Source organism: Actinophytocola sp., from assembly GCF_035762905.1.
Taxonomy (GTDB): Bacteria; Actinomycetota; Actinomycetes; order Mycobacteriales; family Pseudonocardiaceae; genus DASYTH01.
Genome location: NZ_DASUCC010000099.1, coordinates 1 through 56,401, shown reverse-complemented (window position 1 = coordinate 56,401; position 56,401 = coordinate 1). Strand labels below are relative to the sequence as shown.

The 56,401-nt window shown below is 69.3% G+C and carries 56 protein-coding genes (1 of these 56 cut by a window edge); 26 read left to right on the top strand and 30 right to left on the bottom strand.

Features of this window, described 5'->3' with window-relative positions; translation table 11 throughout:
- The 3 genes from VFV67_RS22185 to VFV67_RS22175 form a co-directional block, all read right to left on the bottom strand.
- Positions 1-711, bottom strand: partial view of a hypothetical protein gene (locus VFV67_RS22185; protein ID WP_326472526.1) — the beginning only. 2,037 nt of this gene lie to the left of the window's left edge; 711 of the gene's 2,748 nt are visible here — the first part of the coding sequence; it begins with the start codon at positions 709-711; its stop codon lies off the left edge, out of view.
- An 837-nt stretch (positions 712-1,548) separates the two neighbouring features.
- The gene (locus tag VFV67_RS22180) at positions 1,549-1,716 is read right to left on the bottom strand and encodes a hypothetical protein (RefSeq protein WP_326472525.1); all 168 of its coding nucleotides are present in this window, start codon (positions 1,714-1,716) and stop codon (positions 1,549-1,551) included.
- 208 nt (positions 1,717-1,924) lie between these two features.
- A complete protein-coding gene (locus VFV67_RS22175) occupies positions 1,925-2,821 on the bottom strand; it encodes a hypothetical protein (protein WP_326472524.1) in 897 nt (298 codons plus the stop codon).
- Positions 2,822-2,987: 166 nt separating this feature from the next.
- Here VFV67_RS22175 and VFV67_RS22170 point away from each other — a divergent pair, with 166 nt between their 5' ends.
- Positions 2,988-3,560, top strand: a complete 573-nt coding sequence (locus tag VFV67_RS22170; protein WP_326472523.1) for a helix-turn-helix domain-containing protein — start codon at positions 2,988-2,990, stop codon at positions 3,558-3,560.
- Between the two features lie 107 nt (positions 3,561-3,667).
- Positions 3,668-5,992, top strand: a complete 2,325-nt coding sequence (locus tag VFV67_RS22165; protein WP_326472522.1) for a penicillin acylase family protein — start codon at positions 3,668-3,670, stop codon at positions 5,990-5,992.
- Between the two features lie 193 nt (positions 5,993-6,185).
- Here the strand turns inward: VFV67_RS22165 and VFV67_RS22160 are convergent, their stop codons facing one another.
- From VFV67_RS22160 to VFV67_RS22150, 3 genes are all read right to left on the bottom strand, one after another.
- The gene (locus VFV67_RS22160; protein ID WP_326472521.1) at positions 6,186-6,809 is read right to left on the bottom strand and encodes a hypothetical protein; all 624 of its coding nucleotides are present in this window, start codon (positions 6,807-6,809) and stop codon (positions 6,186-6,188) included.
- Between the two features lie 348 nt (positions 6,810-7,157).
- Positions 7,158-8,894, bottom strand: a complete 1,737-nt coding sequence (locus VFV67_RS22155; RefSeq protein ID WP_326472520.1) for a hypothetical protein — start codon at positions 8,892-8,894, stop codon at positions 7,158-7,160.
- Positions 8,895-9,902: 1,008 nt separating this feature from the next.
- A complete protein-coding gene (locus VFV67_RS22150; RefSeq protein WP_326472519.1) occupies positions 9,903-10,067 on the bottom strand; it encodes a hypothetical protein in 165 nt (54 codons plus the stop codon).
- Between the two features lie 486 nt (positions 10,068-10,553).
- Between VFV67_RS22150 and VFV67_RS22145 the strand changes: the two genes are divergently transcribed.
- The 3 genes from VFV67_RS22145 (at position 10,554) to VFV67_RS22135 (ending at position 13,442) form a co-directional block, all read left to right on the top strand.
- On the top strand, positions 10,554-11,201 hold the full coding sequence (locus VFV67_RS22145; protein WP_326472518.1) for a class I SAM-dependent methyltransferase: 648 nt from the start codon (positions 10,554-10,556) through the stop codon (positions 11,199-11,201).
- Positions 11,202-12,386: 1,185 nt separating this feature from the next.
- Positions 12,387-13,082 (top strand): glycosyltransferase family 2 protein, encoded by a 696-nt coding sequence (locus VFV67_RS22140; protein WP_326472517.1) that lies wholly within the window; start codon positions 12,387-12,389, stop codon positions 13,080-13,082.
- Positions 13,083-13,088: 6 nt separating this feature from the next.
- Positions 13,089-13,442: a DUF2304 domain-containing protein gene (locus VFV67_RS22135; RefSeq protein WP_326472516.1), complete on the top strand. Its 354-nt coding sequence runs from the start codon at positions 13,089-13,091 to the stop codon at positions 13,440-13,442.
- 25 nt (positions 13,443-13,467) lie between these two features.
- Here the strand turns inward: VFV67_RS22135 and VFV67_RS22130 are convergent, their stop codons facing one another.
- Both VFV67_RS22130 and VFV67_RS22125 read right to left on the bottom strand, forming a co-directional pair.
- Positions 13,468-14,511 carry a glycosyltransferase family 2 protein gene (locus VFV67_RS22130; protein WP_326472515.1) on the bottom strand — a complete coding sequence of 348 codons (1,044 nt, stop codon included), beginning with the start codon at positions 14,509-14,511 and terminating at the stop codon, positions 13,468-13,470.
- Complete coding sequence (locus VFV67_RS22125; RefSeq protein ID WP_326472514.1) at positions 14,508-16,643, bottom strand: hypothetical protein; 2,136 nt, start codon at positions 16,641-16,643, stop codon at positions 14,508-14,510. Before VFV67_RS22125 ends, VFV67_RS22130 begins: the two co-directional genes overlap by 4 nt.
- A 1,224-nt stretch (positions 16,644-17,867) precedes the next feature.
- On the opposite strand from VFV67_RS22125, the gene VFV67_RS22120 reads away from it, so the two are divergent.
- Positions 17,868-19,415, top strand: coding sequence for a hypothetical protein (locus VFV67_RS22120; RefSeq protein WP_326472513.1), 1,548 nt, complete (start codon positions 17,868-17,870; stop codon positions 19,413-19,415).
- A gap of 77 nt (positions 19,416-19,492) precedes the next feature.
- On the opposite strand, the gene VFV67_RS22115 is transcribed toward VFV67_RS22120, so the two are convergent.
- A complete protein-coding gene (locus tag VFV67_RS22115; RefSeq protein WP_326472512.1) occupies positions 19,493-19,747 on the bottom strand; it encodes a hypothetical protein in 255 nt (84 codons plus the stop codon).
- A gap of 549 nt (positions 19,748-20,296) precedes the next feature.
- Here VFV67_RS22115 and VFV67_RS22110 point away from each other — a divergent pair.
- Entirely contained in the window at positions 20,297-21,067 is a 771-nt protein-coding gene (locus VFV67_RS22110; protein WP_326472542.1) for an SAM-dependent methyltransferase, read from the top strand.
- Positions 21,068-21,449: 382 nt separating this feature from the next.
- Positions 21,450-22,070 carry a DUF7711 family protein gene (locus VFV67_RS22105; protein ID WP_326472511.1) on the top strand — a complete coding sequence of 207 codons (621 nt, stop codon included), beginning with the start codon at positions 21,450-21,452 and terminating at the stop codon, positions 22,068-22,070.
- Positions 22,071-22,125: 55 nt separating this feature from the next.
- Here VFV67_RS22105 and VFV67_RS22100 read toward each other — a convergent pair whose 3' ends face one another.
- Entirely contained in the window at positions 22,126-23,115 is a 990-nt protein-coding gene (locus VFV67_RS22100; protein ID WP_326472510.1) for an aldo/keto reductase, read from the bottom strand.
- A 112-nt stretch (positions 23,116-23,227) separates the two neighbouring features.
- On the opposite strand from VFV67_RS22100, the gene VFV67_RS22095 reads away from it, so the two are divergent.
- Together VFV67_RS22095 and VFV67_RS22090 are read left to right on the top strand one after the other, a co-directional pair.
- Positions 23,228-24,298 carry a monodechloroaminopyrrolnitrin synthase PrnB family protein gene (locus VFV67_RS22095; protein ID WP_326472509.1) on the top strand — a complete coding sequence of 357 codons (1,071 nt, stop codon included), beginning with the start codon at positions 23,228-23,230 and terminating at the stop codon, positions 24,296-24,298.
- A gap of 276 nt (positions 24,299-24,574) precedes the next feature.
- Positions 24,575-25,456: a hypothetical protein gene (locus tag VFV67_RS22090; RefSeq protein WP_326472508.1), complete on the top strand. Its 882-nt coding sequence runs from the start codon at positions 24,575-24,577 to the stop codon at positions 25,454-25,456.
- Positions 25,457-25,517: 61 nt separating this feature from the next.
- Here the strand turns inward: VFV67_RS22090 and VFV67_RS22085 are convergent, their stop codons facing one another.
- The 5 genes from VFV67_RS22085 to VFV67_RS22065 form a co-directional block, all read right to left on the bottom strand.
- Positions 25,518-26,201 carry a dihydrofolate reductase family protein gene (locus VFV67_RS22085; RefSeq protein WP_326472507.1) on the bottom strand — a complete coding sequence of 228 codons (684 nt, stop codon included), beginning with the start codon at positions 26,199-26,201 and terminating at the stop codon, positions 25,518-25,520.
- Positions 26,201-26,707 (bottom strand): SRPBCC family protein, encoded by a 507-nt coding sequence (locus VFV67_RS22080; RefSeq protein ID WP_326472506.1) that lies wholly within the window; start codon positions 26,705-26,707, stop codon positions 26,201-26,203. Before VFV67_RS22080 ends, VFV67_RS22085 begins: the two co-directional genes overlap by 1 nt.
- Before the next feature lie 3 nt (positions 26,708-26,710).
- A complete protein-coding gene (locus VFV67_RS22075) occupies positions 26,711-27,052 on the bottom strand; it encodes a metalloregulator ArsR/SmtB family transcription factor (RefSeq protein WP_326472505.1) in 342 nt (113 codons plus the stop codon).
- A gap of 209 nt (positions 27,053-27,261) precedes the next feature.
- Positions 27,262-27,729 (bottom strand): nitroreductase/quinone reductase family protein, encoded by a 468-nt coding sequence (locus VFV67_RS22070; RefSeq protein ID WP_326472504.1) that lies wholly within the window; start codon positions 27,727-27,729, stop codon positions 27,262-27,264.
- 17 nt (positions 27,730-27,746) lie between these two features.
- Positions 27,747-28,181 (bottom strand): PPOX class F420-dependent oxidoreductase, encoded by a 435-nt coding sequence (locus tag VFV67_RS22065; protein WP_326472503.1) that lies wholly within the window; start codon positions 28,179-28,181, stop codon positions 27,747-27,749.
- A 101-nt stretch (positions 28,182-28,282) separates the two neighbouring features.
- Between VFV67_RS22065 and VFV67_RS22060 the strand changes: the two genes are divergently transcribed.
- Positions 28,283-28,822: a MarR family transcriptional regulator gene (locus VFV67_RS22060; RefSeq protein ID WP_326472502.1), complete on the top strand. Its 540-nt coding sequence runs from the start codon at positions 28,283-28,285 to the stop codon at positions 28,820-28,822.
- Between the two features lie 252 nt (positions 28,823-29,074).
- Here VFV67_RS22060 and VFV67_RS22055 read toward each other — a convergent pair whose 3' ends face one another.
- Positions 29,075-29,470 carry a MerR family transcriptional regulator gene (locus VFV67_RS22055; RefSeq protein ID WP_326472501.1) on the bottom strand — a complete coding sequence of 132 codons (396 nt, stop codon included), beginning with the start codon at positions 29,468-29,470 and terminating at the stop codon, positions 29,075-29,077.
- An 86-nt stretch (positions 29,471-29,556) separates the two neighbouring features.
- Here VFV67_RS22055 and VFV67_RS22050 point away from each other — a divergent pair, with 86 nt between their 5' ends.
- Together VFV67_RS22050 and VFV67_RS22045 are read left to right on the top strand one after the other, a co-directional pair.
- A complete protein-coding gene (locus VFV67_RS22050; protein WP_326472500.1) occupies positions 29,557-30,018 on the top strand; it encodes a hypothetical protein in 462 nt (153 codons plus the stop codon).
- A 62-nt stretch (positions 30,019-30,080) separates the two neighbouring features.
- Positions 30,081-30,413 (top strand): YnfA family protein, encoded by a 333-nt coding sequence (locus VFV67_RS22045; protein WP_414636324.1) that lies wholly within the window; start codon positions 30,081-30,083, stop codon positions 30,411-30,413.
- 196 nt (positions 30,414-30,609) lie between these two features.
- Here VFV67_RS22045 and VFV67_RS22040 read toward each other — a convergent pair whose 3' ends face one another.
- The gene (locus VFV67_RS22040) at positions 30,610-31,995 is read right to left on the bottom strand and encodes an MmgE/PrpD family protein (protein ID WP_326472499.1); all 1,386 of its coding nucleotides are present in this window, start codon (positions 31,993-31,995) and stop codon (positions 30,610-30,612) included.
- Between VFV67_RS22040 and VFV67_RS22035 the strand changes: the two genes are divergently transcribed.
- Entirely contained in the window at positions 31,959-33,476 is a 1,518-nt protein-coding gene (locus tag VFV67_RS22035; RefSeq protein ID WP_326472498.1) for a helix-turn-helix transcriptional regulator, read from the top strand. The two genes, VFV67_RS22040 and VFV67_RS22035, sit on opposite strands and share 37 nt — an antisense overlap.
- A 33-nt stretch (positions 33,477-33,509) precedes the next feature.
- Here the strand turns inward: VFV67_RS22035 and VFV67_RS22030 are convergent, their stop codons facing one another.
- The gene (locus VFV67_RS22030; RefSeq protein ID WP_326472497.1) at positions 33,510-34,271 is read right to left on the bottom strand and encodes an endonuclease/exonuclease/phosphatase family protein; all 762 of its coding nucleotides are present in this window, start codon (positions 34,269-34,271) and stop codon (positions 33,510-33,512) included.
- A gap of 122 nt (positions 34,272-34,393) precedes the next feature.
- Entirely contained in the window at positions 34,394-35,029 is a 636-nt protein-coding gene (locus tag VFV67_RS22025; protein WP_326472496.1) for an RICIN domain-containing protein, read from the bottom strand.
- A gap of 203 nt (positions 35,030-35,232) precedes the next feature.
- Between VFV67_RS22025 and VFV67_RS22020 the strand changes: the two genes are divergently transcribed.
- On the top strand, positions 35,233-36,027 hold the full coding sequence (locus VFV67_RS22020) for a helix-turn-helix transcriptional regulator (RefSeq protein WP_326472495.1): 795 nt from the start codon (positions 35,233-35,235) through the stop codon (positions 36,025-36,027).
- 60 nt (positions 36,028-36,087) lie between these two features.
- Here VFV67_RS22020 and VFV67_RS22015 read toward each other — a convergent pair whose 3' ends face one another.
- A complete protein-coding gene (locus VFV67_RS22015; RefSeq protein WP_326472494.1) occupies positions 36,088-36,975 on the bottom strand; it encodes a LysR family transcriptional regulator in 888 nt (295 codons plus the stop codon).
- A 106-nt stretch (positions 36,976-37,081) separates the two neighbouring features.
- On the opposite strand from VFV67_RS22015, the gene VFV67_RS22010 reads away from it, so the two are divergent.
- Genes VFV67_RS22010 through VFV67_RS22000 form a run of 3 tightly spaced genes read left to right on the top strand, consistent with a single transcriptional unit; the run spans position 37,082 to position 38,615 of the window.
- The gene (locus VFV67_RS22010) at positions 37,082-37,582 is read left to right on the top strand and encodes a cysteine dioxygenase family protein (protein ID WP_326472493.1); all 501 of its coding nucleotides are present in this window, start codon (positions 37,082-37,084) and stop codon (positions 37,580-37,582) included.
- 12 nt (positions 37,583-37,594) lie between these two features.
- Positions 37,595-38,092, top strand: a complete 498-nt coding sequence (locus tag VFV67_RS22005; RefSeq protein ID WP_326472492.1) for a pyridoxamine 5'-phosphate oxidase family protein — start codon at positions 37,595-37,597, stop codon at positions 38,090-38,092.
- 52 nt (positions 38,093-38,144) lie between these two features.
- Positions 38,145-38,615, top strand: a complete 471-nt coding sequence (locus tag VFV67_RS22000) for a VOC family protein (protein ID WP_326472491.1) — start codon at positions 38,145-38,147, stop codon at positions 38,613-38,615.
- A 69-nt stretch (positions 38,616-38,684) separates the two neighbouring features.
- On the opposite strand, the gene VFV67_RS21995 is transcribed toward VFV67_RS22000, so the two are convergent.
- Positions 38,685-39,521, bottom strand: coding sequence for an MBL fold metallo-hydrolase (locus tag VFV67_RS21995; protein ID WP_326472490.1), 837 nt, complete (start codon positions 39,519-39,521; stop codon positions 38,685-38,687).
- 61 nt (positions 39,522-39,582) lie between these two features.
- Positions 39,583-40,434, bottom strand: a complete 852-nt coding sequence (locus VFV67_RS21990) for an EamA family transporter (RefSeq protein WP_326472489.1) — start codon at positions 40,432-40,434, stop codon at positions 39,583-39,585.
- Between the two features lie 83 nt (positions 40,435-40,517).
- Between VFV67_RS21990 and VFV67_RS21985 the strand changes: the two genes are divergently transcribed.
- The gene (locus tag VFV67_RS21985; RefSeq protein WP_326472488.1) at positions 40,518-41,990 is read left to right on the top strand and encodes a PLP-dependent aminotransferase family protein; all 1,473 of its coding nucleotides are present in this window, start codon (positions 40,518-40,520) and stop codon (positions 41,988-41,990) included.
- On the opposite strand, the gene VFV67_RS21980 is transcribed toward VFV67_RS21985, so the two are convergent.
- From VFV67_RS21980 to VFV67_RS21950, 7 genes are all read right to left on the bottom strand, one after another.
- Positions 41,972-42,169: a hypothetical protein gene (locus VFV67_RS21980; protein WP_326472487.1), complete on the bottom strand. Its 198-nt coding sequence runs from the start codon at positions 42,167-42,169 to the stop codon at positions 41,972-41,974. The genes VFV67_RS21985 and VFV67_RS21980 overlap by 19 nt on opposite strands.
- 823 nt (positions 42,170-42,992) lie before the next feature.
- Complete coding sequence (locus VFV67_RS21975; RefSeq protein ID WP_326472486.1) at positions 42,993-44,120, bottom strand: cytochrome P450; 1,128 nt, start codon at positions 44,118-44,120, stop codon at positions 42,993-42,995.
- Entirely contained in the window at positions 44,117-45,187 is a 1,071-nt protein-coding gene (locus VFV67_RS21970; RefSeq protein ID WP_326472485.1) for a glycosyltransferase family 2 protein, read from the bottom strand. The genes VFV67_RS21975 and VFV67_RS21970 overlap by 4 nt, the downstream gene beginning before the upstream one ends.
- Entirely contained in the window at positions 45,172-45,801 is a 630-nt protein-coding gene (locus VFV67_RS21965; protein ID WP_326472484.1) for a lysophospholipid acyltransferase family protein, read from the bottom strand. The genes VFV67_RS21970 and VFV67_RS21965 overlap by 16 nt, the downstream gene beginning before the upstream one ends.
- Positions 45,794-46,111, bottom strand: coding sequence for a lycopene cyclase domain-containing protein (locus tag VFV67_RS21960; protein WP_326472483.1), 318 nt, complete (start codon positions 46,109-46,111; stop codon positions 45,794-45,796). Before VFV67_RS21960 ends, VFV67_RS21965 begins: the two co-directional genes overlap by 8 nt.
- Entirely contained in the window at positions 46,101-46,403 is a 303-nt protein-coding gene (locus tag VFV67_RS21955; protein ID WP_326472482.1) for a lycopene cyclase domain-containing protein, read from the bottom strand. Before VFV67_RS21955 ends, VFV67_RS21960 begins: the two co-directional genes overlap by 11 nt.
- 3 nt (positions 46,404-46,406) lie before the next feature.
- Positions 46,407-47,312, bottom strand: coding sequence for a phytoene/squalene synthase family protein (locus VFV67_RS21950; protein WP_326472481.1), 906 nt, complete (start codon positions 47,310-47,312; stop codon positions 46,407-46,409).
- A 61-nt stretch (positions 47,313-47,373) separates the two neighbouring features.
- Between VFV67_RS21950 and VFV67_RS21945 the strand changes: the two genes are divergently transcribed.
- The 5 genes from VFV67_RS21945 (at position 47,374) to VFV67_RS21925 (ending at position 53,171) form a co-directional block, all read left to right on the top strand.
- A complete protein-coding gene (locus VFV67_RS21945; protein WP_326472480.1) occupies positions 47,374-48,501 on the top strand; it encodes a polyprenyl synthetase family protein in 1,128 nt (375 codons plus the stop codon).
- 11 nt (positions 48,502-48,512) lie between these two features.
- Positions 48,513-49,997, top strand: coding sequence for a phytoene desaturase family protein (gene crtI, locus VFV67_RS21940; protein WP_326472479.1), 1,485 nt, complete (start codon positions 48,513-48,515; stop codon positions 49,995-49,997).
- A gap of 40 nt (positions 49,998-50,037) precedes the next feature.
- A complete protein-coding gene (locus tag VFV67_RS21935; protein ID WP_326472478.1) occupies positions 50,038-50,922 on the top strand; it encodes a MerR family transcriptional regulator in 885 nt (294 codons plus the stop codon).
- An 83-nt stretch (positions 50,923-51,005) separates the two neighbouring features.
- A complete protein-coding gene (locus tag VFV67_RS21930) occupies positions 51,006-51,989 on the top strand; it encodes an NADH:flavin oxidoreductase (RefSeq protein WP_326472477.1) in 984 nt (327 codons plus the stop codon).
- A 270-nt stretch (positions 51,990-52,259) separates the two neighbouring features.
- Positions 52,260-53,171, top strand: a complete 912-nt coding sequence (locus VFV67_RS21925; RefSeq protein WP_326472476.1) for an enoyl-CoA hydratase-related protein — start codon at positions 52,260-52,262, stop codon at positions 53,169-53,171.
- Here VFV67_RS21925 and ilvD read toward each other — a convergent pair.
- Positions 53,142-54,839 (bottom strand): dihydroxy-acid dehydratase, encoded by a 1,698-nt coding sequence (ilvD, locus tag VFV67_RS21920; RefSeq protein WP_326472475.1) that lies wholly within the window; start codon positions 54,837-54,839, stop codon positions 53,142-53,144. The genes VFV67_RS21925 and ilvD overlap by 30 nt on opposite strands.
- Before the next feature lie 65 nt (positions 54,840-54,904).
- On the opposite strand from ilvD, the gene VFV67_RS21915 reads away from it, so the two are divergent.
- Complete coding sequence (locus VFV67_RS21915) at positions 54,905-55,423, top strand: PadR family transcriptional regulator (RefSeq protein ID WP_326472474.1); 519 nt, start codon at positions 54,905-54,907, stop codon at positions 55,421-55,423.
- A 14-nt stretch (positions 55,424-55,437) separates the two neighbouring features.
- Positions 55,438-56,037, top strand: a complete 600-nt coding sequence (locus VFV67_RS21910) for a GyrI-like domain-containing protein (protein ID WP_326472473.1) — start codon at positions 55,438-55,440, stop codon at positions 56,035-56,037.
- Positions 56,038-56,401 lie beyond the last annotated feature (364 nt).

Genomic DNA, 56,401 nt, shown 5'->3' with positions numbered 1-56,401 from the left:
GTAGATCACGTTGGGGTTTCTGGGGTGAATGGTGATCTCGCCGATGCCCTTGCCAGCCAGCTCGGCCTGGCCGAGTGGGCCCTCCCAGTGCCGGCCGCCGTCCCGCGTGCGGTAGATGCCGACGCCGGCCACGCAGCCGGAGCCGCAGATGTTGGCCTCGCCGGTGCCGACGTAGACGGTGTTTCCGCTCCTGTCGTTGGGATCGATGGTCACCGAGCCGGCCGCGTTGATGCCGAGCGGGCCGCCGAGGTAACGCCAGCGCGGCCTGTCGTCGAGGGCGTCGTCGGTGCGCCACACACCGCCGCCCGAGGTGGCGATGTACATGGTGCACCGGCGGTGACCGCAGGACTCAGCGAGCGCCACCGATGTCGTCCGTCCGCCGGCCACGTACTCGTTCGGCAGGTAGTCCTCGGGCCTGCGCAGCGGCTCGAAGGGGTACAGCGCCGTGGTCGGGCCGAGTTGCTGCCAGGTCGCGGAGTTGTCGTCATCGCCGCCGAGGCGCCGGCTCTCCGTGGCCTCGAAGCTCGATCGGGCCGCGTTGACGGCGGCGACCGGGATCGTGCCGGTCGGGTAGGCCCGGGCCAGGAAGGCGTCCGCCGCGCCACCATCCGGGTTGTCTCCCGGCGCCGCCTGCCGCAGCTTCGCGAGGTGAGCCGACAGCGCGGGCGGGCCCTCTCCGCCCGCCGCGACGGGTGCGGCGTCTGCGCCCATAGAGTGAATTGCCGTAGCGACAAGGGTGGCCGTCAGGCCCGCAAAGGCAAGCCCGGTGAGAGATTGTCGGCGTCTCCGCATGTCCGCCTCCGCCCGTGAGTGACATTCGGTTGAGGGGATTCGAACACGCTGTGGTGATGTGCGGCAACGGCCGAACGGAGCCGATTGTTGGAGACTTTGCGGCCGCCTCGTTGCGGACGGTCGCGGCGGCGAGGCCTGGACCCGCTCAGCCAGCCGGGCAGCTCACCGCGGATGGCGTCCCGGTGACCGTCTGGACCATGTACCCGCACTGATCGAGGACGCCACCGATACACCCGACCACGCCACGCCTGACCAGGCACCCGTCGACGCTCGCCGGCGCTGACGGTCCGGGTCTGGTTCGGGGGTGCGCGGTGAGTGGCCGACTGTCCACTCTGGAATGAACGTCGGCGCGAGCACCGGCCGGTCCGACCGCGCATGCTCACCGAGCGCATCGTGCTCACGGCCGACACCTGCACCAAGGGATCTGGCTGAGCAGACCTCCGCGCCGGCGCCGGGATTGGCAGCACAGCTGCAGCAGCGGGGGTGGGTTCAGGAGTTGGGGGAGCAGAGGGCGCTGAACGTCCCGCCCTCGGCGGCAATCGGCTGGCGGCCGTACCGGAAGGTTCCGTACCGGCCAACTCGTTCCGGGAAGTGGTGGGAGGTGACCTCCCTGGTGACCTTGCGTGAACTTGCCGCGGTCGAATCCGCTCTCCATGCGATCCGGTGGTGCCACCGCCGTGCTGAGTACAACCCGTCCAGTCATGCCGTCATCAGGTGGGCGGACCGGTACCGGTATTGGCCGGCTGGTTGGTCTTTCTACTCGGACACGATCATGACCGCGACAGGCTTGCCGCCCATTCCGTCGTCATCGTCGTCGTCGTCCTCTTCGCTGTCGTTGCACGCGGCCAGCAGCGGCAACGCGACCAGCGCGGCCATCACGGCCAGCAGGCGAAACGGGCGGCGACGAGTGGGATCGAGCGCCATCGGGCCTCCTTCGTCGAACGGTCGATGGCGGTGTCGTACCCACTCTGGGGCACGGGAAACAACGGGCGGGTACGCCGCGGGATCCTCGGTGGACGGCGTGATCCGCCGTCAGGTCTTGCCGCGCCGGCGCGGCCGGCCGGGTGTGGCTGATCTTCAAGGCGGCGACGGCTTCACGGGCGGAGCTGAGCAGACTCGCCGTTGAGGGTGCTCAGGCGTTGACGACAACCACCTCGTAGGTGGGGTTGGTGGGCGGTAGGCCGGTGTCCAGGTGGGAGTTCACGACGGCGAGTCGGTTGCCGAACTTGGCAGCGGTGACCGGCGCCGCGAACCGCGGGTTGGTGATCACCCCGTCCGGGGTGCCGTGGCTGAGGTCGTCACGGAGCAGCCATCGGCTGACCTGATTGTCGAACTGCACGGCCCACAGCCGGCGGCCGTCGAGTACGAGGCCGTCGGCGCCGGGGATGTGCACGCCCGCGACCAGCGTGCTGGCTCCGGTGGCGGGGTCGATCGTGCACAGCGTTCCACCGGGCGCCACCAACAGCGTGCGCCCGGACGGGGTGGAGGTGATGTCGTTGATGAAGAAGGTGCCGGGGTCACCGGCCGCGGGCCCGGTCAGTTCCAGGGTGCGCACCGGCCCCGGAACCCCGAACGCGAGCGGCACGAAGTACAGCTTCGGTTGGAGGGAGTCGGTGAACCAGGCGCCGTACGGGGTCACCGTCACGCCGTTGACGAGCGAGGTCCCCGGGTCGCCGAGGACGTAGCTGGCGACCAAAGCACGGGTGCGGGTGCTGTAGACGTATGCCTTGCCCGGCCCGCCTGTCTGGATCGGGCCGCCGGCGACGAACAGCAGATCGTGATGCTGGTCCAGGTCCATGCCGACGGTCTCGGTCCCGGCCGGCACGTCGATGAACAGCTCCGCCGTACCCCGGCGAATGTCACCCCGGAAGATGTCGCCGCCGAGCAGGTCGCCGGCGTAGAAGGTGTTGCCCCGCCCGGCGGTGATGCCTTCGGCGGAGATGGCCCCGGGAAGCGTGATCACCCGGGTCGGCCCCGCCGCCGCCGGTGTGACCAGGCCCAGCACGAGCGAAACCGCCACCACAGGCACAGCAAGGATCCTTGGCACCGAAGCTCCTCCCCAGCACGACCGACGCTCCGGCATGCATCATGCCGCACCGGTCGAGCTCCAAGCTGCGCCAATCGGGCTAAGGGTCAATCCTGGCCTTACGAAGCCAGGGTGTACAGAGAAAGCTTTGCACAACTAGCTTTGCATCATGACCGTTCCACCTCCGTCGGAGGAGATCACCGATCCGGCGGTCCTCAAGGCACTCGTGCACCCGCTGCGCCGGCGGATCCTGCGGATCCTGCGTCAGGGACCCGCATCGGCGACGACGCTGGCCAAGGACCTCGGCGAAAACACCGGCGCCACCAGCTACCACCTTCGCGAACTGGCCAAGTACGGCTTCATCGAGGAGGAGCCGGACCTGGGTCGCGGCAAGGAGCGCTGGTGGCGAGTCCGGCCGAGGGACCTGCGGTTCCCTCGCCGCGGTGCGCAGAGCGTTCCGATGCGCGAACTGTTCGACGAGATCAACCGTAGCCAGTTCGCCGAGGACCTCGAGGTGTGGGCCAGGTTCCAGGAACGTGGCGACGAACTCGGCGAGTGGGCCGACGCGGTGCCCTTCTCCCGCAGCGCCCTGCGCCTGACCCAGGACGAGCTCAAGGCGTTCTTCGATGACTATCTCGCCCTGCTCAAGCGCTACTGGCGAGCGGCGGACGAGCAGCCGCCCGGGTCGCGGCGGGTCCTCGTGCGGTTCATCGCGTTTCCCGACCCCGACGCGGACCAGTAGGCCCTGGGTCGCCGAGCGCCCACTCGGCGACCCAGGTGGAAGTACGCATCATCGCGCCGCGAGCGGCGCGCTTCACCGACACGCACCTCACCGAAAGGACACCAGCTGTGCTTCGACGACGCAAGTTCGCCACGATCTCCACCATGGTGGCCGTCGCGCTCGCGACGGCGCCGGCCGTAACCTCGGCGGCCGCTCTGCCGACCGGTTCCCTTGCGGCGACGATCCGATACACCGAGTACGGCATTCCGCACGTCCTCGCCGGGGACTACGCGAGCCTCGGCTTCGGTCAGGGTTACGCCGCGGCGCGCGACAACGCCTGCGCCATCGGCCAGACGATGCTCACCACCTCCGGACGTCGCTCGCGCCACCTCGGACCGGACGCCCGCCCCGTGAGCGGGCTCTCCCAGGCGAGCACGAACCTGGCCAGCGACCTGTACTTCCAGGGGATCAACGACAGTGGCGCGGTGGAACGGCTGCTGGCCCAGCCCGCACCGCTTGGCCCCAGTGCCGACGTCCGCGCGGTGGTGCGGGGCTACGCGGCCGGCGTGACCGAGTTCCTGCGCCGCAACCGGATCACCGATCCGGCGTGCGCGGACGCGCCGTGGCCGCGGGCCATGACCCAGATCGACGTCTACCGGCACCTGTACGCGCTGGGCATGGTCTACGGCCAGGCTTCCGCAGCGGACGGGATCGTCTCGGCGCGACCGGGCCCCGCCGGAACCGCTGCGGCGCAACCGGTCGAGGATCGCAACATCGGCAGCAACGCCATCGCCTTCGGCGGCGCGGCGACCGCGAACGGCCGTGGCCTCTCGCTGGGCAACCCGCATCTGCCGTGGCATGCGCCGGATCTGCGGCTGTGGCAGTCGCACCTGACGATCCCGGGCAGGCTCGACGCGAGCGGGGCGGGCGTGGTCGGCGTGCCGCTGATGTGGATCGGGCACAACGCCACGATGGCGTGGAGCGGGACCGCAGCCGACAACACCCGCACCTACACCCTGTTCCAGCTGCGGCTGGCACCCGGCTCCCCGACGACCTACCTGGTCGACGGCAAGCCGGAAGCCATGCTGCGCAAGGATGTCTCCGTCACCGTTCGCCAATCCGACGGCAGCGTCGGGACGGTCACCAGGGCGCAGTGGTGGACGCGTTACGGTCCGGTCGTACCGCGCCTGGGCTCCACGGATCTGCCGTGGACCGCTGACACCGCCTACGCGTTGGCCGACGCCAACGCGGCGAACCTGCGGTTGGCGGACGCGACGCTGCGGCTCATGCGCTCCCGCGACGCCCGCGATGCGATGCACGGGTTGGGGGAGGTCCAGGGGTTGCCGTGGATGAACATCATGGTCACCGACGGCCAGGGAGACGCGCGGTACGGCCAGATCCACTCGATACCGCACGTGACCGACGCGCACGCGGCCGCCTGCAACACCGAGCTCGGCGAGCGCACGTTCGCCGAGCGTGGACTCGCGGTGCTGGACGGCTCGCGTCCGGAATGCGCCTGGGGCCGCGACGCGGACGCCCGGACGCCGGGCCTGTTCGGACCGGCCAGGCTGCCCACGCTGACCCGCGCCGACTATCTGGCGAACTCCAACGACAGCTACTGGCTGATCAACCCGGCGCAGCCGCTCACCGGCTACCCCCGGATCGTCGGTCCGGTCGGCACCGAGCAGAAGCCGCGCACCCGGGGCGGGCTCGTCGAGATCGAACAGGTACTCGCGCACGGCCGGTTCACCCGTGAGTCGCTGCAGGACCTCATGCTGTCCAACCGCAACCACATCGCCGAGCTCACCGTCGACGATCTGGTGCCGGCCTGTCGGGCGGAGCCGGACCTCGCCGAGGCGTGCACCGTTCTGTCCACATGGGACCGCCAGAACGACGTAAGCAGCCGCGGCGCGCTGCTGTTCGACCGGTTCTGGCTCAAGGCCGGCGCCAGTGCCGGCCCGAACCTCTGGCTGGTTCCCTTCACCGCCAGCGATCCGGTCACCACGCCGAACACGTTGAACACGGCGAACCCCGCCGTGTTGCGAGCCCTGTCCGATGCGGTCGCCGAACTGCGTGCCGCGGGCATCCCGCTCGACGCGCCGTTCGGTGACCACCACTATGTGGTACGGGGCGGCGACCGGATCCCCATCGGAGGCGGCACCGCACGACTCGGCGTGTACAACGCCATCGGCGGTATCTGGGATCCGGCGAAGGGCTACACCGAGATGCAGCAGGGCACGACCTACCTGCATGCCGTGGCGTTCGACGGCGACAGATGCCCGGACAGCGCCACCCTGCTGACCTACTCGCAGTCCGCCGACCCGACCTCCGCGCACCACAGCGACCAGACGAAGCTCTACTCTCATAAGCAATGGGTGACCGAGCGGTTCTGCGAGCGGGACATCCTCGCCGCTCCCGGACTACACGTCGTGCACGTCCGTCAGTACATCTGAGCGATCGACGCCGGGAATGGCGAAGGCATAGCCGCCCTCGCCATTCCCGGCGCGTCGCACCGGGACCTACCGGTTTCGGACACCGACCGGCGTCCGAACACACTCTGCCGAGGTTTGCGAGGCGTTCCGCAACCTGGAAGCTATCCGGGATCGGCGGCACGGTGGGCATCGCGCCGCACTCACTGCGCCGATGTCACTGCGCGATGACGCTGAACGCCTTCCACCTGTCCGGGCAGAACTGGTCACCCGCGAGCACATAGCAGGGCCACAGCGTCCACGTTCCCGCCTTGTCGATGAAGACCTTGCCTTGGACACTGATGGTCTCACCTGGTTCAAGAGCGCGACCTTCATTGCCATCCTCGGCGTCGGCATGTCCGTTGCCCGGGTCGCGGGCTCCCACGAAGGTGTACTCGAACTGGATGCGCTGCTGCCCCACGTTGGTCAGCGAATAGCCGACCGTGATGGTGTCCCCAACCCGCGGCGGATCGTTGCGCACCGAAACCGCCAGTCCGGTCAGCCTGACCTGGTCGCCGGTGGTCTCGGGTTCGGTGTCGACCTCGATGCCGCTCGCTCCTGGACTTGCGGAGCGGTGGTCAACCCCCGCCTGAGCCGGTGAACCCGCGTCCTCGACCAACTCGCCGCGAAGAACGCCGAGCATGAACGGCACCAACAGCAGCACGCCGAATGCGCCGGATGCCGCCCTGGCCCAGCTCGGCACCCGGGGCATCGAAATCTCCCGTATGGCGAAGCCACCGCCGACGATCGCCACCAACAGGAAGAAGATCCCCCCTCCCAGGGCCACAACCTCGACCGACATGTGCACCATCCCTCGTTGACACCGCTACCAGACGGAGGTGCACCGGCGTCGAAAAATACGGTCCGCTCGACGGCGATCCGCCTCAACCGCACCGACACGGTGGCCGTCGTGTCCTGCGAGCGAAGCTCCGAAGTCGACTGAGCGGCACTCACTCCGGGTCGAGCAGTGAGCCTGAGCCCGGGATTGTCCACTGTTTGGCGCGTCGGCGGCGACGGTGGCGATGGCCTTTGGTGACCGGACTGTTCTTCGGCGCGCTCCGGTGCGGTCGGGGACACCGTCACGTAACTGGTTCCATGCGCGGTGCGATCACCGACTGGAACCTGAATCTGAGCGGTCCGGCGGCGTCGTTCAGGTCCGGGGGTACGGGTACAGGGGCTGGTCCGACCGGGCGGGACCGGCGGCATCCGGCGCCGCCCCCGCGTCGTGCATGGCGGGTTCCTCGGCGCTACCGGTGCCGACCACCATCCGGTCCAGGTGGAACACCTGGACCGCGACCAGGCAGGCGAAACCGAGAACGACCGCGAACAGTGGGGTCGCCGAGGCAACGGAGACCTCGGGCCCGGTGAACTCGAAGTTCGCGCGGAGCAGCATCAGCAACGTGGTGCTGCCGTCCGGCGAAGTCGCCGACAGCAGCGGCCACACCAGGTCCTGGGCGTTGATGAGGGTGGTCAGCAGGAAGAGCAGGCCCGCCAACGGCAGGGTGGGGACCACCACGGAGCGGAAGAACGTGGCGGCCACGGGTGCGCCCGCGGCCACCTGGTGCTTCCACCGCTGCGACTGCCCCCGGCACAACAGGGCCAGGACCACCAGTGACACGATGCTGACCAGGATCGGCGGGAACGGACCGCTCTCGGCGTCGAGGCCGCCGTCGTCCCGCAGCGAGGTGAAGAACGCGATGCTCAGCGGGGCCACCCCCACGAACAGCCAGGGGGCGAACGGCAGGAGCAGCCACTCGCTGTGCCGGCCAAGCGGACGCAGGCCGCTGATGCCGAGCGCCGCCAGATAGGCCACGAGGACCGACAGCATCGCCCCGAGCGTCGCCGGCACCCAGGTGCGGCGTCCCGCGCCCGGCGGGCTTTCCGGCGCCGTGCCGGACAGCCCGTCCAGCCAGGGTCGCGCGTTCAGCACGACGGCGACCAGCACGGCCAGCAGCGCGAACACCGCGACCACGATCGCGGCGGCGTTGTCGCCGGCCGGTGGCGGGGTCCCGCCCACGGCCGGGGACCGACGCTGCCGCGGCGGCAGCAGGCTGACCCGGAACCTGGTCAGGATCAGGACGAGGACGGCCGCCACGCCAAGCACGGCCAGGAGCACCAGCAGCACGGTGGCGACGGCGGCCCCGACGCCCAACCGTCCGAACTGGAACGCGTTGGTGAACATCGCCCCGACCGGGGTCATGGTCGCGTCCCGCGGTCCGAAGCGGGTCATGACGTACGGGACCGTGAACAGCTGCAGCCCGACCGCGAGCAGGCCCAGCGTCAGCACGCCCGCGGCGGTGAAGAGCGCGGGCCACATCGGGCGCCGCTGCTCACGCGCCCGGAAAACCGGAAGGAAGATCATCACTCCGACGGCGCACATCACACCGAAGGTCATCATCGCCACCGAGACCCGCAGGGAGCCGCCGGTCAGATCGGGATCGGCCAGCAGTTCGGGGGTGTCCCGGAACGTGCGCCCCCAGGCGATGGCCAAGGCCACAGGTGAGAACACCACCAGCGTCAGGGACAACACGATCCGCGTGACCCACCGGGCCCAGGTGCCCGCCCAGCTCACCGCCGCGGACAGCAGCGGGGCGACGATCACCGCCACGATGATCGGCCCCAGCATCAGCGACAGCGAGAACCACAGCGACGACCAGAACCCCAGGCGATCGAACAGACCCTCGTAGTTGTCGGCGCCCACGGGTCCGCCCGCACCGAGCAGGTCCGCCGAACTCAGGCTGGTGCTGATCGTCCGCACGGTAGGGATGACCAGCGTGAGCACGGTCAGGATGACCGCCGGAACCAACAGCAGCCAGCCGGTCAGCTTGACCGAGGTGGCCGCGCTGGTCGGCGACTGTGGCTGTTGAGCCGGAAACTGTGGCTGCATCGATGGGCACCCCCCACGTCGCTGGGTGCGAGTACGTTAGCCCAACCCGGCGAGGGTCAGCGGCCATTTGGGATTTTGCCGCCCGGTCAGCCCGCGGTCAGCCGGCGGTCAGGCGCTGCGGGTAATCCGGTGATCGACCGACCTTCCCGCTGAGCAAGACGCTCGAGGCGATCGGCTTCCTCGAACGGGGGATACGCCAGGGGGAAGGTCGTCGTCACCAGGGGACGTACCGGGCTCAGCGCCAGATCACGGCGTGGTTCTCGCCGTCGGGGCGTCGGCGTTGCCGAGGATGGTGCCGGCCCCGTTGATTGCGAGGGCATGGCTGTAGAAGCCGCCGGGGAGTAGCCGAGGTTGGTGATGGCGCCGGCGGCGCTCCACCGAACGGCGCGCGACCTGTTGGTGCTGAACAGGTTGGATTCGCTGGCTCCCACTGGTCCCTGCCATGCCCAGTTTGGCGCAAGCGACGCCTACTGAAGTATATTCCGGTGATCATTTGGGGACCGTTTCGGGACCATCGGGTCATGACCGGCCGTCGGCTGTTTGCCGGGTGCGCCAGGCTTTGCGGAGGTTCGCCAGCTCCTGGCGCGGGAAGGGTGAGTGCCATTGTGCGAGATAGCCGGCTTCTCCGTGGATGTCGGCGAGGTTGTCAAAGGCTCGGATGATCGATCGGGCGAGTGTGTTGAGCGGTTGTCGTGAGCTCCAGAGAACGGCGGCCTTGTCTTCGCGCCGGGTAACACAGTCTGCATTGGGCTTTGCTCTACCGCACGCAGTTTCGCGCCACGGGCCGCCCGCAGGTGCTTGGACAGCAGCTCGCCCGCATCGGTGACGTGGCGTAGGTCGTGCCGTCGTAGGTGTTCGAAGCCGAGTCGATCAACCACGTCATCCCCGTGCGTGCACTACGAAGCATGGCGGTACTGATCCGGCCGCCGCGCGGTCCGACGAAGAGCCGGGCGTCGGGGTCCCGGTCAACTGCCGAGATCCGTTGCACAAGCGGCCGGATCTCCTCGATCAGCGGCACAGCCCGGGTCCGCTTGCCCTTGTCGACCAGGTCGCCGGGGAGGGGGTGGTCTGCCGCCGCACGGTCCAGGTCCACGCCGTGGTGTCGACGTCTTGGGCCCGGCAGCCGGACAGCTCCCCGATCCGCGCCGCCGTGCACGCGGCGAACAGCACCACACCACTCCATCCTCTGAACTAATCGGTCGACCGCTCCACCAGCGCATCGGCAAGTCGGGTCAGCGTGTGCCCGTCCGGCAGGGCGAGTGAGCGCGGGTCGTCCAGCTCGTGACTCATTCCCCATGAACAGCAACAGGTTTCGGCGTGCGCTGACCACTCAGACGGGTGAATCGCGGATGCACCCGGAATCGCCACCACCGCATAGCATCCTGGCGCTGCGCGGAACGATCACGGTGGGCCCGCGTCGAATTCTCCGCCGTGAGACACCCCATAGCCCGTTGGTATGAGGGGGTGTGGCCAAACATGACTGTGTGCAGTTGCCCGTCGGTGACGGTCCCACGGCCGGACACGGCGGGCCGCTACCATCTCCGCCCATGCCTCGGTTGCCGGCCGGGAACGGCCAGGCAGCCGGCGGACGGCCGCGCGTCGTGCCGGGTTCGGTACCCGCCCGAGCCCGACAGGTCCCATATGGACAAAGGAGAAAGAGTGGCTCTCGGACCCGGCATCAGGCGCCGCCTCGGTCGTTTCGAGGTCGCGGCGGCACAAGCATATCGAAGTTTCTTCATCAACTTGGACGACCTTGCTGTCACACTCGCCAGCCTGACCGAGGCGAAACGGATCCTGGAGATCGGTTGCGGTGACGGTCTGTTCGCCCAGCGGTTGTGCGAGGTCTTCCCCGAAGCGGAGTACGTCGGTATCGATGTCGCGGACAATCCGGGTCGGCTCTTCCGCGGGGACCGGAGTCGGGTGAGCTTTCACACCACCGCCGTGTCGGACTTTCTCGCGGAGTCACTCGACCGGTTCGACCTGGTCGCGATCGTCGACGTGCTGCACCACGTGCCGCCAGCGCAGCGAGTTCAGGTGCTCGGCGATGCCGGCCGACTGGTCTCGGCAAACGGAACGATTGCGATCAAGGAGTGCGAGCGCAGCCGGCACCCCGGATATCTCTCCATCTACTTCGCGGACCGTTACTTCAGCGGGGACAAGACGGTGCGCTTCGCCGACCGGGACGAACTCCGTCACTTGATGGCACAGGCCCTGCCAGGATTCGCCGTCGCGTGTGAAGCACGCGTTCCCAGCCTCCGCGCCAACCTCCTCTACACCCTGCGTCGCGGCGACCTGGCCCACGACTGAGCGGGAGCGGGCCTCCTACCGGTTGACTCCCGTCTGTCCCTCAGATCGGCCCGGTAGCCGATCATGTGTCGGTAAACCCCGCATGGGCGAACCCCGCCCTTCCGTGGGAGCGACCTGGCCAGCGCGGCCGCGTTGCTGGCGGGGCGTTGTGGCGGGGCAGCCGTTCGAGGACATCGAGCCAGGCCGGCGTTGCGTGCTGAGCTGGCCCGGCTCTACGAGCAGCACTGGGGGTGGTGGAGCAGCACGCCTGGGGCGCTGCTCGAGTTCGGCGAGCACGACGGTGGCGGTCGGCGAGCTGCGCCGCATCGCCGACTTCACCGGCCGGGATGCCGATCTGGCCAAGCTCTACCGGCAGGTCGCGGGCAATCGGTGGTGACCACCGAGGGGGAGGGGATGGCCGGGATCGGCAGACCAGGCTGGCTGTGCACGCCGCGCACGAGTTGGTCCGCCCGGCCGGTTCGTGGTCGAGTGTGCGGATATCTTGTGCGCAACGCCGAGCGGCTGCTCGCCCGCACCGACCCCGCCGCCCACCACGGCGACGGCATGATCTGCGTCTGGAACCGAGACACCGCCGCCTGCCGGACCGCGAACCTGGCCGAGGGGCTCCCCGACGCCGACCAGCCCGACGGCTCCCGATGCCACGCGACATCACCGGCTAAGAGACCGCCCCGCCGTCGAGCGGTGCCGTTGGACATGAGCGGAAGGCGGCCGTGTCCGGCAGTTGGCGCGGTGGTTTCCGGCGGCGACTCGCCGCCCTGCTTGGCATGGCCGCGACACGCCCACCATGGGGTGAAGGAGTTGCGATGTTCCGACCGTTCCGACCACGATGTGGCCTCGCGCTGCCCCCATGACAGATTGGACGGAGGCTGGCTCCCGCATGGCCACCGAACCGGCTGGCAGAACTTACCGCCTGCTTGACGACAACCAACGGATGATCATCGACCGGTCGTGTTCGGTGCTGTCACTGGACATTTTCGACACGGTGCAGTGTCGACGCGTCCCCCGTCCTACCGACATGTTGGCAGCACAGCGCGCCCGTGAGGCCACTGCGTTGACGGATGAGGGTGAGCGGCCGCGTGCTCTGTTGAGCCGGCGCCTGCGTCCCCGCCTCAGCGCCGCACGGCCGCACGTCGGACAGACCGCATGCGGTGCCCCCGCCGAGGGACGCAGAAAGCAGATGGCGAAATGACAATGACGGACTGGTCAGACGTGTGGCTCATCGTTCCGGTTTTCAATGAGAGCCCGGTTGTAGGTGACGTCATCCGCAACGCCGGCCGCACATTCTGCAACATCGTGTGTGTCGATGATGGCAGCAGCGACAACTCCGCCGCCGAGATTAGGCGTGCGGGCGCACACTTGATCCAGCACACGGTGAACCTCGGCGCGGGAGCGGCCATCCAGAGCGGTTTGGAGTACGCCCGGGCGCAGCCCGGGGCCCGCTACTTCGTGACGTTCGATGCGGACGGACAACATCAGATCGACGACGTGGTCACGATGCTGCACCGGCTGCGGTCCGAGGACGTGGACATTGTGCTGGGCACCAGGTTCCGCGGTGACACATCGAACGTGCCCAGGGCCAAACGCGCCGTCCTGAAATCGGTGGTGATGCTGAGTCCGCACCTACGCCGACTGGGTCTTACCGACGCGCACAACGGGTTGCGTGCGTTCAACCGAGCCGTCGCGCATCAGATGAAGATCACCCTGAACGGCATGAGCCATGCTTCAGAGATCATCGAGATGATCACGCGGTACCACTGGCGGGTGGTCGAGCAGCCGGTGACAATTCGGTACACCGACTATTCCATGCTCAAGGGTCAGCCGTTGATCAACGGTATCAATATCGTGTTCGACAACATGCTGAGAAACAAGACGCACTTGTAGGGGCCTATGCTGATCCAGTATTTGCTCATCGCATCGTCGATCGGGCTCCTTTTCCTGTTCCGCCGCAGGCGGGGCAGCGCACACACGGCGGCCGGCACCAAGATCGGCTTCGTTTCCTTTGTCATATTCGGCATGTACGCGGTGCTGCGGCCGGGGGACGTACAGATGGTCGCCACCTGGGTAGGGGTCAGCCGGGGCACAGACCTCCTGCTGTACCTGCTCGTGGTCGTTTTCACGTTCGCCACACTCAACGCCTACCTGCGTTTCAAGGAGTTGGAATCAAAATATGCGCTGCTGGTTCGCAAAGTCGCGCTGCAGCACGTAGAACGGCCGTTCGGGGCGGATTCCGAGATCACGTGAGAGTGGCCGGTATGCAGTGTCCTGGTCAGACGAGGCGCCTGACCAGGCGCCAGTACATTGAGACGACGGTGTTGAGTGGCGTCAGCACGGCGGGGGGGACGTCGATCAAGGGTGTGTCCACTCGGGTGGTGAGCAGGCGCATCCATTCGGACTCTGGCCTGACTCGCTCGGCCTGCAGCACCCGGCGGCGCGCCAGCCACGTGCCGCGCTTGTTCCACAGCCAGACCCAACCACGTACCTTGTCTCGCAACCAGCCCTGCCTGATCGCGAGTACCAGCATGGCCAGCTCCAGGCCGATCAGCGCCGGGGCGAGCAACAACAGCGCGCGTCCACTCCACATGGTCAATACGAATATCAACCGGTTTCGCTCGATCAGGTAATACTTGTTGCTGTTGCGGGAGAACTCGTAGCGGTGCACGAGCACGGCATCCGGAACACTCACGACTCGTAGTCCCAGCCGCCACGTTCGGAGAGAAAGGTCAGCATCCTCGTAGTAGGCGAAGTAGTGCTCGAAGAAGCCACCCAGGCGGTCCCAGTGGGTTCTGGTGGTGACAAGTCCGGCCCCCGTCGCGCCGGCGGTGTCGGTAGGTGCCGCGCGGGTCTCCGGCTCACCAAGATCTCCTACCCAGCTCAAGCCCAACACGTGGACGACGGTGCCGCTGGAGTTGAGCAGCCGCGGATCCTCGGCGAGTCGGGCGCTGGCCGCGACGACGGCGACGTCGGAGGTCGCGAGTTCTTCGACGAGCCGGCTCAGCGTTCCGGGCTCGACGATCGCGTCCTGGTTGACGAGCGCGACATAGTCGCCCGCCGAAGCGGCGACCCCGACGTTGTTTCCTTCGGCGTAACCGAGATTCCGGCCTGGCCGCACGATTCGCACCCGGTCGAGTTCACCGAGGACTTCGACGTCATCGGTCGTGCACCCGTTGTCAACCAGTACGACGTCGATGTCAACCTTCTCGGACGCGAGAAGGGAGGTGACGCATCGGCGCAACCACGGCTCCGCCCGCCACGCCAGTACAACGGCACTGACCCTGGGCAGCGGGATGTCCCGGGGTCTTGTGCTGGTCAACCGGCTCTCCTCGCGTGATCAGCCTTGCGATCGACCGCGTTCTGGGCGCGGCAGTCGGCGGGCCGACCGACCGTGCCCTCCAGAATCAAGCCGCCCGCCGTCATGGGAAAGAGGAACTGGGTCAGCCGCAGAACCGTGCTCGCCGCGGCGACCAGTGGGATCGCAAGGCGCGGAACTCTGCTCACGAAGGTATGCGGGTCGTAGTAGTAGGTCCGCACGGACACGTCGTACATCGGCACCCGGCCGGCGAGCGTGGCGAGCGTACGGAACGAATAGACCTGCAGGTGGTCGGGATGGGCGCTTTCCCGGCCGAGGAGTGCCAGCACCAGGTTGATCATCGAAGTGGTATTCGGTGTCGTTGCGATCAGCGGGGTGCCGGGGGCAACGTGGCCGATCTGCCTCAACCAGCCCAAAGTGTCGTGGGTGTGTTCGATCAGTTCGCCGGCCACGATGAGGTCGGGCTGGAACTTCTCGAGGATGGGTCCTAGGTTTTCGACCTCTCCGTACACGATCCGCGAACCACACCTGGTGTCGATACCCCCGCTCCCACTGGCCCGCAGTCTCTCGGAGGAGTCCACGCCGAGCACTTCGCGCGCGACCGAGGCAATCTCGGCATGCAGCCATCGCCACGATTTGTGCTGAGCCCTGTCGACCTCGGTTTCGTCGTAGGCTCCCAGGTCGAGGACCCGCAGTCCCGCACAGCGCTCCCGTACGTAGTCGTGTCTGTCGACCGGGCGAGGCACCTGAAGGCGCGCGAGTGGACCCGGATCCGGTGCATCGGCAATAGTTGCCGCGGCGGCAATGGAGTCTGCCGTCAGTGAGCGCGGGCGCTGACTCAAGTGGACCTCCGAACGATGCGATTGCGGGACGTGACGCACCGTATCGGTATCGTGATTCTCCGTGTGCGGTGGGGTTGGGACGGCCACGGCAACGTCGCGCAGGCCGGCACGGATGCCCAGCAACCCGAGGAGAAGGGTGAGACCCGGACCGATGACCTGACCGACCGCTGCCGCGTCGACCGGATCCTGCGGCAGCGATGCCCACGCCAGGGTGCTGGCCGAACCGAGCGCCCAACCGAAAGTCACAACCTTGTCCCGACCGAGTGCGATCAACCCCGGCTGAACGGCCGCTGCCGCCACCATCGTCATCGTGCTCGCGGCCAGCAGTGTCATGGTCGGACCGGAAAGACTCACCGGAGAGGACATGAAGGTACGCAGCACCCAGTTGCCGACCAGCACGAAAAGGATCGTCCCCACCAATCCGATCCCGGCGATCGCCGCCAGGGCCAGCCGAATCGTGCGACCCACCACCGCGAACTCGCGTCTGGTCACGGCGGCGGTCAGGTGTGAGGTGAGCACTGTCGTGATCGGGAAGAACAGCAGCACCGGGATCCGTGCGACGACCACGGCATGACCGAACGCGAGCGCGATGGTGCTGTCCGGCGCAAGCTGCGAACTGACCGCCAGTGGCGCGATGTTCGGCAACATCTGCGCGAAGAGGGTGGCACACGACAATGCGGCAAGGCTCCTGCCGACCGGATGGGCCGTACCGGGCGTTGCACGGCCCGGCTCCGCCATCAGTTCCGTCCGCAGCCACGTGGTACCCACCAACAGCGCGACGGCGGTTGCGGCGAGATAGGTCGATCCGTAGACCCACGCGCTACCGACACCCGTGCACAACAACGGGATGCAGAACAGCACCCTGGCGATGCCCTCGACGGCGAGCATGCCGCCGAACCTGTCGAGGCGCCCAAGCCCGACGAGCTGACCGCGTACCCGGTGCTGTGCCGCGTTGATGACCGGAATAGCCAGCACGAGACAGTAAAGTCCCCAGTCACCGTGCAGCGTGCGACCGCCCAGAATGGGCGCGAGCAGCACCAGCAGAGCCGTGACGACCGCGGCCAGGCCGATGCCGGCGCGCCGGACCCGATGTAGCTCGGCGCCGAGTGACAGCCCGCCGGTGAGTGCCCGGCTGGTCGACCTGTTGGCCACCTGTTCGAGCGCCCCGAAGATGCCCGGACCGACGATGTTGGCCAGGAAGTAGAACGTGATCGCGAGGTTTGCCTCCTCCGGAGGAAGCCCGTGCCCCGTGCATGCGACGAACACGTAGCCGGCCGCCGCAAGAATCAGCATCCCGCCGCCAACCCGCACTGACGATCCGGCGGCACGGCGGACCCCTGGCGACGACGGCACCCGGTCAATCTAGAGAATTCATTGGTGCGGCGCCATTCGTGTTGGATACACGAACGGGTGGTCTATTCGATCAATGTCGATCAGACCGGATCCATGCGCAAGCGCCTTGGATCGGGTGCGGAAGAACCGAGGCGCGCGCACGCTGGAGTGGACGGTGACACCGCCCGTCACATTGAAGCCGGCAGAGATTCATCACGTTGCGTTCCGATCGTAGGAGGGGATCGTTGAGGGAGACTTGAAAGCCTCTTTCGACGAAATTTCGAATCCGGCCCTGATGGACCGGGTGCGGAAGCCTGTCGGCGACAAACGCATTCTGGCCTGGTGAAGGCGTTCCTCAAAGCGGGCGTCCTCACCGAGGGCGGTCTCGGAGCCAGTCCTAATGAGCGGGCAAGCGGGCCGGGCCTGCCGAGCATGGATCCGCATGATCCACGCCCGCTCCGACCGAGCGCGTTTCATGATCAGACGGCGGCGCAGACCGTCGTGGTCTGCAGGTTCGCGCCTATCGGGCGTGGTATGCCCGCAGCACACCTAGTTGATGCTGGCTTGACGGCGTTGCCGGCGACCAGAAGGGGATCAGCGTGACGACCAAAGCATGATCGGCTACACGTCACCCGAGATCCGCCGAGTGTTGAGCAAGCTACCTTCCCGAACTCTGGCAGATCTGGCTCTGGTCGTACTGGCGCTGCGGAGTTGGATCGGGTGCGCGAGTGGGTCGCTGACCGGATCGCGGACACCTGAGTATGGGACCACGACCCGTTCTGCACGCAGCGTTACCGAAACCGCCGCTAATAATCACGCTAACGAGTGGTCCCCTGGGAAATAAGGGCCAAGAAGCGACTTGTATCCGCCGGTCAGGCTATGGTGTGCCAGTTCTTTGGTCGCGCGCGTACGGATCCCACAACCATTTCCCCACGCGGGCTGAACAGCCGGCGGAGGTCGCACTTGCTGACCTCCCGGCGATCTGACCCGCGGAAAACATTCTCAGAGAGAACGGAACTGATGCGTAGCAGGTCAGCGATCCGAGTGGAACGCGTGCCCGTTGAGCTGTCCGACGTGACCGTTGCGGCGGCAGCGGGAAACGGCGAAGAAGCCGTCAATGAAAAGACCGAGGGAAATCGACGGTGGCTCATCATCGCCGAGGCCGGTGTATCTGTGGCCTTCGCCATGTCGATGGTATTGCTGGCCCGCGGGATCGACGTCAGTCCGCTTGACCGGGTCGGGCAGGTCAGCGGCCTGGCCGGTCTGCAGTTGCGCTACGCCGTCCTGGGCCTTGTGCTGCTGGCCGTGGTCGCGATCACAGCTACCGCGCGGTGGGCGAGGCTGTCGGCGCTGACCGTGCGCATGGTGGCCGCGGGCGCCGCGGGCCTGTTCAGCGGCCTGGTCGCCGGGGCGGTCGTGGTCGCGCTGCGCGGCACGAGTTGGGGACTGTTCGGGCCCGTCGGTGACGCCGGGACGCTGACCGCGATGGCGAGAAACCTGCTGGAAACCGGATGGGTACCGACCACCTATCCGCCCGGCTTCATTCATGCCCTCGCCGGGTATGCCGAGCTGACCGGAAGCACGCCGGAACACTCGCTCAAGGTGCTGCAGATCGTGTTGACCGCCCTGTACGGACCGGCCGTGTACCTCGCGTGGCGATTGCTGCTGCCGCCGCTGTGGGCACTGGGGGTCGGCGTCGTCGCCGCGCTGCCGGTCGTGGAAACGTACAAGCCCTACGAGCCCATCGCGCTGGCCCTGCTGATTCCCGTGCTGTTGCTGCTACTCCGACACCTGCGGCGGTCGGGCGGTATGTCATGGCGCCGGCTGGCACTCGCCGGGGTCGGGTTCGGACTCGCGCTCGGCGCGATTTTCGAGCTGTACTCCGCATGGTTCGTGTGGTCGGCCCCGGGCGTGCTCGCCGCGGCGCTGCTGGTCTTCCCCTGGCGCCGGGGAGCGACCCGGGGCCTCACCCTGGTGGCGGTCACGGCCGTGGTGTTCGCGCTGATCGGCCATCGCCACCTGCTCGGGCTGGTGGAGATACACGACTCGTTCCCGGACCGGTGGTTCTACTACGACGCCTATGTCGAGCCGGCGTACTTCGCCATGGGGCGCGCTATGCCCGGCGTCAACGTCGGCCAGTGGCCGCCACCCGGCGAACTCGGCGGCGTCGGCCTGTTCACGGTGCTGCTCCTCGCGGGGCTCATGGCGGCGCTGACCGTCGCGTGGCGGCGAACCATCGTGCTCGCGCTCGCCTGCATCTTCGCCGGCGCCTGGATCATGCGGTTCCTGATCAGCTCGCGGATGTACGCCGGCAACGCGGTGGACTTCTACCCGCGCACAGCAACGGAGTTGCTCTACTGCCTGTTGCTCCTCACCGGCTTCGGGATCTACTACACGGTCCAGCGGGTCCGCGCCTCGACGCCGGCGGGATGGTCGGCGCTCGCCGTCTCCAGCCCGGTGCGCGTCGGAGTGGTGGCGGCCTTGCTACTGCTGTTCGCTTCGGCCGGCTCGGCCATTGGCGACCGGTACATGCCGCGAACGGACGACTCGTGGGGCGCGGCCGCGTTCTGGTCCCACATCAGCCGTCAGGTCGATGGGAAGTGCCCCAGTTACCTGGCGACACTGGGAGTGAGCTGCCTCCCGGGCGACATGCCCTTCGAAGAGATCATGCGACGGTTCACCGACGGCGCGCCCCGGCCCGGCGAGCTGCCGCACGTCCTCAAACCGGGCTGAGGCGCTCATAACGGTGGCTTCGGCGCCTGATGGGCGAGGTCAGGGTCGTGGATTCGCTGCGGCTGTTGCGTGGCTCGTCAATTGCCGCGTCGGCGCAATGATCGATACAGCAGCCACAGCGTCAGCGCGACCGGTAGCAGGACCGCCGCGAGCAGGATTCCTGCGAACATTCCGTAGCCGTGCGGATCGGAGGATAACCCGATGGCGCTGAGCACCGCTTGACCGACGAGCAGCACGACCAATATTGCGGTGCAGCCAAACGCGCCGAGCACGAGGCGCCGAAACGTTGTCCGCAGGGTGCTTGTGCGGGTCGTGCTATCCGGCGTGTCCATGTTCGGCTCCGGGTGGAGTGTGCCGCGATCACTGCGGGTCGGGAGTGCAGACGGTCAGGAACGACTTCTGGTTCTCGCGTAGTTCGTGAAAGTATTGCCGGAGATCACCATGTTCCGCACCATGTCGGCCGCGGTGGGTTGGCCGGCCTTCTGGGGGCGCAACCGCGAGCCGGCTCTGCTGCGTCCGCCGGCCGTGGCATGCCGATGCCGTAGCTGGCGTTGGTACGTACCGACCAGCCCAAGACCGCGACGAACCGGATCCGCCTCGACGTCGCGCCGTACGAGGGCGCGGGAGGCCCGACCGTAACCAAACCCTACGGGCGGCACGGACTCACCCGCGGTATGAGTGTCGTCGCAGGTAGATGGAATCAGATGGACCGGCGATGAGCGACTGGCCTTGCTGTGCGCGGTGGGGTTCTGGGAGCGCTCTCGGTGGGTTGCGGTGCCAGGCCATACACTCGATTGGCGTATGAGCGACCCCGGATCGGCCGAAGGGTGTTGAGGCGGAGGGTGACCGGACAATCGCGCGGGGTGCCGCCCCCGATCGACATGACGATTGCGCATCCGGCACGCATGCACGATTACTGGCTCGGGGGCGCGCACAACGTCGCCGTGGACCGGCAGCTGGCCGAGAAGATCAGAGAGGTGTTACCGGGGGTCGAAGACTCCGCCCGGCTCAGCCAGTCCTTCATCCGCCGCGCCGCGCTGTATCTGGTCGAGTCGGGAATCCGCCAGTTCCTGGACATCGCGTCGAGCCTGCCTTCGGTCGGCGCCCTGCACACGATCGTGCAGCGGGTCGAGCCCGAGTGCCGGGTGGTGTACGTGGACATCGATCCGGTGGCCATCGCGCACGGCGAGCTGAAGCTCAAGGACGCCGAGCGGACCGCGGCGATCCAGGCGGACGTGCGCGACGTGGCCGGCATATTCGAGTCCGGACCGGTGCGGCGGCTGTTCGACCCGACCCAGCCGGTGGGTCTCATGGCGCCGATGCTGCATTTCCTTCCGGATAGCCTGGACCCGGCCACCGTTCTGGCCGGTTATCGGGACCGGCTCGCCTCCGGAAGCTACGTGGTGGTGGCCAACGTTGCCGCGGACGCCACCGCGTCCGGGCTGCCCGACGCGGTGGAGGTGTACAAATCCGCCCGATACCACGTGCATCCTCGCTCCGCTGCGGAGATCCTGCGCATCTGCGCCGGGTTCGACATGGTCGAACCCGGTCTGGTCGGCTCCCCGCACTGGCGCCCGGACGAGCCCGGCGACGCGACCGGCAACCCCGACATCGACACCCTCATCTACGCCGGGGTCGGCCGCAAACCCTGATCCGGCCCCCGGATTCGACGCGTGCCTCGGCGCGGCGAGTGATGCGGGCGTCGTGTGGCGGCAGCGGTGGATTGTGCGGACGGTGGCGATGATTCTGCAGACCGCACTACACCGGGCGGCAGGCCGAACCAGGCAATGAGATTGGCCAGGCTCAATGTGCGTCGGCCAAGAGCCGAGCGATCCTGCACCGCCGCGCCCAGCCGTGCCGACTCGTCGAGGTGCCGGTCGCGCACCCGGGCCCGGTCATCCAGCGCTGTCTGCGGCAGGTACTGGTGCCGTCCGCACCTGCCGATCGACCGGCACGGCGCGCGCATCCGAGTTCGGCTCCCTTCATTCAGTCCCGAGCGGTCGGCCGTCGTCGGCGACCGGGAAGGATGGGCCGGTGCGGTGGACCCGGGCGATACATCATCTCGAGGCGTTGGCGCAGGAGTGCGCCGGCATGGCCTCGCGGCCCTCGTCGATCTTCCCGGTGCGGGTGGTCGAGTTGTGGGCCGTCGGCGACGTGCTCGGTCGACCCGGTGACATCGACGCGGTGACCGTGGCGTTGGTTGTCGATCTGCCGGTCGAGGAGGTGCCCTGGCTCGGCCAGCCGCGCGGTGCGCAGCAGTGGGCCAATGCCACGAGGCTGGATCGCAACCCGATCGTCGGCCTGTGGCGGTCGGTGCACGCACCGGTGTGGAACCACTACGTCGAGCGGCCGGCGCTGGTGTGGGACGCCGAGAACGGGTTGGCGGAGCGGACGCTGGCGGCGCTCCACGACGGTGACGGCGCGCGGGTCCGGCTTCCCGCTCCCAGCCCGGAGCAACGTCGGGCGCGCCTGACCGAGGAACTGGCCGTCAGCGTGCGGGCCCTGCGCCGGTGCACCACAACGTACGAGCAGCGGCGGTGGAGTCCGGGCAAGCTCGAACCGGTGGCGGATGCGCTGTGGCGGGCCAGCGACGGCTACCTCGACGTGCTCGACGCCCTGCATGGCTCTCTCGATCACGCGGGCGACGACGCCTAGCGGTGGCGCCGAGCCCGGGCGGTGGCCTGCTTCACCAACGACTGCCGGTCGATGCCTAGCCCGGCTGGGCCGCGGCCGCGACGATCGCGGTTAGGGCGGCGCGATCCGCTTCGTCGAGGAGGTGGTTGACGGCGGCAACGGACGGTGTCATCTGCTCGGGGGTCTGCGGCGCGGTGAGTCCGGCCGACAGCACCGGGTCGGACAGCAGCCAGGCCAGGGCCAGGGTGGGCAGGGCGATGCCGCGGCGGTCGGCCTCGGCGCACAGCGAGTCCAGCACGCCGGCCTCGGCCAGGCGCTCCATGGGACGGTAGCGCTGCGCCATCACGGCCATGCGGGACTCGGGCGGGTACGGGACGCCGGGTTGGTAGGCACCGGCCAGCCAGCCGCCGGCCAGCGCGCTGAACGCGGTGACCCCGATGCCGTGTTCGCGGCAGATGTCCAGGGTGGTGGCCGGCGCCGGGTCGAGCAGGTTGTGCCCGACCTGGACGTTCACCGGTCGGGGCAGGCCACCGGCGTCGGCGGTCTCCAGCACCGCCGCGATCTCCGCGGCGTTGACGTTGGCCAGACCGTAGTACCGGATTTTGCCGGCCCGAATCAGCTTGTCGAACTCGGTGAGCGTTTCCTCAAGTGGGGTCTGCGGATCCGGCTCGTGCGACAGGTACAGGTCGACCCGGTCGGTGCCCAGCCGCCGCAGACTCACCTCGAGTTGGGCTCGGATGTGCGCGGTGGACAGTCCGCGGTCTTGCTCCCCCGGACCGGCCGGGGTGCCCACCTTGGTGGTGATGATCAGCTCGTTGCGCACGGAACGGCGGTCGCGCAGCCAGCGCCCGATCCACTCCTCCGACCGCCCGCCACCGTAGGTGTTGGCGGTGTCCAGCAGGTTGATCCCGTGCTCGAGCGCGGCGTTCAACAACGCCCGGGCCTGCCGCTCGTCCTCCCCGTAGCCGAGAAACTCCGGTATGGCCCCGAAACCGCCGAAGCATCCGCACCCCAACGCCACCATCGAGACCCGCAGATCGCTGTCCCCGAGCCGCCGGTACTTCATGCCGGTTTCCTACCAGTGATCGGGTAGGATGTCATCCGCGACACACTGCTCCAAACGGACGATGATCTCCGCGCTGGTCCACTCATTCCGTTCGAGCCACTGGGGAAATGAAATGAGACCGGTCTGTATCGACGCCGAGTTCGTCCCCGAGCGGGTCGCGGCGTTGGATCCGCTGTCCGCCGCCAACGCCTGCGCGCGGCTGCCGGAACTCAACGCCCGGCGGGACGTGCCCGCGATCACCGCCACTCTGTCTGCGCTGCTGCCGGCCCCGCCGGTGCTGGCGGGCCTGTCGTACCACGAGTGCCTCGCGGCCATGCGCGATCTCGGCATGTTCCTCGCTTCGCTGCAACGGCACGGGGTGCAGCCGATCGAGGTGGTGCCACACGCCGAACCGGTGCTGGTCGAACTTGGCCGGCGCACCGACATGATCCCGCGCGAAACCATCCACCACTACACGGAGATGAACCCCACCGGCGACCGGCAGCGGACCCTCACCGGCGATCCTCAGGAAAGCGCCGCGATCGAGGTCGTGCGCATCGCGATGCGCCGCTACGGCGCGGCGATCGGCCTGGCCGAACGACTGGCCGGCGCGCGGCCGGACCAGCCCGAGTTCCCTTTGCTGCTGACCGAACTGGCCGGCGAGCTCGACGCGTTCGCCGCGGCCATGGACCTCGCGCACGAGCGGCTCACGCCCGAGTTCTTCTACGGGGAGCTGTTGCCCTACTTCGACGAGATCGACGTGGGCACCGGCAGGTACTTCGGCCCCACCGCGGCCCACGTCCCGCTGGCCGTGATCGACACGTTGGTGTGGGAGTCCGACCACGGCTCCGGCGAGCTCGCCGAGTACCGGGAGTGGGCCCTGCCGTACACGATGCCGCGCTGGCGGGCGCTGCGCGTGCGGTGGCTGGCCGTGCCGTCCCTGACCACCCGGGTGCGCGCGGCGTTGACCGGTCCCGGCGCGCACGACGCCACCGTGCACGACTCGGCCGCCGCCCTGACCACGGTGCTGCACGCGCTGCTCCTGTTCCGCGGCAAGCATGTCGCCTACGCCCGCAAGGGCGGCCGCGCCGAGGGAGTGGCCCTATTGCGGGACATCATCAAGCAGAACAAGTCGATGATCGGCTTTGTCACTGGCCAGCGACCGCTGGTGTACCCCGATCTCGCGATTCCTGGAAATGCGTGACCGCCGCCTTGTCCGGACCATCGACGGGGATGGACCCCGGGGTCTTCCTCGGACGGGGTCCGGCCTGAGAAATCAGGAGGAACCGGCGGGGCCGAAGGTGTGCCTGCGCGTGGAGTGCGAGGGCTCACTGCTGAAATTGCCCCCGTAGTCGATCCTCAGCGGTTACCGTCTGGGAGGACCTGGCGGTACCACCGCTGCCGAGCCTTCGGCGCGTCCGAAGGAGACTGGACCTGAGCCCGTTGCGCGGGCGAACCGGAGGATCGAGCGGCCGCTGCCATGACCGACCTGATCATCGCGATCGCGCTGTGCGTGGCGGTTGCAATCGCCTACGCGACGGCGGCGCTCATCCAGGCTCGCCACGCGCACCTGACCGTGCGGGAGTTGGCCGGCGTCCCGGCACTGTGGGCGGCGTTGGGGCTCAACGGTCTGGGTGCCGCGCTGCACGTCACCTCCTTGGGCTTCGGTCCGCTGTCGCTGATCCAGCCCCTCGGCGTGCTCACCCTCGTCATCGCCGTTCCCCTGGCGGCGCTGATGGCGCGGCGTCGGGTGTCGCGGCTCGAGCTGAGCGGCGTGACAAGCACCGTGCTCGGCCTCACCGGCCTCACCGTCATCATCTCCACCGCGAGCGGGACCCAGACGCTCGCCTCCGCTGAGCTCATCGGATTGCTCGTCGCCACGGCCGCCCTCATCACCGTTCTCGCTCTGCTGGGACGACGACCGGGAGCATCGACCCTCTGGGAGGCCGTCGCGGGTGGCGCTGGGTACTCGGTCTGCTCCGCGCTGTGCCAAACGGTTGTGGTGACCGTGGGCACCGCAGGCGCGACGGCGCTGCTGCGGCCCATCACGATCCTGGCCATCCTCGCCATCGGCGTGTTCGCGGTCACCGCGACCGTGCTCACCCAGCGGTCCTATCGCAACGGGCTCGGCGCGCCCCTGGCGGTGACCAACCTCGTCAACCCCGCCTCCGCCACCACGATCGGGCTGGTCTTCCTCGGTGAGCGCCTCGGCACCACCCCCGTCGAAGTGATCGCCGCCGCTGGCTGCGCCCTGCTCAGCGGCTTCGGCGTCGCCCAACTCGCCCGCGCCCGAAACGTCAGCCCCGTGGCTGCCCCACCGACCCCGGCAACCCCACGCGAAGACCTCCGCATGTGCGCCTGAGCCCAGCAAACGCCTCAGCCGACCGTGGCCGGCGATGGCCACCGTGTGGTCGGCCGTGCGGCTACCGTTGTCGGACGGTGTAGGTCAGGTGCGTCACCCTCGGGGAGGGCTCCGCGCGGAGCGGCTGCAGGGCCACGCGGTCAGCGTCCACGCCCTGGAACAGGCGGGTGCCGGAGCCGAACAGCACGGGGGAGAGCGTGATCGAGAACTCGTCGATCAGGCCGGCGTTGAGGTACTGCAGGATCGTTGCGGCGCCGCCGGCGATGCGGACGTCGCGGTCGCCGGCGGCCTGGCGGGCCTGGTCGAGGGCGGGCTCGATGCCGTCGTTGACGAAGTGGAAGGTGGTGCCGCCGGGCCGCTGCCAGGGATCACGCTTGTCGTTCGTCACGACGAAGACCGGGGTGTGGAACGGCGCCTCCCTGGGCCATGACTTTTCGCCGAGGTCGAACATGCGCTTGCCCATGACGCTTGCGCCGGTGCGCTCGAACGTTTCCCGTGCGATGTCGTTGTCGCGGCCCTCCTCGCCGCCCTCGCCGAGGTTGAGGTTCTCCCGGAAGAACCGCTGCGGGAAGATCCACTGCTGCAGTTGCATCCACTGCGTCATCCAGCGCTGCACGTCCGGGTCGGTGCTGCGCTCCTCGGGCGCGCTGAAGCTCTCCATGGCACGAACACCGACGGCGTGGGACTCGGGTGCGATGAAGCCGTCCAGCGACATCGACACGCTGAAGAACACCTTGCCGGCCATCAGTCCTGCGCTCCCTTCCGGACGATCTCGGTGAGGTAGGCGGCCAGGTTGGCAAGGGTCTGCGCTCCGCCCTCGATCGCGTGGTACTTCTCGACCGCCTCGTCGCGCAGTTGTCTGGTGGGGAACACCGTGCGCAGCTGGATCCGGGTCGCCGCACCGTCGGGCTCGAACGTCAGGACCGATTCGAAGGCGTTCGGGTCGTCGCGGGATTCACCGTGGCGCAGCGCGATCCGCTTCGGCGGGGTGATCTCGGTCCAACAGATCCACTCGGGGTAGTCCGTGCCGTCCGGCCCGTGCAGCACGAAGTCCCACTCGCCGCCGACGCGGAACTCGAAGGACCGCGTGGTGGTGCTGAACCCGTCCGGTCCCCACCATTGCGACAGGTGCCGGACCTCGGTGAACGCCTCGAACACCAACTCTGGTGGGGCGTGGATGACCCGGGAGATGACGATCTCGCGGTCGGCCGTCGCGGACTGCGCCGGGGCTGCTCGTTCCGTCGCGCTCATCAGCTACTTCTCCTGCCGTGTCTGCTTGAGGTCCTGCACGTAGGCCTCCAGCCGGTCGAAGCTCTCGTTCCAGAACCGCTCGAACCCGCCGGCCCACTCGTGCACCGGCCGCAGCCCGCGGGCGTCCAGGCCGTACAGACGCTGCTTGCCCGCCCCGCGGACCCGCACCAGCCCGACCTCCCGCAGCACCCGCAGGTGCTTGGACGCCCCTGGCTGGCTCATCCCCAACTCCCGGGCCAGGTCGGTCACCGGCCGCTCACCCACTCGCAGCAGCACCAGGATCTCCCGGCGCTGCGGCTCGGCGATCGCGTTGAAGACGTCCGACGTCGTCGCTGCTCGTGCCATGGCCGCCATCATATTCCCATATGGGCATGTGTCAAGTCGAGATGAATCCGGCGGGTTTCGTGTCTACATCGGCCAGTCGTCCAGATTGGACAGTGGGCCGGCTTGCCGGCTGCGGTCGCTCGTGGTGGCTGCGCCGGTTGTGGGCTCTCGGTCTGACGCGGCTGTCGGCCGCTGGCTGGGATAGTGGTGCTGGGGTTTGCGGTGCTGGGTCAGCCGGGTCGGGATGTCAGGCGGATGATCGGCAGTTCGCGGTCGGTCTTCACCTGGTATTGGGCGAACCGGGGCGCGGCGGTGGTGATCTGTCGCCATGCTTGTTCGCGCTCGGGTCCGTGGAGTTGTTCGGCGCTGACGGGGATCGTGCGGCCGGCTAACTCGATCTGGACCTTGTCGGGGTGTGCGGCGATGTTGTAGTACCAGGCCGGGTTCTTCGGCGCACCGGCCGCGGATGCCACGATCAGCCAGCCGTCCTCGTCGCCGGCGGGGAAGTAGCCGACCGGGTTGGTGCGTTCGGTTCCGCTCCTGGCGCCGATGGTGGTGAGGATGAGAGCGTTGAAGCCCATGAACCTGCCGCCCTTGCGGCGGATTCGCTTCGCGGCCATCGTGTTCATCCAGCGCATCAGTCGCCCGGCGCGGGGTTGGCGGGCGCCGCGGGTGCCGTTGCGGGTGTCGAAGCTCATCTCATCTCCTGGGTCGGTCAGCCGACGGTGCGGCGGTTGATCGTGAACTGGCGGACGTCACTGTTGGTCTCACCGATGCCGAAACTGATGATGCGCTTGGGGTGGATCCGGATGATCGCCCCGTCGAACCCCATCTGCGGGCCGGTGGCCCAGGCGGAATCGGTGGGTTCGGTGAGCGCCTCGGCTCGCCCGCGGATTTCCAGGCACCGCGGCCGCCACGGCTGGACCGAGGCGAGGTCATCGACCACGAACGCGACCCGGCCGTTGTCGGCGACGTTGCGGAACTTGCGGCTGCGGGCCATCCCGTGCCCGGCGATGTCGATCGTGCCGGTGTCGCTGTTGTAGCGGAATCCGACCGGGCTGACCTGAAGCGTGCCGTTCGGCTGCGCCGTGGCCAGCCGGCCGAGTCGCTGGCTGGCCAGGTACTCGAGCTCGTTGTCGGTGAACGACATACCACGCCTCCTCGTGCGACCGCTTGACCAGTGCGGTCATCCCTGGTTCATGCCATTTACTGTACGTGTCATTAACTATATACCTCGTGTACGGTAGGGTAGTGGGCGAAGGTGAGCAAGACATCGCAATCACGGCGATGGGGTCGGGGTGTGCGGCGGCCGGCCGACACCGTGGGGCGCAGGACGATCTCGATCCTGCGAACGGGCTGATCCAGCTTTCCCGCCTGGTGCAGGGCATCCAGGCGCGGATCTCCGAACGCCACGACCTGACCCCCGTCCAGGCCCGACTGCTGTGCGTCCTGGCCTTCGGTCCCCGGGGGATGGCGGATCTGGCTCAGTGCTTCGGTGTGGAGAAAGCCGCGCTCACCGGCCTCGTCGACCGAGCCGAACGGCGCGGCCTCGTCCGGCGAACACCCGTTCCGGATGACCGGCGCGCCCTGCGCGTCACGCTCACCGACACCGGCCAGCAGGCAGCGGCCGCGGTCCACGCCGCGGCGACCGCCGAGCTCAACCAACTCCTCGCACCGCTCACACCCCGCGACCGCGAGCACTTCCGCAACACCATGACCAAGATCATCACAGCCTGCGCGACCCCCACACCGCCCCACCCGCCTCCGGGGACGGCACCCGTGCAGAAGTGAACCGGACCCCACCGCATCGAGATCACGGCCGCACCTACCCCGACCTACCTTGGGAACCCAAGGCCGCCTTCTCCGCCCTTGCCGAGTGCTACCGCGGCTGACCGACGCCGCAGGAGCGGCTGGAGTCGCGGCTGCGCAACACCCGCAAGTTGCTCACCGTCGCGGCGGGGATCAGGTCGGTCTACCTGATCGCGACCGGCTTCGCGTGGGCCAACGGTGGGCTGCTTGCGGCCCCCTGGGGAGGAAACCGGGTCAGCGTTGGTGATTGGCCGGGTGTGCCGGCTGGAGGTTGAGTCGGCAGTGGCCGGTTCGGCAGTCGTGGAGGATGTCCTGGGCGTGTTGGCGGGCGCGTTGCAGGTCGGCGATTTTGGTGTCGATGCGGTCGATGACAGCCTGCAGGCGCCAGCGTTCGCTGTCGCAGGTGGCGCCGCCGGTGTCGTGGGCGTGCAGGGCGTCGATGACCTCATCGAGGGTGAAGCCCATGTCCTGGAGGGCTTTGGCGGTGCGGATCCGGTCCACTGTGGACTCGTTGAACACCCGGTAGCCGGAGGGTCTGCGGTCCGCGGCGGGCAGCACGCCGCGGCGTTCGTAGAAGCGGACCGTGTCGACGCTGACCCCGGCCTGCTGGGCGACCTGTCCGATCTTCACCCGCGTCACCTCTTGACTCTGGACCCTGGTCCAGACTCTAGGGTCGAGTCGAACGCCACGCAAGACCAGCGACAAGGAGCCTGACCATGCAGATCCCGGACGCGTCCACCCCGATCGTGTGCGACATGACCGACGCTCCCGACACCGACATCGAACGGCTGGCCGAGTACCGGCGGCTGTTCACCCACGCGGCCTTCCTCGGGCGGGAACGCACTACGGCGGGGATCCGGTTCCGGTTCCGGGCGGAGCCCGGCATCGAGGCATGGCTGCGGGACCTGGCCGCACGGGAGAAGGCCTGCTGCGCCTTCTTCGCCTTCGACATCACCACCGAGGGCGATGAGGTGCGCTACGACGCGGCCGTGACCGACAACGAGCCGGCCCGGGCCACCCTCGAGGAGTACTACGCCCTGCCCGACACCCTGGTCGAGTCCGTCGACGGACTCAACGAGCGGCTCGCCGCGCGCGGAGTGGTCTTCAGCGCCAACTCCGCCGGCACGGTGCACCAGGTCCAGCCCGCCGGTGTGGTGTTTGATCGCCTCGGGGGTTGACCCTCGAGTCGGCCTGAGGGTTTGGTCTCGGATCTCGGATCTCGCGCGGTACGGTCCCGATCATGACCGTGGTCCGGTCCGTGTTGCTGTTCGTGCTGGCCGCGCTGGCCGAGATCGGTGGCGTCTGGCTGGTCTGGCAGGGCTGGCGGGAGCACCGCGGGCTGCTGTGGATCGCCGCCGGTGTGCTCGCGTTGGGCGCCTACGGTTTCGTCGCGACCTTCCAGCCCGAGCCGCACTTCGGCCGGATCCTGGCCGCCTACGGCGGGATCTTCGTCGCCGGCTCCCTGGCCTGGGGTGTGCTGGTGGACAAGTTCCGGCCCGACCGATGGGACTACCTCGGCGCCGGCCTGTGTCTGCTCGGCGTCGCGGTCATCATGTACGCACCGCGCCGGTGAACCTTCGGTGGTCAGGTAGGCAACGCGATCGTCATCGGTGCGGGCCTTGGACCCAGCCGGCATGGTGACGCCGGCCGGCGCGGCCCCGGAATGAACGCCGGCCTCGTCGACCGTGTCATCGTCGGTCGTTCAGGCGATCAACCGGTCCATGGTTTTGCTCATCCGGAGTTGGGCCATGTGCGTAATGGGCGGCATCTCACCGGGGCGCGCTGGCCGGGGTCAGGCAGGTGGTGATCTCGGCGACGTCAGCGACGTCTTCGAGGGTGGCGATGAGTTTGACCAGCTTGTGGATTTGACTGTCGGAGAGCGTGCCGCCTTCGGCTAGCCAGGTGTAGGCGTCCACCGGTGGGAAGACGTGGTCGTCTCCTTCGGCGACGTGCCGACGCGTGGTGGTGGCGGTGATCTCGATGCGGGCGTAGCGGATCGGTCGGCCGGGTTCGAAGTGCAGGTGGACCTTTTCCAGTGCCCGCTCGAGGTAGGTGTCGCCGCGCCGTGGGTAGCGGAGTGGATCGATCGCACCGCATGCGATGACACTGGCGACCAGGAAGCGCGCTGACCACAAGGGCCGGAATCCCTGATCGAGTCGGGTCTGCATCAGTGTTTCGCGTTGTTCGCGCTCGCTGGGCAGAGTGATGTCGACGCGAGTGATGTCGTCGGCGGTCAGGGCGTTGGTCTTGAGCAGTTCCAGCGTCAGTTCCTGCGGGACGATGTTGAGGCCGCTGCCGCCGTACCGCTTCGGCGATGCCCTGGTGATCTCGAAGTCCTGGCCGAGGGTCGACAGGCTTTCTGCAAGGGTGCCGGGCACGTGGCCGGCGACGGTGCGGAACAGGCCGTGCTCGCCTTCGATGCTGGTGCGGGCCATGGGGATACCCGCCTGCGCCAGGAACGCCGCCATGGCGCCGTTGCGAGCCACGAGCGGTTGGAGCGGGCCCATCATGTCGCCGGCCTCGGCCAGACCCGCACCCAGGTGCGCGGCATGTGCGAGCGCGTGCGCGGTTTGTTCGCGGGAGAGCTTGAGCAGCCGAGCGGCAACCGCGGCCGCGCTGAACGCGGCGAAGAGGCTGTACTGGTGCCGGGGAACCGGTAGCTGCCAGCTGAACATGGTACGGGCGAGCTTGGCCTGCGTGTCGTAACCGGTCACCACCGCGGTGATGAGTTCCCGCCCGGAGGTGTGCCCGTGCTCGCCGAGCGCGAGACCGATCGGGTAGGTCACGACCCCTTGATGCACCGCGGGCGGCAGCTGAAAGTCGTCAAGCCCCCGGCAGCTCATGAGCACTGCGTTCGCGAACACGGCGTCGAGCAGGCTGGCGCCGCGCGGTTGGCCGATCACCGTGCAGTCGGTGTTGCTACCGCTGAGCGAGTGGGCCACCTGCACCGCTTGGCGGCCCAGCGGGTCGCCGCCGCACCGTAACGCGAGACCGACATGGTGCAGCAGCAGTTCCTTCGTCTTGTCCACCACCGGACCGGGCAGGTCGTCGAAGGAAAGACCATGGACATGATCGGCGAGCTGCTCGCTTGCACTTCGAGTCACGATTCCATCAAAGCGTGGCCGCCGGTCCGAGTCTACGGCCGATTCACTCACGGAGTCTGGTTTTACTTAAGGGTATTGGTGGCTACTGGTGGACCTGTATCGCAACCGCACCAAAGTGGTGGAACATCGGTATGGGACGGGGCCGGGTGGCCGGGCGTATCGTCGTGGAGGTGGGCAATCCCCTGATCCCGAACAATTTGGCGGATGAGCGGGCCGCGGCGGGTTTCGATACGCCGGATGATCTCGCCGTGCAGGCCGGCATCGACCCAGCTTGGTACTCCCAGATCGAAGTGGGCCGGGTTCTGCCGACGCGGGCGGAGTTGGAAAGCATCCTCGACGCACTGGGCGGCATCCCGGCCAGCCGGCTCTACCTGCTCAGCTGGCGACAGATTATTGGTATCGACGGCGTGGCCGCGGCGGCCCACCGTCCCGGCACGATGTTCCGGAACTGGGCGGACCACGGCCGCATGCTGATGTCCCGGGACGAGCTCACGTGGTTCGACCGCCGGCCGCGTTCGGCACCGGGGGCCGACGTGTACGTGAACATGAGCTGCAGTGTTCAGGTCACGCCGCACCTGCTGCTTGACACCGTCAGCGTGCTCGATGCGCTCGGCGTCAGGTTCGTCGCCGCGGCCGGGCCGGCGGCGGCCTGCTGTGGCAAGCCGTTCGGCAGCATCGGTCGCCCCGCCGTCGCGGAACGGCTCCGCCTCACCCGGCTCGAGCGGAGCCTGGGATGGGGCGCGACGGTGCACGTGAACTGGTGCACGGCCTGCCAGCAGACGACGACAGCGGCGGCGGCGCGGCGGCTCATGACCGACGGCGTCCGGCATCCGGTGCGGGAGGTGCAGGTGATCACCTTCCTCGAGGAGCGGGTGCGCGAGTTGGGCGATGCGATGCCGTGGCGCAAGCGGGTGCGCCGGCGGGTGCTGGCCGAATCGCACTCGTGGAGTCCGGTGCACCTGCAGGCGCAGACCGCGATGGCGCGGTTGCTGGCGATGGTGCCGGGCGTCGAGGTCGTCGACCTCTACGACGGGTTCTCCGAGGACAGCCCGTGTACGGCAAGCGCTCGGGAACCGGGATCACCGCAGCCGGAGTGGACGAGACGACCGCAAACCGCGGAGAGCATCAGGGCGCACCGGTCCCGGCTCGCGGACTACGCCACCTCGCGGGGCGCCGACACGGTGAGCTGCGTGCATCAAAGCTGTCACCAGAAATGGTCTCGCTACGCCAGCGATCGGCTCGCGGTCCGGCACGCCGTCTCCATTCTCGCCGAGGCACTGGATTGTGCGCATCCGGATCGGTACCAGGACGCGGTCCGGCTGGGAAACCCGCAACAATTTCTCGAGCGCTCCCGGCCGGTTTGGCAGTCATGGGGACTTTCCGAAGAACGCGCGACCGAACTCGCCGCCGCAATCTGCGATCCACGATTCGCCGACACCGGACCCCAATGTTGCGGCCGGTCCACCTGCGCCGCATCGAGTTCCCTTCCTCCGGGGACGCAGCTGAAACAGCGCCGCGGAGCACGCCACTGAGCAGCCCGCAAACGGCAGCGTCGCTGTGGTGGGCTAGGGAGTTGTCACGGTGACCAGCCAGCCGGGGTGGTCGGTGGTGCCCATCATGTCGATCTCGGTGGTCTGGGCGAACGACAGGTCGTTGCTGGCGTAGATGTGTTGGACGGTGCCGTCGCTCCGGCGGGAGAAGTCGTTGAGGTCGCAGTCCCGCATACTTGGCGAGCCTTGGTCGTGCAGGTTGAAGTCGCCGGCGACGATGACCGGCCGTGGGTAGTCGGCCGCGCGGTGCATCAGGTCCTGGCACTGTGCGAGCGCGGTCGGCGGGTTGTCCGAGGACAGGTGCGTGGTGCAGGCGCTGAGTCGGGTCGCGGGCAGGCACGCCCAGGACCGCTGCTCGCCGATGCCGTCCGCGGCCGTGTACTGGGCGGCGAAGGTGCCGGACTCCTCGGTGACACCGGTGAAGCTGCTCCCCACCATGATGATGTTGCCGTAGCGCTGGTCACTGCCCCGGCACAGTACGGGCGTGTCGTCGAGGTTGCGGGCCGCGACGAACACCGCACGCGCGGGTCCCATCGCCGGCCGCAGCCGCTCGATGTCACCGGAACACGCCTCGTTCACCGACAGCACCTGCGGCCTGCTCGACCTGATCACCTCGGCGGCCCTGGCCAGCACCGCATCGCCCCGATAACAGTCGGCCCAACCACCGTGGCAGATATTGAGCTGGAGCACGGTGATCGAGGTCCCGATGCTCGACGCCACCGCCGACGGCACCACCAGCAGCCCGAACGCCGTCAGGACGATGATCACCCGATTCATGCCACGACACAACCAGACTTCCAGTCCAGCCACAACAATCCCTGGGCCGGGAATGATCACTGGAGCGTCGTGCGGACCGACTTCGCCCGCACGGTTCGGGAAGGTCGGAGCGTGCGCTGTTGTCAGACCGGCTCGAACCAGAACTGCTGGTACAGCCCGCCGTTGGGCCACCACTGCTGGATGGTCTTGTCCGGGTTCGTCGTGGGATCGGCCTCGAGCACCTTCTCCGGGGCGTTGGAAGCACTGATCTGGTAGAAGTTGGGGAACGCCACCGGCTTGACGTGGAACTGCTGGTTGGTTCCGCCGTGGCAGCTCCATTGCACCACGTCGACGCCGGCGTTGGTGAAGGGGACGTCCAGGCACCTGCCCGAGTTGCGGTTGACGAAGCTGTACCGGTCACCGCCGAGCGGCACGAGGGTCCAGTGCGACGGCAGGTACCCGGGACCTGTTCCGGTCCCCGCCATGATCCGGAAACCGTCCTCGATGCCGGCCCACTCGGTTTCCATGCGCCGGTTGGTGTCACGCACCCGGATCCGGTAGAAGCCGCTCGTGCTTGCCGCGACGCCGGCCGGCACGGCCGCCGGGGCGTCTGCGCCGGGCACGTCGGGACCGCCACCCGGAGCGGCCGGTCTGGATGGGCCGGCCGGCGCCTGAGCAGTTCCCGCGGCCGGGGCGGCGGTTGCGGAGAGCACCCCCAGGCTGGCCAGCGTGGCCAGCAGCCACCAGGTCGTGCGGCGGCGTTTCGTCACTCGTTGCATTGAGATGTTCCTCCCTCGGCCGCCGGACACGGTCCGGCCGTCCCGGCGACGACATTGGTTGGCCGGTCCCTGCCGGCCGGTGTCCATACCACCAACCACGGCCCGCGCAATCCATACGTACTTCTGCGCAGTACCGGCACATCCTTTGGGGTGAATCAGAGACGAGCGGGTATCTGCGGGATGTCGCCGGCTTCAGGTAGTCCATGAGCGATGTGACGGCACGCGACCTGCGACGCGCCCTCGAACTGGTGCGAGAGCTGAACGCGGACGACACCGATGACGAGGTGGTGCGCTCCAGCCTTGCCGCGCTTGAGCGCCTGGTCGGCTCCGACACGGCCGGCGTGATCGGCCACGATTCCGTGACGCGGCGGCTGACCATCGTCACCACCACCCGCCCCGACCGCAACCTGCTTGCCCGGCCCGGGTTCGCCGCCGCGGTCGCGCAGCACCCGGGGTTCGCGGCCTGCCGCTCCGGCCGGCTGCCGACCGGCACCTCGGCGGCATTGACCGACCTCGCGGATCTGCGCACGCTGCGACAGTTGCCGTTGTACGTCGACTACTACCGTCCGGACCAGACCGCCGACCAACTGCTCTGCGTGGTCAACCTGAACGGCCGGCGGGGCACCGTGTTGCTGTTCAACCGGTCCCGGCCGGGCTTCTCCCGCCGCGACCGCGACATCGTCGACCTGTTGGCACCACACGTGTCCCAGGCGATTGCCCGGCGGGAACGGATCGCGGCGCTGCTGGCCGCGAGCCGGCACACCACCCGGCTCACCGAGCAGGCCGAACGATCACTCGCCCGGCTGCCGGATCTGACATCCCGGGAACGGCAGGTGGCAGCGCACGTGGCCGGCGGCAGCACCGACCGCGAAATCGCCCGCAACCTCGGCATCAGCCCGCGCACGGTGCACAAGCACCTCGAGCTCATCTACCGGAAACTCAACCTCACCAATCGGGGCAGCCTCAGCGCACTGCTGGTCAGGTGGACTCGAACCTGAGCGGCCAGACAGCCCTGTTGGCGAGGGTGAAGTGCACGGGATGCTGGTGCCGTTTGATCGCTAACTCGGTTGGGGATGGCCTGGTCGGGTCTGCTGGACGGCGTGGCGTAGCGCGGTGATGAAGGCGGTGGTCGCGGGCGGGTCCGGCGGGTCGCCATAGGTGGCCAGGGAGACGCGCCGCCGGAAGTCGGGAAGGAGGCTGGCTGCGATTCCGGGGGCGTGGTGGGTGCGCAGTGCCAGCCCTGGCATGGTGGTCACGCCCATGCCCGCGGCGACCAGTGCCTGTTTGACGATGATGTCGTCGGCGGTGAATGCGATGGGCGGGACGAAGCCCGCCTTGTCGCAGGCCTGGAGGAACTCGCGGCGGCAGTTCTCGCAGCCCGCGATCCAGGCGGAGTCGCGGTTGCCGGTCAGTGTCTGGTCGGGTTCGAGGCTGAGCAGGTACATCGGGTCGTCGAACAGGTGGGTGGCGCGGATGTCGTCCGGGGTCGTGTCGTCGTAGCGGAAGACGACCGCGACGTCTACCTGCCCGGCCCGCAGCAGATCGAGTGCCACGCGCGGGTGGGCCTCGATCAGGTGCAGTTCGATGCCGGGGTGTTCGCGGCGCAGGGTGCCCGCGGCGTGCGGCACCAGCGCGGCGAGCGCCGACTGGAAGCCGGCGACCCGGACGCGGCCGGTGCGCAGGCCCACCATCGCGGACAGTTCCGCGGCGGCGGTGTCGACCCGGCCGACGATCTCGGTGGCGCGGCGGGCCAGGTGCTCGCCCTCCGGGGTGAGCCGGATGCCCCGGCCGATCCGCTGGACGAGCTTGGCCCCGGTCTCGGCCTCCAGCCTGGCCAGATGATGGCTGACGGCGGGCTGGGAGTAGTTCAGGTGCTTGGCGGCCTTGGTGACCGAGCCCTGCGCGGCGATCGCCGCGAGAACGCGTAACCGCAGGATATCCAGCATGCATAAAGAGTACACATGAGTTAGCCCAATTATTGTCATTGGACGAATGAGTTGGCGTGCGGGAGGGTGAGGGGGACGAACCCGCTCTGGCAAGGAGGACGGTGCGATGACCCGCTCTCTGGCGACGCTCACCGATCTCGTCACGGCCGTACGCCAGGCGATCGACGTGCGGACCGGCTGGCCGGACACCGCGGAACTGGTCGCCGGTCAGCTCCGCACACACCTGCCCGGCCCCGAGATCCTGACGCCCGGTCAGCGTCTCGGCCGGCCCGACCGGGTCGCGGGCCACCTGCTGCACGCCGAGCCCGACGGGGCGTTCTCCATCCTCGGCCTGGTCTGGCGGCCCGGGCAGACCACCCGGATCCACGACCACATCACCTGGTGCGTCGTGGGCGTGCTGTCCGGCATCGAGCACGAGGAACTGTTCGACGAAGCGCTCAACCCCCTTGGCACGCGGGACAACCCTCCCGGCGAGGTCAGCGGTCTCGCGCCGCCCGGCGACATCCACCGCATCCGCAACGTCGGCGACGAGATCGCCATCGGCCTGCACATCTACGGCACCGACATCACCCGCGTCGGATCCAGCGCCCGCCGCTACTACAACTGAGGAGCTCGAACCATGGACCAGAACGCCATCGACGAGGTACTCAACCGCCCACTCAGCCGGGAACTGCTGGCCCGTGACCTGGCCAGGCTGGCCTTCATCGCACTGGACGGCACCCCGCGGTCGATCCCGATCGGAATCGTCTGGAACGGCACGGAAATCGTCATGTGCACCGCGACGAACGCGCGGAAACTCCCGGCGTTGCGCCGCAATCCCGCGGTCGCGCTGACGATCGACACCGAGTCGCACCCGCCGAAGATCCTGCTGATCCGCGGCCAGGCGGAGCTGGATGTCGTCGACGGCATCCCCGAGGAGTACTTCCAGTGGAACGGCACCTACGAGATGACGCCCGAGCAACGGGCCGAGTGGGAGGCCGGCGTGAAGTCGCTCTACGACGGCATGGTCCGGGTCGTGGTGAAGCCGACCTGGGTCAAGCTGATCGACTTCGAGACCACCCTGCCCACCGCCATCGAGGAGCTCATGGCGCAACAGAAGCAACGTCAGCGCGCCTGAACACGCACACCCGCCGCCGAATGGGAAGCGCTTGCCTCGAAAGGAGATCATCATGGACGACACCGACCAGCGAGGCCCTGGGCGCGGGACGATCCAGCGAATGGACAACATCGCCATCGTCGTCGACGACCTCCCGGCTGCCAAGGCGTTCTTCGCCGAACTCGGACTGGAACTGGAAGGCGAGGCGACAGTCGAGGGCAGCACGGTGGATCGGCTCGTCGGGCTCGACGGAGTCCGGTCGGACATCGCGATGATGCGCACCCCGGACGGCCACGGACGACTCGAGCTGACCAAATACCACACGCCGTCGAGCCGAGACGCTGACCCGCGCGCTCCGGCGAACACGCTGGGCGCACATCGCATCATGTTCGCCGTCGACGACATCGACGACATCATCGACCGCTTGCGGCCACACGGAGCCGAACTCCTCGGCGAGCTGGTGCGCTACGAGAACAGCTACCGGCTCTGCTACCTCCGCGGCCCCGCGGGCATCCTCGTCGCGCTGGCCGAGCAGATCCAGTGACCGGCCGGTGAACGGCCCAGCGCCGGAACCGCTCTGACGAATGCGGAACCTCGTCTGGTCACCGGTTCGCTAGCCGGGAGTTTCGTCGCGCTCGGTTCTTTGGGCGAAGCGCCGGCGTTGCCCGGTGTGGATGTCGGTGACCCATTCCCAGCCGGGCTTGGCCGATGGGCCGATTCGCGGGTCGTCGGGATCGTTCCCGTCACGCAGGGCGTGTATGTACGCGCGGTCCTGTTCGATCCGTGCGCTGACCTGGTCAGCTCTGCCGACGGAGCCGTGCCCCGGGACGATGACATCGACGTCGTCCGCCACGTCTTCGAGCAGTCGCAGCCCGACGAGGTAGTCCTCGATCGGGTCATTGGTGCCGTTCACGTCGTCGAGCATCGGAATGAAGACATCAGAGAGCATGTCGCCGGCGACGAGAACCCGGCGTTCTTCGATCAACAGTGCCGCATGGCCGGGGGCATGCGCCGGATGCTCGATGATGCGGACTTGCGGGCCATCCCAAGGAATCCGCGCAGTGTCAACAGGCAGACCCGTTATGCGGCCGAACAGGTCCAGTGGGATCTCCTCGGCGATTTCCGGCGGCAACCCCCCGAAGACGCGGGCCTGCCAGTCCGCGTTCGCCCGCAGAGCTTGCATTGCAGCGGCACAGCGGGCTGTACCGTAACGCGGCGCTTCGCCAAGCTCGGCATGCCAGAGCACGTGATCCCAATCAGGATGCGTCGAGAAGCCTGCCAGGACGGGCCGGCCCAACTGACGAAGGTCGTTCGCCAGGCAGACCATCTCATCGCCCCGGATCCCGGGGTCGATCAGCAACACGCCGGCCCGGCCGTGCACGACAACGGTGTTGTTCCGGAGCAACTCGCTCTGGTGGATCAGCACACCCTCGGCAACCTGCGTCAGCATGGGACTCCTCCGCTTGTGTCGTTCATTCGTGGTCTCCTGTCGTCAGTTGCCGTGTCGTGGTTCAGCCAAGAGCCAGCGTGGCTACGGCGAGCGTGCAGATCCCGATGCCCGTTCGTTGTCCGATGCTGACCCGCTCTGCGAGCACGCCGGCCGCGAGCAGCACGGTGACGGCCGGGTAGAGGGAGGCGAGGACTCCGGCGATGCCGAGGCTGGTCGCTTCGGTGGCGACCATGAACGCGAGGGTGCCCGTGGCGCCGAGCACGCCGGAGGCGCTGCCCCAGCCGACCACGCCCGCGCCCATGCCGCGGCGGGGACGCCAGGGCTGTCCGAGGCTGGTGGCGGCGACCATGGTCAGGATCGCGCCGATGAGTTGGTTGGCGGCCAGCGGCAGCAGGCCGGCGTCGGCCGAGATCTGGGCGAGTGCGATGAACAGAACGCCGAAGCCCACGCCCGCGATGGCGCCGTCGGCGAGCGCTCCCGGCGTGCGCGTCGGTTGATCCGATGTGGTCTGGCGGGAGACCAACCAGATCCCCGGAAGTGCGGCGAGCACACCGACCCAGACCAGCCCACTGGGACGCTCGCCGAGGACCACACCCACCAGCACGGGCAGGACCGCGGCCCCGACCGCCGAGATCGGCGCCACGAGGCCCATCCGGCCGCGGGCGAGCCCGCGGAACAGGAAGATGCTGCCGGTCGCCGAGCCGAGTCCGGCCAGCAGCGCCCAGGCGAAGTCCGTTGTGGCCGGGCTACCCGGCAGCATCAGGCCGGCCAGGAGCATGACGAGCGCGCCGGCGGCCTGCCCGACCAGAACGACCTGCCATGAGGAGTACCGGCGCGAGCCGACACCGCCGATGAAGTCCGCGGCGCCGTACGCGAGAGCCGAGGAGAGGGCCAGGAGGATTCCGAGGTTCATGGCACCCAGCCTGCGGCCGATGCGGTCCAGTCGGAAGGTCCATTCGCCGATCCGTGGAGCGGACCATTTGGTGTACTGGTGGCATGACCGTGCACTGGGCTCGTGGTGGCCCCGACCTACCGGTGGCGCTGGACCGCGGCGCTGGTCCGCTCCGGATTCAGCTCCAGGACCAGTTGCGGGCGGCGATCCGCGATCGGCGGCTCGGCGCCGGAGAGCGCTTGCCGTCGACGCGACACCTGGCCGAACTGCTCGGCGTCTCCCGAGGCACGGTCGTCGATGTCTACGAGCAGTTGCTGGCCGAGGGGTACGTCGAGTCGGCGGTCGGCTCCGGGACACGGGTGGCCACGATGCCCTCCGGCGGGCCGGCCCGGCAACCGCCCGGCGGCGCTGCGACCTCGGCCGCACCCCGACCGGTCGAGGCCGACTTCGAGTACGGCATTCCCGATCTCGGCTCGGTGCCGCTGACCGCATGGAGTTGGGCGGTGGCGGAGGCGACGCGGACCATGCCAACCGCCGCGTTGGGGGACGGGGACCCGGCCGGTTGCCGGCATCTGCGAGAGGTTGTCACCGCCTACCACCGTCGCGTTCGGTCGGGCTGCGCGGTCGCAGAGGACGCCGTCGTCGTTTCGGGTTTCCGGCAGGGGCTGGCTTTCGTCCTCGCGACGCTGGCACGGCACGGCATCCAGCGCATCGCGCTGGAGGATCCCGGCCCCCGCGAGCACGACGTGATCGCCCGCCGCGCGGGCCTCTCCGCTGTGCCGGTTCCGGTCGACGACCACGGCCTCGACGTGGACCGCCTGCGCCGGACCGGGGCCCGGGCGGTGTTGTTGACACCGGCCCACCAATGCCCCACCGGTGTCGCGCTCGGCCCGTCGCGGCGCCGCGACCTGGTCGCCTGGGCCGACGAGGTCGACGGGGTGATCCTCGAGGACGACTACGACGCCGAGTTCCGATACGACCGGCAGCCGGTCGGCTCGCTGCAGGGCCTCAACCCCGCCCGGGTGATCGCGCTGGGATCGGTCAGCAAGACGCTCGCACCCGCGATCCGGCTGGGCTGGGTGCTCGCGCCAGCGCCGTTCGTGGCCGGGATCGTCGAGGAGAAACGGCTCAGCTGTCGCGACGCCCCCGGGCTGGACCAGGAAGCGCTGGCGCTGCTCATGGAGTCGGGCCGGTTCGACCGCCATCTGCGACGTGTGCGGGAGATCTACCACGCACGCCGCGACGTGCTGGCAGCCGAGGCCGAACTCGCCTTCGGACCGGGCCGGTTACACGGGCTGGCAGCCGGCTGCCACGCCCTGCTGCGCCTCCCCGACGGGACATCCGAACGCGCCGTCGTGACGACCGCGGCGATCATGGGCGTCCGGGTCAACGGACTCGCCCACTACCGGTTCGCGCCCGCGGGCGCGGAAACCGAGCCGTGCCCACCCGCTCTCGTACTCGGCTTCGGCAACGTCAGCGACCACCAGATCCGCCGCGGCATCCGCACCCTCGCCCAAGCCGTCCGACAGCAGACCGTACCCATGATCCGGCCGGACGTTCACCGCTCGAACACGTAGGTGGTGATGCCGCGGGCCGGCAACGACAGCGACACCGTGGCGCCGGAGACCGGCGGGTTGGCGATCCGGGCGAGGTTCTGCGTGGCGCTGGTGCGGTGTGCGCTCACCGGACGCAACCCGGACACCCCGCCGACCGTGACCTCCACCGTGGCCGCCGTGGTGTTGAGGTTGTTGACCACCAGGGTCCGAGTCGTTGACCCACCACGCACCCGAGGCGCCGATGTTGTCGATGCGCTGCGCGGGGGTGGCGGACACCTGGGCCGGCGCGGCTGTGCCGGTGTGCGCCTGAGCTACCGCATGCGTCCCGGCCAGTAGCGCGGTTGTCAGCAGGGCTACCGAAATCCGACGACGCGAGCAGGGCCCACGCGATTCGGCGTCGGGCAGCCATGACCACCGCCTTAGTTCGATATCTCGAACAACGTTTGTCGCGTCGAACTCGACCCTAGGAGCCGGATTGGCGTCGCGTCAACTGCGCGTACACGAAACCGCTACCAGCGGTGGTCGGGGCAGGTGGACTGCTACTTCCTTCGAACTCGCTTGGCTGCCTTCTGGTTGTGGGGTGGCTGGGTGAAGATGCGGTCGAGTTGGGTGGTGCGGATGCCGTGGGCCAGGGTGTGGGTGAGGCGACCGGTGAGGATATGCGCGATGAGCCCGTCGGCGAGCGCGAGCAGGCCGGCTGCGTCGCGTTCGGGGTTGGTGTTGGCGGGTTGACCGCGGCGGATTTGTTCGGCGAGGGCGTGGCGAGGCGGGCGGAGTCGGCGACCAGGGTGGTGGCGATCTCGGGGTGGAGTACGGCGCGGCTCAGAAAGGCGGCAGCGGCTTGGACTTGGCATGAGCGTGATGACCTGTCGCCACGGTGATGTGGAACTCGTCTACGAGACCTTCGGCGACCCGCGCGGGCAACCCCTCCGCATCATCGGCTCGCCCGGCTACCCGATCGACGAACCTCGCCCAGCACTCCGAAGTCAGCTGACCGTCATCAGCCGCCTGACCGAGGTGTCGTCAGGTGCGCCGAGCCAACCAGAGCGGGCCCTTGGGCCGCAGTGTGATGCCGGTGCGCGGGGTCGGGTCGCCGCCGAGCACCACCAGTTCGCCGGAGCAGAACGCGGTGAGCGCGGTGCGCAGGACGAGCCGCGCCAGGTGGGCGCCGAGGCAGGTGCGGCGACCTGCGGCGAACGGGAGGTAGGCCCATGCCGGACGCCCGCCGGCGGCGAACCGTTCCGGACGGAAGCGGTCGGGCGCGGACCACAGCTCGGGGTCGCGATGGGTGAGGTAGGGCGAGTAGAGCACGAGGGTTCCCGCGGGCAGTGCGACGCCGGCGGCGACGGTGTCGCGGTGGGTGACACGGCTGCCGAGCCAACCGGCGGGGTGCAGCCGGAGGACCTCGTCGAGCACGGCGTCCACTGCGTCGGCCCGCCGCCAGCCGGGCGTTTCGGCGAGGTGCCACAGGCCCCAGGCGAGCGTGTGGGCGGTGGTGTCGTAGCCGGCGGCGAGCGCGATCCGCAGTTCCTCGGCGGCATCTCCGTCCAGCCCGGCCAGGGCGGCGGGCAGGCTGCCGGGCGGCGGGTCGGTCAGCGCACCGTCGATGGCCGTGCGGATCTGGCGGAACAGCCGGGGCCGGGGGAGCAGCGGGTGCGGCGGCGGCTGATGCAGCGGAGCGAGGAACTCGGCAAGCAGAGGATCCGGTAGCCGGCCGGCGAACAGCACCAGGTTCAGCAGCCGCCGGACCGTGCGGCCGGCCCAGCCGAGCGCGTCGAACGGCCCGCTCGGCAGGGCGGAATCGACCAGCGCGTGCAGCTGACCGGTGGTGCCGGCCAGGGCCCGGGTGCTGAAGTGCGGGTTGAGGTCGCGCCTGCGGGCGGCGTGCCTCGGCACGTCGGTGTGGACGACACCGCCGTCCAGATAGGGCGTGAGGCCGGAAAGGCTGCCCTGGCTGCGGAAAGTGTCCAGGTCGCCGAGGACCGACCGGTTCCAGTCCGGCCGGTAGCCGACGACCGCGCGCCGCCACAGCCGCAGTTCGAACACGGGCGCCCGGCCGGCGCCTTCCTCGAGCAGCGCCAGCGGGTTGGAGGTCCAGCGCCACAGGTGGCCGAACGGGCGCTGGGCCGCCGGCTGGGGGAGGGCGGTCACGAGTAGTCCCGCCCCTTCCACCGCGCGGTACGGCGCAGCGCCACGAGATAGACCGGCAGGGCCGCGGCCGCGCCCACCGGCACCAGCGCGGCTTCCAGGTAGGCGCGCCGGCCACACTTGGCGTTGACCAGCAGCCGTTCGGCGAGCCCGAGCAGGATCGCCCACCGCCACGCCCGATGCCGCCAGTACAGCCAGGGCAGGCAGTAGACCGCCAACCGGGCGGCGGCGCCGGCCATCAGTAGTGCGGCGCTGCCGCCGTGGGCGGCGCGCAGGCTCTTGCCGAACCCGGCCACCGCCGCGGGGTAACCGGGGTACATCCGGGCGGTGACCAGCTCACCGCCCAGCGCGAGCCCGAGCCGCAGTCCCTGCGCGCGGGTGCGCCGGGCCAGCGCGAGGTCCTCGACGAGGGCGCCGGCTACGGCGGCGTGACCGCCGAGCCGGTGGTAGGCCGTGCGGCGGAACGCGAGCAGTTGTCCGTTCGCGGCGGCGGCGGCCGGCACCGGAGCGGCCAGCAACGGGTGCGGCAGGAACCCCAGCAGGGTCTCGTCGACGAGCGGCACCAGCAGCCGTTCGCCGAGGGTGCGGGTCTCCTGGCGGGGGAACACGGAGAACACGTCCGCGCGCTGGGCCGTGATCTGCTGCTCGACGGCGGCCAGCGCACCGGGCCGGAGGGTGACGTCGGCGTCGCAGAACACGAGCAGATCACCGGTCGCGGCCGCGGCGAGCTGGTGGCACGCCCAGCTCTTTCCGGTCCAGCCGGCCGGCGGCGGCGTCCCGGTGAGCAGCCGCAGGCGCGGCTCACGGTCGGCGAACGAGGTGACGATCGCGGCCGTGCCGTCCCGGGATCCGTCGTCGAGCACGAGGATTTCCTCGGCAGGCTGGGCGAGCAGGCCCGGCAGCGTGCGGTGCAGCCGGTCGGCCTCGTCCCTGGCCGGCACCAGCACGGAGGTCCGCGTGCTTGGCACCCCGCCCGGCCGCAACGTCGGGAACGCCACCAGGTTGATCACCACGCCGGCCGTCTTCACCGCGTGGTAGGCCAACACGGCCGAGCTCAGTCCCGGGACCATCGCTCGTCCCAACTACGCCGCCCCTCGAGGTACGGCGTGAACCCGGGCAGCGGCCGGCGTGGGTCGCTCGTGGCGATCGACCGGTCGAGCTCTCCGAGCTGGACCGCCAACACCTGCTCCAGCCGCGCGGTCACCCCTGCCACCGGAGCGGAGGTGTCCACTGTGGACATGTCCAGGTACGCTTCCGGCGCCTGGTGCCCGCGGAGCACGATCCGGGCGGCCACCGCGCACAGCGGAATCTCGGCCCGCCGGGCGTACCAGGCGGCACCGTCGGCCAGTGCGGCGAGCCGGGCCGGCGGCCGCAACACCCCCTCCGGGAAGATGATCAGCACTCGGCCCCGCCGCAGGTGGTGCAGCCCCTGGCGCAGTTGCGCCGTGCCGAACGCACCAAGCAGCCGCGCCACGCCGAACCGCCGCAGGTTGTCCTGTTCCATCAGCACGGCAGGCGCCCGGCCCAGGCGACCGACGACCGCGGCGGCGACGAACGGATCCCACCAGCTGTGGTGGTTCGCCGCCCACACGAACGGACCGGCCGGCGGCCGGCCGCGCAGCCACACGCCGCGCAGGCCGCGCCGGACCAGGTGCTCGCAGGCACGGCGCACGGGGCTAGGCATGCTCGCCGTCCCGACGGTGGCGCTCCCACAGCAGCAACGTCAACGTCGCCAACGCGAAGCCGAACCCGAAGTCCTCCACCGGAATGTCCCACGGCACCCGCACCCCGGAGGTGGCTTCGGCGCTGTAGTGCACGATCGGCGCGGCGGCCTTGGTGAGCCAGCCGTCCACCAGCACCTGGAAGGCCAGCACGATGGCCATCGCCGCCCAGTACCGGCCGCGCCGGAACAGCCCGGTGCGCAACAGCGTCGTCTCCAGCAGTACCACCGCGACCGAGGCGAGCAGCGCGGCGGCGGTGTACTCACCGAGCACGGCGACGTCCCACGGCCTCGTAGGTCAGCAGCGTGCAGACCGGGACCACCAGGAAGAACAACCACTCCTCGACCGGTAGCCCGAGCACCGTGGCTCCGGTGGTGAACCGCTCGGAGAACCACCAGTGTCCGCGGGCGGTGGCGATCAGGTCCCACGCGACGAACACGGCCACCACCGGCAACAGCGTGCCGGCCAGCCTGGCCGGCCGGCGGTAGACCCGCGCTACCGGCTCCAGCGGCAACGTGATCGCCAGGCAGCCGAGCAGCAACAGCAGGTACTGCAACGAGTCCACGCCTCACCCTCCGAACGGGACGGTGACCGGGGTGCCCGGCGGGGTGATGACGCTGCGCGCCGCAAGGCCGAGCCGATGCCAGGTGGGCACGGTGACCCGCCGGGCGAAGACGTCGTAGTCGGCGTCCTGCACCGCGCGCAGAATCCCGCTGTACATCTGGTATGCGGCCCGGATGCAGGTCTGCGACCGGGCCGCGAGCAACGGAATCCCGGGGGCCGCCCGCCGGTAGTGCAACCAGGCCCGGACCACCTCGAACTCGATCAGCGCCCGAATCGCCGGGGACGCCTTCCCGGCGGCGGTGGCGGCCGTCAGGTCGGCCCGGGTCACGCCGAACTCGGCGAGGTCCTGCTCGGGCAGGTACACCCGGCCGCGGTCGAGGTCCTCGGCAACGTCGCGGATGAAATTGGTGAGCTGGAAGGCGAGCCCGAGCTGGCGGGCCGGTTCGCGCGCGGCGGCGAGGTCGTCGGCCTGCAGGATCGGCAGCATCATCGTGCCGATCACGGCCGCGGATCCCTCCATGTAGGCCAATAAGGCCGGATAGTCGGCGTAGCCGGTGACGGTCAGGTCCATCGCCATCGACTCGAGGAAGACCTCGAAGTCCCGGTGGTCCAACCCGAACACGGTGATGGTGTGCAGCACGGCCGGCAGCAGCGGATCGTCGACGCGCTCGCCGTGCAGACCGGCCACGAACCGTCGGGACCAGTCGCGCAGCAGGCGTTCGCGTTCGGCGACCGGCCGGTCGGCGGTGCGGTCGACGATCTCGTCGGCGTAGCGGGCGAAGCCGTACAGGGCGTGCACGTGCCGGCGCTTCCAGACGGGCAGCAGGCGGGTGGCCAAGTAGTACGTCCGGCCGTGCTTCTGGTGCAGCCGTCGGCAGCGGTCGTAGGCGATCGTGAGTCCGTCGGGCATGCGATCACTGTAAATCGACTCATGAATCGACGCAACTGGCGCGATCGGTTAGGCTGGGTCCGTGACCCCGCACGCGCCCTCCGCCGCCGTCCCCCGCGTCGGCACGAACGACCTCCCCGGCCCCCGCTCCCGCATGGACCTGGCCGTCCCGGTCTCGGTGGAGCGGCTGCTGCGGGAGTTCCTCGATGACAAGGCCGCGGATCTGGACGGCGTCGACCCGGAGCTGCGAACGCTGGTGGCCACCGCGCGGGACGCCGTGCTCGGCGGCGGCAAACGGCTGCGGCCGATGTTCGGCTACTGGGGCTGGCGCGGCGTCGTCGGTCTCGGACCGCCGGCCGCTCCGGTGCTGCCGGCGCTGGCCGCCCTGGAACTGCTGCACGCGTTCGCCCTGGTGCACGACGACGTCATGGACGACTCGCCGACCAGGCGGGGCCGCCCGAGCGCGCACGCGGCGCTGCGGGCCTGGCACCGCGACCGCGGCCTGACCGGAGACGGGACGGGGTTCGGTCGCTCCGCAGCGATCCTCACCGGAGACCTGTGCCTGGTCTGGGCCGACGAGCTGATCGCGTCGGCCGGCCTGCCCGCCGAGACCGTGCTCGCGGCCCGCCGGGTCTACGACCGGATGCGGGTCGACGCGATCTACGGTCAGTTCCTCGACCTGCTCGGCGAGGTGTTCCCGGGCTGGACGCTGGACCGCGCGGAGTTGGTGGCCAGGCTCAAGACCGCCTGCTACACCGTCGCCGGTCCGTTGCTCTACGGCGCCGCTCTGGCCGGCTGTCCCGACCCCATCCTGGAAACGGCCTACGCCCGCTACGGCATGGCCCTCGGCGAGGCCTTCCAACTGCGCGACGACCTGCTCGACGTCTACGGCGACCCGGCGGTGACCGGCAAGCCGGCCGGCACCGACCTGCGCCGGGGCAAACCGACCCCGCTGCTGGAACTGGCCCGGGAACTGGCCGACCGGCGCCAGCGCTGCGAGCTGGAACGCGAGCTCGCCCGCGGCGCACAGGCCGACGTGGCCCGGCTGGGCCGGCTGATCCGGTGCACCGGCGCGGTCGAGCGGATGGAAACCATGATCGACGACCGGGTGGTCGCCGCGAACGGCGCGCTGTCCGGCGCAGTCGTCGACCCGGACACGCGGGCTGCGTTGGCACGCTTGGCCGCGGCGGCTACCGTGCGTTCCGCCTGAGGGGAGTTCACATGCGCATGGTGACTGGACCGACCGACCACGTCGTGGTGGTCGGTGCTGGGCTCGGCGGGCTGACCTGCGCGCTGCACCTGGTCGGAGCCGGGCGGCGGGTGACCGTGCTCGAGCGCGCGGCGGTGCCCGGCGGTCGGGCCGGCCGCCTGGTGCGCGGGGAGTTCGCGTTCGACACCGGCCCGACCGTGCTGACGATGCCGGACCTGATCGACCGGGCGCTGGCCGCGGTGGGCGAACGGCTTGCCGACCGGGTCGATCTCGTCCGGTTGGACCCGGCCTACCGGGCCTGGTTCCCGGACGGGTCGAGCCTGGACGTCATCGCCGACCCGGTGCGGATGGCCGAGGAGATCTCCCGAACCTGCGGCCCCCGGGAGGCCGACGGCTACCTCCGGTTCGTCGAGTACACCGGCCGGCTGTGGCGGGTGCAGCGGGCCGACTTCATCGAGCGCAACCTGGACGGTCCGCGGGACCTGCTGACGGCGAATCTGGCGCGGCTGGTCGCCATGGGAGGGTTCGGCCGGCTGCAGCCCCGGGTCGACCGGTACCTGGCCGACCCGAGGACCCGGCGGATCTTTTCGTTCCAGGCGATGTACGCCGGGCTCGCGCCGCACCGCGCGCTGGCGCTGTACGCGGTGATCTCCCACCTGGACACCGTGGCCGGTGTGTGGTTTCCCCGTGGCGGACTGCATGCCGTGCCCACGGCGATGGCCGACGCCGCCGAGAAGCACGGTGTCGAACTGCGGTACCGGACCACGGTCGACCGCGTCGAGGTGCGCGGCGGCCGGGCGGTCGGCGTGCGCACCACCGACGGCGAGTACGTCCCGGCCGACGTGGTCGTCCTCAACCCGGACCTGCCGGTCGCCTACGGCGAGCTGTTACCGGGGCCGGTTCCCCGGCGGGTGCGGCGGCTGCGCTACTCGCCGTCCTGCGTCGTACTGCACATCGGTTCACGTGCCGGCTACGACCACATCGCGCACCACAACATCCACTTCGGCCGAGCCTGGCGGCGCAGCTTCGACGAGGTGATCACCCAGGGCCGGCTCATGTCCGACCCGTCGCTGCTGCTCACCAACCCCACCCGGACCGACCCGGGGCTGGCTCCCGCCGGCGGGCACACCTACTACCTGCTGGCGCCGGTGCCCAACCTGCACACCGCGGAGCTGGCCTGGCGCGGCGGGCTCGGCGAGCGCTACGCCGACGAGCTGGCCGGTGTGCTGGAGCGGCGCGGTCATCCCGGGTTCGCGGCCGGTGCCGAGGTTCGCGAGGTGGTGACCCCGGCGGACTGGCAGGCCGCCGGAATGGCCGCGGGCACGCCGTTCGCCGCGGCGCACACGTTCGGCCAGACCGGGCCGATGCGTCCGGCTACTCTCCATCGCGGACTTCCCAATGTGGTCTTCACGGGGTCCGGAACCCAGCCCGGCGTCGGAATCCCGATGGTCGTGATCTCCGGTCAACTGGCAGCCGCCAGAATCACCGGCGGGTAGCCCGGGCAGGCGAGGGACACCGGGCAAGCAAGGACACTGCATGCGAGACGAACTGTTCAGCGCGGGCGAGGTGGCAAGACGACTCGGGGTCGCCGTCACCACCCTGCGCACCTGGCATCAGCGCTACGGCCTCGGCCCCAGCCATCATCAGTCCGGCCAGCACCGCCGCTACACCACCGACGATCTCGCCCGCCTGGAAACCATGCGCGAGCTCACCGCCAGGGGCGTGCCCGCATCGGCCGCGGCCCGGCTGGCCCAGGACGCCCGCGACGCGGTGCCGGCGTCGCGCGACGGCGGCGGGCACGCCATCCCGGTCGGCCGGGCCGGGGCGCCGGCCCGGGGTCTGGCCCGCGCGGCGATGCGCCTCGACCAGGCCGGCATGCGCGCCGTGCTCACCGCCGCGATCGACGCGCACGGTGTGGTGTCCACATGGGACACGGTGGTGTGCCCGGTGTTGCGTGGGATCGGTGCCCGGCACGCCCGCACCCGGGCCCTGGTCGAGGTGGAGCACCTGCTGTCCCGCTGCGTGTCCGAGGTACTTGCGCGGGCGGCGAGCCAACCGCTCGGATCGCTGCCCACCGCTGTGCTGCTCGCCTGCGCCGACGAGGAGCAGCACAGCCTGCCGCTCGAGGCGCTCGCCGCCGCGTTGGCCCAGCGCGGCAACCCCAGCCGGCTGCTCGGTGCCCGGGTTCCGTCCGACTCGCTCCAGGCCGCCGTGCGGCGCACGGGCCCGCGGGTGGTCATCCTCTGGTCGCACGATCGGACCACCGCCGATCCGGACCAACTGGAGGTGCTGCTGCGGCTGCGGCCCACGCCGGCCGTCATCGCCGCCGCCGGCCCCGGTTGGCGCTCCGTACCGCTTCCCCCCGACGTCCGCACCCCCGCCACCCTCACCGACGCCATCCACCTCGCCGGCGGGTTCTAGGTTCCCCGGCGGCCAGTTCGACAGAAGGGAGCGGACGCCCGATGAGGGTCCCGGACGTGTTCGCGCCGGCGATGCTGGGCCCGGTGCGGCTGCGCAACCGGATCATCAAGGCCGCGACGTTCGAGGGGCTGACGCCGCGTGCGGTGGTGACCGATGCGCTCATCGACTTCCACGTGCGTGTGGCCCGTGGCGGTGTCGGCATGACCACCCTCGCCTATTGCGCGGTCTCGCCCGAGGGCCGAACCGACCGTCATCAGCTCTGGATGCACCCGGGCGTGGTGTCCGGGCTGCGCCGGCTCACCGAGGCCGTGCACGCCAAGGGGGCGGCGGCCTGCGCCCAACTCGGGCATGCCGGGCCGGTCGCCAATGCCGCGTCGAACCGGCTGCCGGCCATCGCGCCCGGCCGGCGGATCAGCCCGCTGAGCCTGCACCTGACCCGCGCGGCCACCGCCACCGAGCTGGAGCGGATCGCCCGCGCTCACGCCCAGGCCGCGCTCGTCGCGCTGGAATCCGGATTCGACGCGGTGGAACTGCACTTCGGGCACAACTATCTGGTCAGTGCGTTCCTGAGCCCACGGCTGAACCGGCGCACCGACCACTACGGCGGCAGCCTGCGCAACCGCGCCCGGCTCGCCATCGACATCGCCCGCGCCGTCCGCGAGGCCGTCGGCGACCGGATGGCCATCACCGCCAAACTGAACATGGACGACGGCGTTCCCGGCGGTCTCTGGCTCGACGAAAGTATCCTTGTGGCCCAATGGCTCCAGGACGATGACACCCTCGACGCACTCGAACTGACGGCGGGCAGCTCGCTGTTCAATCCCATGTACCTGTTCACCGGCGACGCCCCGATCCGCGACTTCGCCGCCCAACTCCCGCCACCCCAACGCTGGGGCGTCCGCCTGGCCGGCAGCGCGTTCCTGCGCACCTATCCCTACCACGAGGCGTACCTGCTCGACCGCGCCCGCCAATTCCGCCGCGCCCTGAACCCTGCCGCTGATCCTGCTCGGTGGCATCACCCGCCTTCTACCGGGAGGATGCGGGTGGCAGCACGCTCGACGACGTGACGATCGCCGGGATCGGCCGGGCGCACGGCAAACCCCGGCGCGGGTGATGCTGCGCTGGCACGCGAACACCACAACGAAGCACAAATGAGGATGATCGACCGCCGAACACCGCCGGAGAGAACGAGCATGACGACCTGGCCGAGTGATCGATCCGCCCGCCGGCCGCGACACCCGCTCGGCGCCGCGACTACGGTCGTGGTGTCTTGACGACCCAGCTCGCCGATCGGGCCGGCGGGTCCTAAGCCGACTCGATGCCTGGGAGGGACCACGGTGCGCGACAGCTCGGTCGAGTACTCGGAGATCGCCTACGAGTGTGCTGACGGGATCGCCACGATCACGCTCGACCGGCCGGAGCGGCTCAACGCCTTCACGACCACGATGGCCACGGAGTTGGTGGCCGCGTTCGCGGCCGCGGATGGCGACGACGAGGTGCGGGCGGTGGTGGTGACCGGGCGCGGTCGCGGGTTCTGCGCCGGGGCGGATCTCGGTGCCGGCGGAAGCACCTTCGCCAGGGTTGGAGCGCCGTACGGCACCATCGGCGGGACGCCCCGGGACGGCGGTGGCACCGTCGCGCTGGCCGTGGCCGCGTGCCGCAAGCCGGTGATCGCCGCGATCAACGGAGCGGCGGTCGGCGTCGGGGCCACCATGACGTTGCCGATGGATATCCGGATCGCCGCCGACACCGCGCGGTTCGGTTTCGTGTTCACCCGGCGCGGGCTGGTCCCGGAGGCGGCCTCGGCGTGGTTTCTGCCTCGGGTCGTGGGGATCTCGCAGGCGATGGAGTGGGTGGCCACCGGGCGGGTGTTCGACGCGGCCGAGGCGTTGGCCGGTGGGCTGGTGTCCCGGGTGGTGCCGGCCGGGCAGGTGCTGGCCACGGCCACCGGGATCGCTCAGGAGATCGTCGCGAACACCTCGGCCGTGGCCGTGGCGGCGGCCCGGCAACTGCTCTGGTCGATGCTGGGGGAGGCCTCCCCGTGGGATGCGCACCGGGCCGACTCGCGGGTGATCGCCGCCCTCGGCACCAGTGCCGACGTCGCCGAGGGCGTCACCTCTTTTCTGGACAAGCGCCCCCCGCGGTTTCCCGGCCTGGTCAGTCAGGACTACCCGCCGGTGCACCCATGGCCGACACCCCCGACCGACCTCGGTCCGGCGCTACCCGCAGACGGCGCCGAGGGAGGCTGAGCCGACGAGTTTGGCGTATTTGGCAAGGACACCGCGTGGGTAGCGTGGGGGCAGGGGTGTCCAGTCCTGGCGGCGGGTGGCGAGTTCGGTGGGGTCCACGTCGATGTCCAGGGTGCCGGCCGCGATGTCGAGGGTGATCGGGTCGTTGTCGCGGATCAGTGCGATCGGTCCGCCGTCGGCGGCTTCCGGGGCGATGTGGCCGACGCACAGCCCGGTGGTGCCGCCGGAGAAGCGGCCGTCGGTGAGCAGCAGGACGTCCTTGCCCAACCCGGCGCCTTTGATGGCGGCGGTGATGGCGAGCATCTCACGCATGCCCGGCCCGCCTTTGGGGCCTTCGTAGCGGATGACCAGGACGTCGCCCGGCGTGATGGTGCCGTCTTCCAGTGCGTCCATGGCCGCGCGTTCGCGGTCGAAGACCCGGGCGGTGCCGGTGAATACGTCGGTGTCGAATCCGGCGGACTTGACGACCGCACCGTCGGGTGCCAGTGAGCCGCGCAGGATGGTGATGCCACCGGTGCGGTGGATCGGCGAGCCGATCGCCCGCAGCACCGTCCCGTCGGGGTCCGGCGGCGCGACCTGTGCCAGGTTCTCGGCGACGGTGTGGCCGGTGACGGTCAGGCAGTCGCCGTGCACCAGGCCGGCGTCCAGCAGCGCCTTCATCACCACGGGCACGCCGCCGATCCGGTCGACGTCGGTCATCACGTGCCGGCCGAACGGTTTCACGTCGGCCAGGTGCGGCACCTTCTTGCCGATCCGGGTGAAGTCGTCGAGGTCGAGCCGCACGTGCGCTTCGTGGGCGATGGCGAGCAGGTGCAGCACGGCGTTGGTGGAGCCGCCGAAGGCCATCACGACGGCGATCGCGTTCTCGAACGCCTCGCGGGTCATGATCTGGCGGGCGGTGATCCCCGCGCGCAACATCGCCACCACGGCCTGACCGGATCGCCGGGCGAACCCGTCGCGCCGCCGATCGGTCGCGGGCGGGGCGGCGCTGCCGGGCAGCGACATCCCCAGCGCCTCGGCCGCGCTGGCCATCGTGTTCGCCGTGTACATCCCGCCACAGGCACCCTCGCCGGGGCAGATGGCGCGTTCGATCAGGTCGACGTCGGCGCGGCTCATCAACCCCCTGGCACAGGCCCCGACCGCCTCGAACGCGTCGATGATCGTCACCTCGCGCTCGCTGCCGTCCGACAGCGTGACCCGGCCGGGCAGAATCGATCCCGCGTAGAGGAACACGCTGGCCAGGTCGAGCCGGGCGGCGGCCATCAGCATTCCGGGCAGCGACTTGTCACAGCCGGCCAGCAGCACCGAGCCGTCCAGCCGTTCGGCCTGCATGACGGTCTCCACGCTGTCGGCGATCACCTCACGCGACACCAGGGAGAAATGCATGCCCTCGTGTCCCATCGAGATGCCGTCGGACACCGAGATCGTCCCGAACTCCAGTGGGTAGCCACCCGCGGCGTGCACACCGTCCTTGCTCGCCTTCGCCAGCCGGTCCAACGACAGGTTGCACGGCGTGATCTCGTTCCACGACGACGCGACACCGATCTGCGGCTTCGCCCAATCCTCATCACCCATCCCCACGGCCCGCAGCATCCCGCGCGCGGCGGTCCGCTCCAGCCCGTCGGTGACCTCACGACTGCGCGGCTTGATGTCCCTGGCTCCGGTCATGAACGCAACCTAACCCCAACCGGCCACCGACAGGTTGGCGGCGATTATTCTAGTGATAGAATATCATGGTGGAACTGACGCCCGCCGAGTTGACCCTCCTCGGCCTGCTGGTGGAGAAACCGCGGCACGGCTACGAACTGGAGGAGGTCATCACCGAGCGGGGTATGCGCGAGTGGACAGAGATCGGGTTCAGCTCGATCTACTACCTGCTCACCAAGCTGCGCGACCGCGGGCTCATCGCCGAGACCGCTGAGCCCGCGCACGGCAAGGCACGCAAGGTGTTCGCCCCGACCCCCGCCGGCTTCCAGTCCTGCGCCGCGGCGGCGGAGGAGGCCGTCGCCGTGCTGCGCCCGGTCTTCCCCCCGGTTCTCGCCGGCCTGGCGAACCAACCGGTGATCCCACCAGCGCGCCTGCGGGCCGCACTGGCGCGGCGGGCGCAGGCACTGACCGACAAGATCGCGGAGGTCCGTGCCGCTGCCGAACGGCAGGAACCACCCCCGTTCGTCCGCGCGATCTTCGACTTCTCGCTGGGCCAACTCGAGGCCGAACAGCGGTGGCTGACCACATACCGAGGAGAACTGTGATACCGCCGTACGACGTGAAACGTGCGCTGAAGGACTTCTACGCGCCGAAGAACAGGCAATGGGCGCTGGTGGAGGTGCCACCCCAGCAATTCCTCGCGATCGACGGTGTCGGCGACCCCAACACCGCGCCGGACTACCCGCGCGCCGTCGAGGCGCTCTATGCCGTGGCGTACACGGTCAAGTTCGCCAGCAAACACACCGGCCACGACTTCGTGGTGGGGCCACTGGAAGGCCTGTGGTGGTCACCGGACCCGGCCGTGTTCATCACCCGCGCCAAACAGTCGTGGCACTGGCGCATGCTGATCAACCTCCCGGACCACGTGACCGCCGACCAGGTCAAGCAGGCCGCGGACACCGCGCTGACGAAGAAGAAGCTGCCCTCCATCGCCGACGTCCGCCACGAGACCCTCCGTGAGGGCACCTGCGCACAGGTGCTGCACATCGGTTCCTACGACGACGAGACGCCGCTGCTCACCCACCTGCACGACGTGTACCTGCCGGCCAACAACCTCACCGAGGCGGGCCTGCACCACGAGATCTACCTCGCCGACCCCCGCAGGACCGACCCGAACAAGCTGAGAACCGTTATCCGCCAACCGGTTTCCAGCATCTGACCGGAGCGGATGGGATTCGGTTGGCGGCACAGGACATCGGTCGTCGGCGTCCAGTACCAATGTGAGGCCGAGCTTCTCGCAATTTCGGTACGTTCACGGACCATTTGGGGGAGTGTGGTGTCGATCATTGCGGTGAGGGTGTAGATTGTGTGTTGTTACCCCGGACCTCGGTGGCGTGAAATGTCTCGCGATGATCGCGGAGGCTGATCACGAGCCAGGTCCTTTTTTGCGTGGATGATTGGATGCGGCCCGCTTGACAGCGATGGTTCTCCTGCCGTCTGCGTAGTCTTCTCCGTTGGCGCTCCGCGCCTGTGCGGTCATCTCTATCCTGTTCCAGGAAATGATGTCGTCATGCGAAACATTC

Bases quoted from the DNA above. Each gene is read 5' to 3' on its own strand.
- VFV67_RS22180 (WP_326472525.1), bottom strand. From the start codon at position 1,716: ATGGCGCTCGATCCCACTCGTCGCCGCCCGTTTCGCCTGCTGGCCGTG.
- VFV67_RS22170 (WP_326472523.1), top strand. From the start codon at position 2,988: ATGACCGTTCCACCTCCGTCGGAGGAGATCACCGATCCGGCGGTCCTC.
- VFV67_RS22160 (WP_326472521.1), bottom strand. From the start codon at position 6,809: ATGTCGGTCGAGGTTGTGGCCCTGGGAGGGGGGATCTTCTTCCTGTTG.
- VFV67_RS22155 (WP_326472520.1), bottom strand. From the start codon at position 8,894: ATGCAGCCACAGTTTCCGGCTCAACAGCCACAGTCGCCGACCAGCGCG.
- VFV67_RS22140 (WP_326472517.1), top strand. From the start codon at position 12,387: ATGACAATGACGGACTGGTCAGACGTGTGGCTCATCGTTCCGGTTTTC.
- VFV67_RS22135 (WP_326472516.1), top strand. From the start codon at position 13,089: ATGCTGATCCAGTATTTGCTCATCGCATCGTCGATCGGGCTCCTTTTC.
- VFV67_RS22125 (WP_326472514.1), bottom strand. From the start codon at position 16,643: ATGCTGATTCTTGCGGCGGCCGGCTACGTGTTCGTCGCATGCACGGGG.
- VFV67_RS22120 (WP_326472513.1), top strand. From the start codon at position 17,868: ATGTCGATGGTATTGCTGGCCCGCGGGATCGACGTCAGTCCGCTTGAC.
- VFV67_RS22115 (WP_326472512.1), bottom strand. From the start codon at position 19,747: ATGGACACGCCGGATAGCACGACCCGCACAAGCACCCTGCGGACAACG.
- VFV67_RS22110 (WP_326472542.1), top strand. From the start codon at position 20,297: ATGACGATTGCGCATCCGGCACGCATGCACGATTACTGGCTCGGGGGC.
- VFV67_RS22100 (WP_326472510.1), bottom strand. From the start codon at position 23,115: ATGAAGTACCGGCGGCTCGGGGACAGCGATCTGCGGGTCTCGATGGTG.
- VFV67_RS22095 (WP_326472509.1), top strand. From the start codon at position 23,228: ATGAGACCGGTCTGTATCGACGCCGAGTTCGTCCCCGAGCGGGTCGCG.
- VFV67_RS22090 (WP_326472508.1), top strand. From the start codon at position 24,575: ATGACCGACCTGATCATCGCGATCGCGCTGTGCGTGGCGGTTGCAATC.
- VFV67_RS22085 (WP_326472507.1), bottom strand. From the start codon at position 26,201: ATGGCCGGCAAGGTGTTCTTCAGCGTGTCGATGTCGCTGGACGGCTTC.
- VFV67_RS22080 (WP_326472506.1), bottom strand. From the start codon at position 26,707: ATGAGCGCGACGGAACGAGCAGCCCCGGCGCAGTCCGCGACGGCCGAC.
- VFV67_RS22075 (WP_326472505.1), bottom strand. From the start codon at position 27,052: ATGGCACGAGCAGCGACGACGTCGGACGTCTTCAACGCGATCGCCGAG.
- VFV67_RS22070 (WP_326472504.1), bottom strand. From the start codon at position 27,729: ATGAGCTTCGACACCCGCAACGGCACCCGCGGCGCCCGCCAACCCCGC.
- VFV67_RS22065 (WP_326472503.1), bottom strand. From the start codon at position 28,181: ATGTCGTTCACCGACAACGAGCTCGAGTACCTGGCCAGCCAGCGACTC.
- VFV67_RS22050 (WP_326472500.1), top strand. From the start codon at position 29,557: ATGCAGATCCCGGACGCGTCCACCCCGATCGTGTGCGACATGACCGAC.
- VFV67_RS22045 (WP_414636324.1), top strand. From the start codon at position 30,081: ATGACCGTGGTCCGGTCCGTGTTGCTGTTCGTGCTGGCCGCGCTGGCC.
- VFV67_RS22030 (WP_326472497.1), bottom strand. From the start codon at position 34,271: ATGAATCGGGTGATCATCGTCCTGACGGCGTTCGGGCTGCTGGTGGTG.
- VFV67_RS22025 (WP_326472496.1), bottom strand. From the start codon at position 35,029: ATGCAACGAGTGACGAAACGCCGCCGCACGACCTGGTGGCTGCTGGCC.
- VFV67_RS22020 (WP_326472495.1), top strand. From the start codon at position 35,233: ATGAGCGATGTGACGGCACGCGACCTGCGACGCGCCCTCGAACTGGTG.
- VFV67_RS22015 (WP_326472494.1), bottom strand. From the start codon at position 36,975: ATGCTGGATATCCTGCGGTTACGCGTTCTCGCGGCGATCGCCGCGCAG.
- VFV67_RS22010 (WP_326472493.1), top strand. From the start codon at position 37,082: ATGACCCGCTCTCTGGCGACGCTCACCGATCTCGTCACGGCCGTACGC.
- VFV67_RS22005 (WP_326472492.1), top strand. From the start codon at position 37,595: ATGGACCAGAACGCCATCGACGAGGTACTCAACCGCCCACTCAGCCGG.
- VFV67_RS22000 (WP_326472491.1), top strand. From the start codon at position 38,145: ATGGACGACACCGACCAGCGAGGCCCTGGGCGCGGGACGATCCAGCGA.
- VFV67_RS21995 (WP_326472490.1), bottom strand. From the start codon at position 39,521: ATGCTGACGCAGGTTGCCGAGGGTGTGCTGATCCACCAGAGCGAGTTG.
- VFV67_RS21990 (WP_326472489.1), bottom strand. From the start codon at position 40,434: ATGAACCTCGGAATCCTCCTGGCCCTCTCCTCGGCTCTCGCGTACGGC.
- VFV67_RS21985 (WP_326472488.1), top strand. From the start codon at position 40,518: ATGACCGTGCACTGGGCTCGTGGTGGCCCCGACCTACCGGTGGCGCTG.
- VFV67_RS21970 (WP_326472485.1), bottom strand. From the start codon at position 45,187: ATGGTCCCGGGACTGAGCTCGGCCGTGTTGGCCTACCACGCGGTGAAG.
- VFV67_RS21965 (WP_326472484.1), bottom strand. From the start codon at position 45,801: ATGCCTAGCCCCGTGCGCCGTGCCTGCGAGCACCTGGTCCGGCGCGGC.
- VFV67_RS21950 (WP_326472481.1), bottom strand. From the start codon at position 47,312: ATGCCCGACGGACTCACGATCGCCTACGACCGCTGCCGACGGCTGCAC.
- crtI (WP_326472479.1), top strand. From the start codon at position 48,513: ATGCGCATGGTGACTGGACCGACCGACCACGTCGTGGTGGTCGGTGCT.
- VFV67_RS21935 (WP_326472478.1), top strand. From the start codon at position 50,038: ATGCGAGACGAACTGTTCAGCGCGGGCGAGGTGGCAAGACGACTCGGG.
- ilvD (WP_326472475.1), bottom strand. From the start codon at position 54,839: ATGACCGGAGCCAGGGACATCAAGCCGCGCAGTCGTGAGGTCACCGAC.
- VFV67_RS21915 (WP_326472474.1), top strand. From the start codon at position 54,905: ATGGTGGAACTGACGCCCGCCGAGTTGACCCTCCTCGGCCTGCTGGTG.